This window comes from Microcoleus sp. CAWBG27 (assembly GCF_020883145.1).
GTDB lineage: Bacteria > Cyanobacteriota > Cyanobacteriia > Cyanobacteriales > Microcoleaceae > Microcoleus.
The window spans coordinates 1-44487 of the sequence record NZ_JAHREU010000062.1 but is presented as its reverse complement, the minus strand read 5'-3'; the positions used below and the strand labels follow the sequence as shown (position 1 = coordinate 44487).

Here is a 44487-nt window from a genome sequence, read left to right as displayed (position 1 = left end):
ACCGAATTTCTCAACTTGGAGTTATTCCCTCTCTGTCCACTATTATTCGCTCCAAATCTGCTCTTTATCCCTTGGGATTGTCTTGGCAGCCAGATTAACTGCTACCCCTACTTATTGAGCCGATACGACTTTTTGATGGATTAGAATTTAGTGCGGAACAACTATTTCTCATGGCAAAAATACCACCAAAGACGGCGGTTGAAACCGCGTCTACACAAACCAATTCCGCCTCCGCGGAATCAAGAAAGGACGGCGGTTGAAACCGCGTCTACACAAACGAATTCCGCCTCCGCGGAATCAAGAAAGGACGGCGGTTGAAACCGCGTCTACACAAACGAATTCCGCCTCCGCGGAATCAAGAAAGGACGGCGGTTGAAACCGCGTCTACACAAACGAATTCCGCGGAGGCGGAATCAAGAAAGGACGGCGGTTGAAACCGCGTCTACACAAACCAATTCCGCCTCCGCGGAATCAAGAAAGGACGGCGGTTGAAACCGCGTCTACACAAACCAATTCCGCCTCCGCGGAATCAAGAAAGGACGGCGGTTGAAACCGCGTCTACACAAACGAATTCCGCGGAGGCGGAATCAAGAAAGTAACGCATTTTTACTAGGTACTCTTCAACCCGCGGAGGCGGGTTTTGTCTGTGTAGCCGCGGTTTCAACCGCCGGGTAATATCACAAATATTATTTTTTGTCAAGCTCTGCATTTATATTTCAGCAAAATGCTTTTGCAATAAATCGTGAATAAATCGATAACGTCGATCGCCCGTTTTTTGCAGCAACAGTCGATCGCCCGCAGCATCCAGAAAACGCTGGTAATCCCACGGAATATGACCGCTAGACCACAATACGAGGCGCAAGATCAAACTATCAATCGCCGGAATTGGTGGCAACAAAGCACTAATTACCGCAGCCGCAGCACCCGCCATCAACCCCAAAACCGATCCGGAGACTAGGGTGGCGATTACTCCCAAAATTACCCAAATCAGCCCGCCCAACAGTTTAACTCCAAACTGATACTTGCGCTGTTCTTCGGCTGTTTGCAGCCAACTAGACGAGATGCGATCGAGGTAAAATTCTTGAATTCCTTGCTGTTCCATTTTTCTCGCCAACCATCCCAGCCAGCGGCGAATTTGTTCTGGCCGCAGTTCCTTTCCTCTGGGATACTGCTTGACTTCCCCAGTCATTTGGTGGCGGATGTAAGCAGTTAACAGATATTTGCGCTGTTCTTCTGTGGAAGTAATCCGCTTCCAAGATTCGATTAAAATATCATCATAAGCCAAAGCCATCATGCTCAATAATAAGGGAGATTTTGCTAATTTTAACAACTCCGGCTCCTTCTCTATGCTGTACCAAAGTTCGCGGCTTCTGGCTTCTAGGAGATAATTTTGAATTTGAGTTTCGGTCAGAGGTTTCAGCAAAACTGCTGCTTGCAGTTTAAATCTAGTCGGGCAGTTTTTGTAAGCTTCAAAACTGCTGCACGCTACTAAATGTTTGGGTTGAAATTCGCTTTCAAGAAACTGATTGATTGCTTGAATGCAGCTATCTTGGCGGTGAATTTCTAGTTCGTCCAAACCGTCGAAAAGAGGTAGCAATTTTTGTTCGGCCAGCCATTTTTTGCCGTCAGTGGTTGAGATGCCGTATTTGTAATGAAGCTGAACAATTAACCAATCTGCGATCGCCCCAGATTCTGCTTTCCACGATCTCAGTTCAAACAGCACCGGTATTGGTAAATTAGGATCTTGTTCGGCGCGCGAAACTAACACCAGAGCCAATTCTAGCAGCGTCGTGGTTTTGCCGGAACCCGTCGCTCCCAAAATGACTAATTTGCCGCTGGTGCGATCGAACACTTGAGAAATGCTAGCTTTGGCTGGAAGCCGAAAACTTGGACGATTTCCCGCTTTCACTTCCACATCCCAACAGCGACTGACACCGACAGGCTGCGAGTCTTGGCTGAGGTTAGCCAGCACAGCATTATGCAAGGATTGCGATCGGCCCGCTTCGGCTTCCTGCTTCACCTCCGAAAGCAGTCGATCGCGAGGTGGTTGTAATTGGAAAGGAATAAATGTTGACATGAGAACTAATAAACGGCACCTCGCGCTGGATGCTTACGTTGCTAGATTTGAGCACAACTGGCTCAGAGCAACAGTAGCATCACCACAGGTGTCAAGTATAGACGGACTAAAATTATTGTGACAATCATCAATGTTAAATTTTAGGCACTCATCCGGAAAGACGAGCCCAAATTAAGTATTTTCACTATAAATCAAATCGCTGTCGGCCCAATTTTTCCAGCAAAATCTTGACAAATTCGCCTAATTACGTATTTTCTCTATAACTTGACTGGCGATCGCGTCAATTCCGCAACAAAAAATATCAGTATAAATACAGAGGGGGTTTTTATGCCATTTACTTCTACTCAAATCATCACAGTCACCTTAGCAGGGCTAGCCACAGCCGTGGGAGTAGCTGCTGCAACCATACAGTCAGGTAGGATTCAACAATCCAATGCACCCCTTGCAGAATCCCCAGCAGCAGTCAGCAACGATATTTCACTTTTTCCGGCGAACAACCCCGAGTCTGAACCAGCAGAACCTCTGGAAGTAGAAACCCAGCCTGGGGAAGCCTCGAAATCTCAACCTCAACCAGCCAAAAGTGGCGCATTTCAACTACCGCTAATCGCTGGAGTCTCGCAGCAAAAAGGTGCGCCAGTAGTTGTCACACCGCCCAATTCCGGCTGTAAAATCAGTATGGCTGTAGTTAGCGATCCAAATCCACCGCTGAATGTGCGATCGCACCCGCAAGTAAACGACAGCAAAATAGTAGGAAAACTGAAAAATAATACCTTTGTTTCCATTGCAGAAGAACAAAATGGTTGGCTGCGAATTACCGAACCGCCCGGTTGGATTGCCAAAAATCGCACGGAAAGCAGTTGTTCTAATGTCAACCAGCAGATTAATTTTTTGTTTGGGGGAGATGAGGCAATTGTTAAAGGTCGAATCATTGGCGGTGGAACTCACTCTTACAAGATTCGGGCTGCTAAAAATCAAACAATGACGGTTAAGAATCGGAAAGATGTTTTCCCGCAAATTATCACTCCTAGCGGCAAACTTTTAGCAGAAGATCCGAATACAGGAGGTAATAAAACTGAGTGGACGGGCAAAATTCCTGTTACTGGAAATTACACATTTGAACTAAACTCAAATTTCCGTGGCTATGAATACGAATTTTATGTGCGAGTCCGTTGACATACTCAGGTTCGTAGTAAGGACTTCAGTCCTTCCTCAGGTTCGTAGTAAGGACTTCAGTCCTTCCTCAGGTTCGTAGTAAGGACTTCAGTCCTTCCTCAGGTTCGTAGTAAGGACTTCAGTCCTTCTTCAGGTTCGTAGTAAGGACTGAAGTCCTGATTTAACAATTTTTGCGGACTAAAGTCCTCACTACGAACGGGGTTTTTTGCGGACTAAAGTCCTCACTACGAACGGGGTTTTTTGAGGACTAAAATCCTCACTACGAACCTGTTTTTTGCGGACTAAAGTCCTCACTACGAACGGGGTTTTTTGAGGACTAAAGTCCTCACTACGAACCTGTTTGCGCTTAGCTAATTAAGGAATTTCAGTAAGCGATATATCTAAAATCGCAAATTTCTGCCAATCTTCCGAATCAAAGTGCCACCATTCTGTGGTGATGCCGATAAATCCCTGTTTTTTCATCGCATCTTCAAGCGTTTGACGATTTTTCCGAGATTGGGCGCTGCCACCGTTGTAATCTCTGTGAGCTTTTTTGGTAAAATCGTCATAGGGCGTTGGCATCTCTAATTCTTTGCCAGTGCGATCGACCAAAGTCAAATCCACAGCCGCCCCGCGATTGTGCCGCGAACCCCTAGCAGGATTAGCAACATAGTTCGGATCCGGCAAAACTTCCCACATTTGCTTCGTCACAGAAAAAGGCCTGTAGCAATCGTAAACTTTCAAACCCAAGCCGATTTTTTCTAAATCAGTTTGAACTTTCCCCAATTTTTCAGCAACAGAACTTCTCAAAGCGCATTTTGCTACTGTATAAAGCTTTCGTTTCAAGAAATTGTTAGTAGTGGCGTAGCGGATATCGAGGCGAATGTTGCGATTAACGGTACGGATGTCAACCAGCCGCGCCCAACTGGGAAGTTGACTCATGAAAACGCTTTCAGGTGCTACTGAGGTTGGTTCTGGTTGGGTAATTTGCACTTGTGGCGACTCCGTTGCGCGGACAAATATGGGATGGTGCAGACCGATCGCACATAGCAACACTAACATAAATGCGATCGGGTATTTTCCAAAACGATTAAATTTCATAGCTGTTCTGATGGCAAGTCTTAAAGAGTAGATTGAGGTCGTTCTTCTGTGCTATCATCAATAGTATGTAGTAACCGTGACAACAAGGGGAGCTATGAAAACTGCAATTTCACTTCCAGATTTAGTTTTTGAAGAAGCCGAGGCTTTGGCTAATCAGTTAGGGTTATCACGCAGCGAGCTTTATACAAAAGCATTGCAGGCGTATCTGAGGCGACACAACCGCGATCTAATTTTAAGCAAACTAAATCAAGTCTATTCTAAAGAATCTTCTGAACTAGATCCAGTTTTGGCAAAGATGCAATTTATCTCCTTACCCCATGAGGATTGGTAATGTATCGCGGAGAAATTTGGTGGGCAAATTTACCCGATCCAGTTGCTTCTGAACCTGGATATCGTCGTCCAGTGTTAATAGTTCAGGATGATACTTTTACTCAAAGTCGTATTAGCACTGTAATCGTCGTCATCATTACTTCTAATATGCGGTTAGCAGAAGCACCAGGTAATGTCTTGTTACCGAGTAAAGCCACAGGTTTACCCAAGGATTCTGTGGCTAATATTTCTCAGCTTTTTACTGTGGACAAAACGTTTTTAATTGAGTGCATTGGCACAATACCACAGGATTTACAGGAAGAAATAGATGAAGGATTACGATCGATATTGTATCTTTAGTTGGAATTTAAAAATATTTTTAAATTCCCAAGCGCTGATAGATTAAATCTAAATGCCTTAATTGGTACTGCGGATCGAAACAATCATCAATTTCTTTGGTTGTCATGCGAGCAGTAACGCTGACATCTTTGGAAATTAAATCGTAGAAATTGCCACCCGTTTTATTCCAAGCTTGGTGAGCGCAAGATTGCACAATTTTATAAGCATCTTCGCGACTCGTGCCTTTTTCTACTAAGGCTAACATCACCCGCTGGCTGAAGATAACTCCGCCGTAGAGATTCATGTTGCGTTTCATGTTTTCGGGATAGACTAGCAGGTGTTTTACTAAGTCTGTGGTTTCGACTAACATGAAGTGGGTAACAGTGGAACTGTCGGGCAAAATCATCCGTTCTACGGAACTGTGAGAAATATCTCTTTCGTGCCAAAGCGCTACATTTTCTAAGGCTGCGACGGCGTTGGCGCGAACAATTCTTGCCATTCCTGTCAGTCTTTCCGATCGAATTGGGTTGCGTTTGTGGGGCATGGCGGATGAGCCTTTTTGCCCTTTGGAGAAGAATTCTTCGACTTCGAGAACGTCGGTGCGTTGGAGGTTGCGGATTTCTACGGCGAAACGCTCGATCGATGCGGCTAACAGTGCTAAGGTTTGGACGTATTCGGCGTGTCGATCGCGCGAAATGACTTGAGTCGATGCACAATCGGGTTCGAGTCCGAGGTTCTGACAGGCGATCGCCTCGATGCGCGGATCGATATTAGCATAGGTTCCGACTGCGCCGGAGATTTTGCCAACTGCGATCGACGATCGCAAATTCACCAATCTTTCTCGGCTGCGAAACACTTCAGCCAGCCATCCTGCCAGTTTAAAGCCAAAGGTGATGGGTTCGGCGTGTATTCCGTGCGATCGGCCAACCATCACAGTATTGCGGTGTTGTTGGGCCTGATAGCGAATAGCTTGGCTCAAATCTTCGACACGTTCTAACAAGATATTGACGCTGGCGACTAATTGTAGCGCCAAAGCAGTATCGAGCACATCGGAACTGGTTAAGCCGAGGTGAATGTAGCGGCCAGCATCACCTACATATTCGTTGACATTTGTCAAGAAAGCGATCATGTCATGGCGGACTTCGGCTTCAATTTCGAGGACTCGTTTGGGGTCAAAATTAGCCTTAGCTTTAATTTCTTCCACTGCGGCGGCTGGGATGTAGCCGAGTTCGGCTTGAGCTTCGCAGACAGCGATTTCTACTTGTAGCCAGCTTTTGAGTTTGGCGGTTTCAGTCCAGATGTTGCCCATTTCGGGCAGAGTGTAGCGGTCAATCACGGTTGGGAATTGGGGAATGCGATCCCACCATTGTACATCTGTGTGGGGATGCAAGAGCGATCGGACTTTGGAGCCTAGAAACCGGGTTTTTTACGATAATACTTTGTCGTAGTCCGCAGATTCGGTAAAAACCCGGTTTCTGAGTCTGCGTGCTTAAATTGCTTGATATAATAGTAATATTTTAATTTATGCCAAATGAAACAAACAAACTTGCTGCAATTAAAGGAACAGATTTTGTTAGAGGAAACAGAACCTATAGCAATAGAGTATAACGGACGATTAGTCGGGTATTTTTACCCAGTTAGTGCAATGCCAAGTGCGATGGAAGAAATCGATCGCATTTTTACAAATTTAGTACAACAATGGCGCAATGAAACTATAGGTATTTCCTCCACTACAGATTTAGTTATGCACCCAGCTTACCAACAAATTATTAAGATGGGTCCAGTAGTAATTCCTCTGTTATTAAGGGAAGTGGCAAGAAAGTCGGGGCGTTGGTTTCATGCTCTGTGTGAAATTAGTGGAGAAGATCCAGTACCTTTGGAAAAACGGGGTAAAACTAAAGAGATGACTCAGATTTGGCTGGAGTGGGGAGGAGCAAAAGGTTACAAATGGTAGGAAATAATGCTTGGACGCAAAATATTAAAGAATGGATTGAACAAAATCATCCTAATTTAGTGATAACGGGATATAAAATTACCAGCCCCGACACAACTGATTATAACTGTATAGGTTGGGCTGCTGGAAGTACGGAAGAATGGTGGTGGCCAGATGCCAAAGGTCAAGACTACTGGCCACCGAATATACTGCGAGAGGAATCTCTGACTGCTTTTATTATGGCTTATCAAACTTTAGGGTATGAAGTCGGCGATAACGCTTCGCTGGAAGCTGCTTTTGAAAAGATAGCGATTTATGTTTTAGATGAAAAACCTCAACACGCAGCGAGACAACTTCCTAATGGGAAGTGGACTAGCAAATTAGGTCAGTACGAGGATATAGAACATAATACTTTAGAGGGTTTAGAAGGTAGTATATACGGTTACGTTGCTTGTGTGATGAAAAGGCGTTGGCCTGAGCAGAAGTAATAAAAACCGAGGCCCAGAAACCGGGTTTTTTACGAAAATACTTTGTCGTAGTCCGCAGATTTGGTAAAAACCCGGTTTCTTTGATTGTAGTGCATAGGTTGTGGAAATCTTACTTCTTAAATAAACTAGGTAGTTTGCGCGATCGGCTACAATATCTTAAACCTCGTTAACTGGCATCACTCATGCCTAAAAAAGTTAGAGAATTGAAAAGTCTATTACTAAAAGCAGGCTTTACTTACAGACAGGGAAAAGGCAGTCACACTGTATCGGAACACCCTTTATTACCTGAAAAAATTACACTGTCAGGTAATGATGGCGATGATGCACCCAATTATCACGAAAAAAGAGTAATTTCTGATTTACAGAAGCTGAAGGAGATAGAAGAATGAATAGCCATTACAGTATCATCATCCAGTGGTCAGAAGAAGATCAACTTTTTGTTGTCAGCTTGCCTGAGTTTACCGATGTCATGCAGCCATGTACTCACGGACACACTTACGAAGAAGCGGCCAAACACGGACAAGAATTGTTAGAAACATTGATTGAACTCTATCAAGAAGATGGCAAACCTCTACCAGAACCTCAGACTTTGGGAAAACGATTGCAGATTGCGTAAAGTTATTAATACAACGCATCAGGAAGTGGCTCGTTAAAATCCTCACTCATCCAGCCCATCCCTTGATGCAGACCCAAAACTCGTTGTTGCCCAGGAGGAGGTTCAGCTTCAACTGAAGTGTTTTCGGGGCTCGATCGCATCTGTCGTTCCAGCAAAAACTCTGCAAAAGTTAACAGAAGCTGCTGATTTTCCGGGAGTAACTGCTGTAACTTGCCTAGCAAATCTTCCAAAAGTTCGATCGTTTGAGAAGTCATCTTGTTCCCCTCAATGTTGGCGATAATCTCATTTTATCGGAACGTAATACTGTTTCATTTTAACTGAGCGATCGTCCTAATTGTACATCTGTGAGGCATCCGTCTTCAGTCGGAAGGGGGAATTTCGGGCGAAGAAGGGCGTCAAGTTTCCGACTCCCCAACCACCGGACAAGACTGCCTTGACTCTGCATTCTAAATTGGAATATTTGTCAAGCTCGACCTTGTACAAAATTTGCTATAATAAAAGGGTAAAGTTTAAAAATCTATTAAGGTAATTCGTTATGAGTAATTATAACCATCGATACTATCGAAACACTGAGCTTGTTCTTGAAAAAATTAGGTTAGAGGTATACTGCGTAAGGGTTTCCTATACACCCCGAATAATAGCAGGCTTCGTAAAGCCTGATGGAAATTATCCTACAGTTGTAACTAACTCTCAGAAATACAACACTCCAGACTACTCAACAGCAAAGGAAGCTATTGCTCATGCAAAGGGATGGGTGGATTGTATGGAGCATTATTACTCTTGTAACCAGACTGATCCAGACGGAAATGAAGATTCCTACAAAAATGCTTATGAAGAAAATTTATTACGGCATCAGGAGAATCCTGATGAGGAAGATGCTTTTTCAATTGCTTCTGAGGAGGCAGTGGAGCTAGCCTATCAAACAGGCTGGGAAAAGAAGTTATCGGAATTAAAAATATTGATGGAGATGTAGGCGATTAAGCCGGAAGGGAATGTATAGATACCAAATGGTATCTATACATTTGTAGTATATATTGACACAATGCTGAGTTATAATTAGTGTTAGCGATCGATCGCACTGAGCTTTTATTGAGGTTAACTATGAACGTCGATAGTCAATATTCTGAACAACTAAACAAGAAACATTTTGATTTTTTGCATTGTGTTTATAAAGCTCCTGATCTAAATAATATATCTTCGATAAATATTTCTCTTGCTTATATTGCTAAGTCTATAAATTTACCGGAAAGTGAAATTCTCAGTATTTCCGAATACTTATCCATGCAGCATTTCATAAAAATAGATAATTCATGTCCTCCATGGAGAGATGAGATTGATCGTGATGTTTCGATTACATCTAAAGGAATAGCTGAAGTAGAAAAGCAGGTCACTCAAAATCTGAGGGATAGCACTGAGCGTTTATTGAGGTCAGCTCCAAATTTAGAAAATGTCGATATAGCAGTTGAAAAACAAAAAATCAAGCGTTATCAAGTCCTATCTTGTATTTATAAAGCTACCGAAGACGATCCAGATAAATATATTCGTCTTGGTTATATTACTAAGGATATAGGTTTATCTGAAAATCAAGTTATCAGTATTACAAACTACTTAATATATCACGGTTTTCTATGTAATATATTTGATTTGGATTCTATTAATTATGCTGTTTATATTACATTTAAAGGAATAGCTGAAGTGGAGGAAATGGCGAGTAGAAATAAACCAAAAAATCAGGTCGATCAAGCTTTAAATGTGCCACTAAATCCCCCTTTTATTGATGAAACCAGACTACAGGAACTTAAAGACATTTCATCAAAAAAATCAAAATTTGATTTGTCAAAACTTATAAGATTATGTGAGGAACTAAATAGTAGCTATTCTAATGAAAATTATTATGCGACTGCCATGCTTACTCGTGCAATTATGGATCATGTACCTCCTATATTTGATAAAGGTGTCAATGACCCCTGTAAATATTTCAAGGAAGTAGCAAATAATTATTCTGGAAAAAGCATATCTTTCGGAGAACTTATGAAGAACCTAGATAACTTCCAAAAAAACATAAGTCATGGTATTCTGCATGAGCAAATTAGAGGCAGGGAATCTCTCCCCAACGCAACACAAGTCAACTGCTCACAAGCTCTAGATAGGCTGCTGGGAGAAATAGTACAAATACTTAGTAAGAAGTAGTATCTAATTTAAAACAGCTATACCTGCTGAATCTGTTCGGGAGGTTTAACCGTAACTAAGCTAGGCTTGTTCAAAGCTATATCAGTCAAGTATGGAATAAGTGCAAAACCGATACACTCTGCTAAACGAGGTGGCACAGCATTTCCGATTTGCCACATTGCCTTTTTCATAGAACCTTCAAAAATAAATGAATCCGGGAAAGTTTGCAATCTAGCCATTTCACGAGCAGAAATAACACGATTAAGATGAGGATGAATATGAGTGCCACCATGATTTTCTTTGACAGTCATACTCGGTTTTCCCGGATACTGTCGCTTAAAAGCATCGGCATAGCTTTCATACAAGGAACCACCTGGTGGAACTTTCGCAAGTCTTTCCATGTACTCAGCAGAATGACGAGTCCATTCGTGGTTAATTTCTGGGATGGGAGTATACTCTGGTAGATCGTAAATTGCTGATTCGATTGCTTTGTATTGTTCTGGCAACAATTGCGACTTGGGATAGGGATTTTGCATCCCAAATCTATTTGCAATAAAAATAGCTCGCGGGCGGATTTGTGGGACTCCATAGGTTGCTGATTCCAGAACAGCAACGGACATATGCGGATAGCCAATTTCCTGAAAAGCTTCGCAAATTGCTTGTTTAACAGCTCCTTTTTGCATAGTCAATATTCCTGGTACGTTTTCCATGACAACATACCAAGGACGTATTTCAGAGACTACGCGGACAAACTCTCTAAATAGGCGATTTCGAGGGTCGTTCGGGTCGCGTTTTCCTGCCACTGAGAAGCCTTGACACGGCGGCCCACCTACAACAACATGAACTTCTAGCGCACCGATTTCAGCGAGCAATTTTTGGGGATTTAAGTTTTTGATATCGTCGCACAAGTGATGACAATCAGGAAAGTTTTTTGTATGAGTTGCCGAGGCGATGGGATTAATTTCAACACTTGCTACTGGTCGAAAACCTGCTTGCAATAAACCTTGGGTCATGCCGCCTGCACCGCAGAACAGATCGACAAATGTATAGTCGGATTGTGGCAGTAACTGAGATTCAATATCAATGAATATCTTGTAGGGGTCGCATTCATTTGCTTCTAGTTCGCGTTGGATGCGTTCGTAACGCCCTAATTTTGCTTTTTTCTGCTTTTTGGCAGGAGTTAATTCTGACTCGTTTGAGAACAAAGACAGTTGTATTGTTTCCATTTTAGATTTGTTTACTGCATTCTATAATTGGCCAAGGCTCTTATCATAGCTTGTCAAGACGGAAATGATGCTAAACTATATTTACATAAGTTAGGCAGCGAAACAATTGAGGTGCGTAGGCAAATCGAAGCAGAGGAGACAGAACCATGAAATATACAATCGTTATCCAATGGTCAGAAGGCGATCGATGTTTTGTCGTATTTTTGCCAGAATTTGAGGATGTAATGCAGCCGGTAACTCACGGAGATTCTTATGAAGAAGCTATTTATAATGCGCGAGAGGTACTAGAGTTACTAATCGAGAGTTGCCAAGCTGAAGGTAAACCATTACCAGCAACAATGATTTATCAAGAACAGCGCGACAGAAAGTGCCGTAAACTATTAGATAAGCTAATCGAGATGACTGAGGAAGCTGGTTTATACGAGGAATAGGATTAATTAACTTTTTAATATGGCTAAAACTGCTGTTTTATTTAATCATTGTCTTCTGTTTTCCATGTATTTGCTCGATATTCTGCACAATCGCGAACTGACGACGCAGCAAGCTGCCGATATCCTGAATGTATCGCGACCATTTCTCGTCAAGTTGCTAGATGAAGGAGCAATTCCTTATCTCAAAGTAGGTTCCGATCGGCGGATTCAATTTAAGGATTTAATCATTTATCGAGAACAGCGAAAAGTGATGCGTCGCCAAGGACTTAAGGAATTAACTCAATTTCTTCAAGAGGAAGGATTTTACGAAGCAGGAATACACGATATAGCTCAAAATTAAGGATGATGAACCATGAAAGACTATCGCATCAATATTTTTTACAGCAACGAAGATGAAGGCTACATTGCCGATATTCCAGATTTAAAATACTGTTCCGCTTTTGGCGAAACCCCAGAATTAGCTTTGCAAAAAGTACAGATTGCTAAAACAGCATGGCTGGAAGCTGCAAAAGCTGCGGGAAAACCCATTCCCGAACCAAAATATCGACCGGCAATATATCAACTTACGACTTGAAAACATCGCACAAATCTCCCTTACTGCATCCGATCGCCCATCCGGTACTGCACTGCTTCTCCCAGATAATTCGCGATCGCACTTTCATACTCTGACAAAGCTGTAATTGTTCTAGTAAGCTTCAAATTTTGCTATGAGCCTGATGCGGACTAAAGTCCTCACTACGAACCTGATGCGGACTAAAGTCCTCACTACGAACCTTGGGATTTTAAATCATAATTGAGGACATCAATTCATCGGTCATTTCAAAATTAGCCGTCACACTTTGCACGTCGTCCAAATCTTCCAAGGCGTCCATTAACTTCAGGAACGATCGAGCTTTTTCAGGAGTGTCTATTTCCACTGTATTGCTCGGAATCCAGCGAGTCTCTGACTGTAAAACTGCAAAACCTGTTTGTTTCAAAACATCAGCCAGTTTTTCTAAATTAGGCACACTTGTAAAAACCTCTGCACCTTCAGTATCCTCATCAATTGATATCAAATCGTAGGATTCGGCTTCGGCTTCTAGGGAAGCTTCAAACAATTTTTCCTCATCAATGGGGCCGCGTACTGTACAAACTCCTTTGTGATCGAACATCCAGCCCACACAACCAGTTTCGCCCAAGTTGCCGCCATTTTTACTAAAAGCTTCTCGCAAGTCAGCCGCCGTGCGGTTGCGGTTGTCTGTCAGCGCTTCAATCAGAATCGCTACGCCGCCAACGCCGTAACCTTCGTAGCGAATGGCTTCTAATTCGGAACTACCCCCGGCTAAACCGGCACCTTTGGCGATCGCCCTTTCTATGTTTTCATTAGGAATATCCGCCGCCTTCGCTTTTTCAATAGCAGTCCGCAGTTGAAAATTGCCAGCGGGATCGGGAACTCCACTGCGGGCGGCGACAATAATTTCGCGAGATATTCTGGCAAAAACCTTGCCTTTAACGGCATCAACTCTAGCTTTTTGGCGTTTAATATTCGCCCATTTACTGTGTCCTGCCATATCGATTAGGGATTTTTGATTTGAAATGTGCGATCGACATTCAATGATAGCACTCGGATTTTCACAAACCAAATAAACGTAGGGTGTGCACATAGCACCCAATCCGTACAAATAGCATAAAATGCGATTTTTTGCACGAATCTCAACTTTAATTAAAGCGGACAACGGTTTCAGTGTCCGTGAGGTGGGAAGTATCGCCATTAAGTGCGATCGACCATTCGCCCCCATCCCGCACCACTTTCACCAAACAGCACAAAGAAGCATTAATTTCGGTTTCTGCACCGCCCGCTAGCCCGATCGCACTTCCCAAAACCGACGCACGGTGACCTACTAATAACATATCCTCAGGAAACTGTGCGGCGAGGCGTTTAGCAGTTTCCCCCGCCCTTTTGAGACAAGCTTCCCCAGTTTCGGGATACTTAGGAATACCACCTTTGTAGGAAGCATCAATCCTGGGAAAACGCCTGCACAAATCTTCGACAGATTCAGTTTCCGGCATTTCGGTCATCCATTCAACATTCAGCCACTCGCACAGTCCCCACTCTAGTTTAATTGACAAATCGAGAGCTTCGGCAACGTGATTTGCTGTTTGGACAGTTCGCAGAAAAGGGGAAGCGAAAATGTGAGAAATTCCTTCACCTTTGAGGCGATTGGCGAGTTGTTTGGCTTGAATGTGACCGTCTTCGGAAAGGTGGGGGTCATAGCGGTGTTCTGCGGTGAGAAACCAGTCGGGGTTTACGAAGTCGATGCGGTTTCCGTGGCGTGCGATCCAGACTGTTTGTGACATTAGTTTGTTTGAGTGTGGCTTCTAGATGTAATCTTATATCAAAGATGCTGAAGTTTATGAATAAGAATAAAATAGGGATGAAAGATGAACTGCGATCGGAATATGATTTGAGGAAGTTTCGTGTAAGAAAGGTCGGATATAGACGAAAGAGTTTTGGCGGTGTAAATATTCGTTTAGAACAGGATATTGCAGAGATGTTTCCCGATTCTGAAGCAGTGAATGAAGCTCTGCGGTTTTTGATTAGAATTACTAAAGAAAACGTGGTATCTAAAAAATAACCTTAAAGTCTTTCTCGCCACTTTTCCAAGGATAAATCAACTAGGAAATCCAAAGCATGAGATTCATTTTTTTGCTTACCGATCTCATTTACATAGTGTTTTAAATTCCAAGTTTGAGCTTGTCCACCAGAAGCAGAATAACGAGAACCCACAGGCCAGTGGCGAAGATAGGAATACTCATCTATTTTGCTCAGAGATAAAGCATCATTGAGCTTTTGGTTATAAATCGCTATTCTCCCAACCCTTTTACAGTTATCCGTCCAAGGGGAAAGAGGTAGCCATAACATGAGTGATGGTCTAATATAGTATTTCTCAGCTCTTCTATCTACACAAATCTGAGCGCATAGTTTACTTTTACCTTTACCATAACTAATGCTTTTAGAGCAAATTATTTCTTGCATACGGGTGTCAAATCTGAGAATTTTTTCCCGAATTCTCCAGATTACCTGCTGTTCGTCATCAATAAACTTCTTGAGTATATTCCGAAACTCTCTGGGTGGATTCGGTATATTATCAGTGCTTTCTGTTTGCTGATATGTAATTTGTACTTGTGCAATATGTTCGGCATCTACATCTTTCAGTTGTAAATTTAATTTATCCTCGGAAAAAACAATCGCAAATTGCAAAAACTGAAAAAATAGCCCGTGATACTTCCTGTCTATAAAATTATCCCTGTGAAATTTTGGTGCAATTGCTATTAAGTGAACGGGTTGAGCGTAATCCACGCAATCGGCAAAAGGTTTGTGTTCCAACAAAGCATCGTAATAACGGGTTAACTGCTGAACGACATATCTATCTTCGCCGTTTTTCAACTCCAGCACAACTAAGCCTTTATTCTCATCCACCGCTATAATATCGCATCTTTGTTCGTTGATAGTGAATTGTCGCTTGATGACTGTCAAGCCTAGCAAACTCTCCAAATGAGCTTCGACAAAATCCTCTAAAGCATCTTCGCTGACAAATTCCCACCCTGTCCCTGTTTTCCTTAAGGCTGCGCTGCTGAGCATTTTGACCTGGGTATATAAATATAGTAGCTATTGTCTTTGAGTCCGCGGAGGCGGACATGGTTTGTATAGCCGCGAATTCCATTCGCCCGGTAATTGGCTACATTCGCCCCCTAACTCGCAGCATCTTATTTCCACCTTTTTGAAACTCATAAGGAGCCTCTTGAATTTCCACACGAAAATTTCGGTTTTTCAATTCGGCAATCACCGGATTTAAATGCTCGGATTCCTCCCCGCTAAAACTCTGCAACAGCGGAAACACCCGCACTTCTTTAGCAACCCGACACATTTCCATAATTGCTTCTAGATGAAATTCTTCCGAAAGCAGGTGAGAATAAGCAAATAAGAAATGGCTGCACAAAGCTAAGTCAAATTGATTGTTATCGAAGGGCAAAACAGGCAGCTCAGCAGTCAGGTAGCGGCCTTGCTCCAAGCCAGAGGGAAAATCTGCTAAAAATTCCTGCATTGCTTTCATCCGCACTTCGCCTAGCTGGTACGGCGATTCAAAATTGTTCCAGAGGTAGCCGTCTACATTGGCTTTAACACCGTCAATTACAGTTTGATATGTTTCTTGGATGCGATCGCCAATTTGCACCGCCGTAAACTGATATACTGGATCGCAAGAAATCACCTTGTTACCTTGGCAAGTCATTTCGGCATTGAAACTCGCCGGCCCGCCCGCACAATCAAGAATTGCTAGCTTGAGGTCACCTGATGTCAGGCTAAACATTCCTATGTATTCATCCAAGCAGCGTCCCCAAGGAATTACCTTCTCCAATTTTAGTGACACTTGTCTTTATCCCGCAGATACAATTATTAATATTTTACATCAAATAAGTATCGTTTTTTCTAGATCTTTTATTTCGGGGGGTTGATTTGCATCCCGACTTATGTATAAATAATTTTGAGAACAGTTGGCTCGCTTTACACTTTCTTTATAAATAAGGTACTCGATTGCCGCACAAATTTTATGATTCCACCTCTGGATTTTCCAGGGCAACGAGGCTACACTGGACAGAACGGAAAATCAACTAAAATTAACTAGCTAAATTGCGATCGTTCATTGGCAGACTGCAACCAGGAAACAACTATGAAACATAACGTTCAAACCGCTACAAGTCTGAGTTTGTCAGCACTCCTGGTGCTAAGCGGTTCGCTGCCCAGTATAGCTCAATTGCCTGCCGTCAGAACTCCTGCACGCGCTCCGAGCCCAAACAGGCCGAGAGTACCGCCACCACCGCCTCCGGGTTCGAGTTTCCCGCGGATCGGCAATTCGGGTTCGCTGACACAAGAAGCGGCTTATACTTTAGGCCCGGGCGATCGCATTGCTTTAGATATCTTCGGCGTCCCTGAATTCAGCAAAGAATATCAAGTCTTAGTTGACGGAACCCTCAATCTACCTATCATTCGCAGTGTCTCAATTCAAGGGTTGACGCTGCAACAAGCCGCTACCGTCATTACCAAGCGATACGAACCCTTCATCAATGTTCCCGTTGTCACCGTGACTCTGATGGTTACTCGCCCCCTAAATATAGGTGTTGCCGGTGAAGTTACTCGCCCCGGTTCCTACAAAATTAATGCCAGCAGAGAAGGAACCGGAGGAGGCGTAAAATTTCCAACTTTGATGGAAATGCTGCAAGTTGCTAAAGGGGTGACATCCGCAGGAGATATGCGAAATGTCCAAATTCGCCGTCCACGCAGAGGCGGAGCAGAGCAACTTATTACTGTTAATTTGCAGGATTTTTTAGATACGGGAAATTTGAGCCAAGATGTCACGATCCGAGATGGAGATACAATTTTTGTACCGACAGCAAGTGCTCTCAATACCCAAGAAGTCCGTCAAAGAGCCAGTGCTAGTTTTTCCGCTGATATTACTAAACCAATTGGCGTGGTAATTGTTGGAGAAGTCAACAGGCCGGGGCCTTATACTGTATCTGCTTCGGATTTGCGATCGACTAACCAACAAACAGATCTGAGTTTTGTCTCTATTGAACAACAACAAGGAGGAGGAGCCGTTGTCGGACTACCAACAATCACTAGAGCGCTCAAAATTGCTGGCGGTATCACCACAGAAGCAGACATTCGCCGCGTCCAAATCCGCCGCCGTGTCAGAGGTGGCACTGAACAAACTATCACGGTAAATCTGTGGGATTTGCTGCAAAAAGGTGACGCAACTCAAGATGTTTTACTGCAAGAAGGAGATAGCGTCATTATTCCGACGGCATCTACTGTAGACTTAGCTGAAGTTGCCCAACTCGGAAGTACAAGTTTCTCTCCAAATGCGATCAGCATCAATATTGTAGGGGAAGTGATCAGGCCCGGAGCTTTACAGGTTAAACCTAGTACATCCCTCCACCAAGCTTTGCTGACTGCGGGTAGTTTCAATCAATTGCGGGCTAAAAAAGATAAGGTGGAACTGCTGCGTTTGAACCCCAACGGTACTGTTACTCGCCGCACTATTAATGTCGATTTTGCTCAAGGGCTGAATCCTGACAATAACCCAACTCTCCGAAACAACGATGTGATTCTCGTAGCGCGATCGGGCTATACTAGGGTAGCAGACAATATTGCCACTTTCTTGCAGCCGATAACAGGAGTTGCAGGTGGAATCAACACTGTTAGCGGAATTTTTACTGGGTTTCAAACAACTATCAACGCTTTTCAGAACTTATTTTTGGGAGGAGATTTCGATCGGCGAAATCAACTCAGACAGCTTCGGGAACAACGTGAAGACAGACAACAGCAACGTGCAGACAGAGAGCTAGACAGACAGAGACAAGCTGAAGACAGAAGGCTGCAAGCTGAAGACAGAGCGCGCCAAGCTGAAGACAGACGCTTGCAACTCGAAGACAGACAGCGACAGATAGATCTTCAAAATCGGCAACTTCAACTTCAACAGCAGCAAAATCAGCAGCTACAGCAACTACAACCACAGCAAATTATGCCAACAACTACTCCTTGATCTTTAGCGCTAGGGTGCGTCAGTTTAGTAATTGTCGATCGTGACAAAAATCTAATTCTGACACACAATTGATTCCGTGGTGCCTCACTTGTGATATCAATTCCGGTTGCACCGGAATAATGTTGACTGTTGACTGTTGACTGTTGACTGTTGACTGTTGACTGTTTAAATAATACCGATGCAACCGGAAACGATATGAGATTGTGAGGAAAGTACCAAAAATATTATTTTTATGACGCACCCTACTTCACTGAAATGACATAAATCAAGTCCGCATAAGCGGACTTGAAATTAATAGTTTAGGAGGCTCTTATGTCAGAGAAAGTGTGAGTTGTCAAGTTTCATTCAAAATATTTAGCAAAACTTTTCTGTATATATCTAAACCTTTGGCATTGAGGTGAACGCCGTCTATTGTTAAATCTCCATTTAGAGCTTTTTCCTTAAATAAGGCTTGTATGCCACTAGATTCCACAGGAATATTTTCGTCGGTGGCGACTTGATTGATGAGAACATTAATTTCGTCAACTCTGGCAATTGTTCCGGCAAATTTAGGATTGTAGCTGGCGGCAAGAGTTGAGTAAAAAGCAGGAATCAGAATAATCTGCTTGGTGCCGATCGATCGCATAATTGCGATCGCCTGTTTCAAATTGCTGACGAATGCCTCATCCCTGATGCCGTACATAGCATCATTTGTGCCGATCGCCAAAATCGATTTTTTGCAAGTAAACCCCTGGGGGACTACAAGTTTAAGCTGTTCTAGCAGCGAAACAGAACTCATTGAGCCGATCGCAAAATTAAAGTTTTTTTCTCCCAAAGAATCGCCCAATGCCGAAGAAATAGAATCGCCCCACACGCAACCTTGATATTGCCCGTCTTTAATTTGCTGCACCTGATTGTACACCAAAACTTGCCACCACAGGGCAGAACTCACTGTATCTCCCGAAGGTGGATTAGCAAACACCCGAAACGGGATGTAAGCGAACAACAACAAAGTCAAGAAGACAGAGATAAATCTAAATTTCACTTTCATAAAACTTGCTGCTACTTTTGCTGCTATTTGAGTTTATGCTATTCCTTTAACCACAACTCAGTATTAGACTTCTTGCAAAAGTCGGGAATAGGGAACAGGGAACGGGGAACAGCGAACAAGAATTAATGCAAACAAAACCGCAACAATATTTTTGCAATCTTGTCTAATTATGTAAAAATTCAGTGAGATTGCGATGCGTCGGTTGCAGTCAATATTTCTAGCCGCAGGTTTCATTCAAAAGAATATGTAAACCACATCCCGAATATTTATCAACTAGCCCCACCTCTCAATTAACTTGTAGCCCCCAACAATTCAGGTTGCAAAACCTGATTTAATTTGCCGCTGCGAAATCCCTCCAAATCCAAAGTCGCATACACAAAACCAAAGTCTTGAAATACCGCTACTAATGCAGGCAAATCCGCATTTAATACAAACTCTTGAATCTCCTGGGCCGGCAATTCAATTCGTGCCGTATCTCCATCCGATCGCACGCGCAGATTTTTCAGTCCCAACTGCCGCAAATACCGTTCAGCGCGCCCCACTCTTTGCAACTTGGCAACGGTGATTTCTTCACCGTAGGGAAAGCGCGAACTCAAACAAGGCTGTGCCGGTTTGTCCCACCAAGGCAAACCCAATTCTCTTGCTAACTGCCGCACTTCAAATTTAGTCATGCCGACTTCTGCTAAAGGCGATCGCGCGCCCCGTTCCTTTGCAGCCTGAATCCCCGGGCGGTAATCCTTTAAATCATCACCATTCACCCCATCCACCACATAAGGATAACCCTTGGCAAGTGCTAGCGGTTTCAAAGTATCGTGCAGTTCGCTTTTGCAGAAATAGCAGCGATTAACCGGGTTAGAAGTGTAATTAGGATTTGCCATTTCCTGAGTTTCGACTTCCTGGTGGGCGATGCCAATTTCTGCGGCTTGAATCCGGGCATCTTCCAAATCTTCTGTCAGTAGAGACGGAGAAACAGCCGTTACAGCCAAAGCGCGATCGCCCAACACGTCAAAAGCAATTTTTGCCACCAAAGTGCTGTCAATGCCGCCAGAGTAGGCAATCAGCGCTCGTTCCATCAGCGCGAAAATGTCTTTTAATTCTTCGAGTTTTTTCACTAACATGATTTCAACTTTTATTACAAATAGATAAGTTAGAACAATGGTTCGGACACTTTTTTTAGTGCTGGATGACGTATCCTCTAGGGTTTCGGGTTGCCAGCGATAATTAAATCAATGTCACGTCTGAGCCTCAGTTGCATTTTATTCGTAATTTCTACGATCTATACGCTGTAAAGCTTGTGGTTTCGTTCTAAAAACTGTCCGGAGTATTGTTAGAAAGCAGACTAAATAAAGGAAGATGAAGAAAGTACATCTCGCTCGGCTTTCCTTCTTCCTTCTTCCTTCTTCCTTCTTCCTTCTAATCTTATTCTGGATCGATACCGAGGGCTGCCAATCGCGCCAAAAGTTCTTGATTGCGCTGTCTTTCCTGTTCCAGCAGCGTTTGGGCGGACTCTTTATCTTGCTGTTCGCGATTTGCCCGCTGGCTTTCGGCTTCTGCCCGCTGGCTTTCAGCTTCTGCCCGCTGGCTTTCAGCTTCTGCCCGCTGACTTTCAGCTTCTGCCCGCTGGCTTTCAGCTTCTGCCCGCTGGCTTTCGGCTTCTGCCCGCTGGCTTTCGGCTTCGGCCCGCTGACTTTCGGCTTCGGCCCGCTGACGTTCTACTTCCGCCCGTTCTTCCGGCCACAAAAGCAACTCTCCGTCTGCATTCCACCAGCGCAGCCAATTTCCTGTTCTACCTTCCCGAGTTCCCACCCAAACTCCCAAAAATAGATTTAATCCGGGTATCAAATAACGCCCATTTTCATCAGGATCTTGATTGTTGTAGCGATCGGATTCCAGCGCATAAACTTCTAGTCTGCCCGTATGCGGCCGAAAAATGACATAGCGAGGAACTTTGATTACTTGTTCGTAAAAGAACCACTTGCCGATTTCTTCTGTGTGTTCGACAGAGTATTCATCGCCGTAAGTAGCTGAGAGAAATTCCATCACTACAAAAGGCACTGTTCCTTCGGTATGAGGCGTGTAACTGCGGCGGGGATAGCTGTGAGGCCAAGGTTGTACCGGTTGGACGTACATCCAGTCTGGGGCTTTGCAAATAGTGCGATCGTCCACAGCAGCACATAAAGCAAAATTAGAAACTATCAATGCGTCTTGCGTGAGTTCAGGGGAATCAATTACAGACTGGCGCAAACCGTTAGATATTAAAGGATGTTCTATATTTTCCACGGGGTCATCTGGTAGAATAAAATCATCGGGTAGCAGGGGCCAGGTAATTTTTAGTTGCGATATCGGTTTGTGAGTTACAGCAGTCATAAGTCACCTCATTTTACCAATAAAAGTTTTAGTTTTAGTCGAGATTGGCGATCGACAACCTTGTCTTTATCTTAGCGCGCTAATTAGATAATAAAATTGGTTCGTAGTGAGGACTTTAGTCCGCAAAATCCGAAGACTAAAGTTCTCACTACGAACTATTTAAAATTCCCGGCGGGAAAATATGGCGATCGCAATTGACAGCAGCAGCACCACATACAGCAAACCATAACCAGCATCCGTAATCAAACCCGCCAAGTAAGGTACTTGTCCGTAAACAGCATCATTTCTCAAATTGAATCTGGCTAAATCCGGCAAAACAAGATAAAGTCCCATCATCAATTGTTCAATGCCAGGATTTTTAGTTAACTTGCCAAAAGCCACTAAATCCCGCGTCGAGTGTCCCATCAAATAAACGCTAAATGTCAGTAAAGTTGCCAGCAGCGAACTGCTAAAAACCCCAAATAAAATCCCGACACCAGCCATGAGGCACAGCTCAAACCATACGAACAGCGAAGCGATTAAAATGCTGCCCAAAGGGTAAGGAATGCGACTCAAACTCAGAATAACCAGATAGATAGCAGTCATTGCTGCTACAAGAACGAATAGTACCGCCGACATCCCTAAGTGCTTGCCGACAATTAACTCAGCCCGACTTATCGGTTTGGCAACTAACAGGTAAACAGTCCGCTTTTCAATTTCTTTGTTGACCAGTCCGGTAGCCACAAATACTGTGACAATTATACCGAGGATGCTCATCGCAGCCAAGCCGATATCTAAGATAATTTTCTTTTCGGTTGTCGCTGCCAATTCCGGTATCAAGCGCACCGAGGCTCCCATCAACAGAGCAAAAATAATAATTAAGTAAAGGATGCGATCGCGAATTACTTCCCAATATACATTAGTCGCGACTGTCAAGATTCTTCTCAAATTCATCTAGTTATTAACCCGCAGTCAACTTTAGCCATATTTTTAGTTTAACGAAGAGGGAAGAGGGAAGAGGGAAGAGGGAAGAGGGAAGAGGGAAGAAGGAAGAGAGAAGAAGGAAGAAGGAAGATTTTTCTGGCTCTCCGGCTCTCGGAAGCATCTTGGCGGAGAATAAAAAGCGTTTTTTAGAAGTGCGATCGTCCCCGCTTACCGAATATACAATAGCGATCGTCCCCGCTCGCACTCCCATTTAAAAACTCTCCCCATCTCCCCATCTCCCCATCTCCCCATTTCCCCATCTCCCCATCTCCCCATCTCCGACTCTCCTAACCGCCAGAGACAAGCTCAAACTTGACTGTCTCCCGAAGATCCATCTTTTTTCAATCCCGGTTTAGAAGGTTTGGTAGAGTCACAGGTTACAGTTGCCTTATTGCCTATATCGACCACCTCGCAAGATTTGGTCAACGAATATATTTCGGGTCTAAACACCAGCCCCAGCCAAGTTGCCTGCATCTGTAACTGATAGCGGGACTCTCCTTGAACGATCGAAGTTTTGACCTCCCAGCTAGCATCTTCTGGGACTAACCGAATTGTTTTTAACGCTTGATTCTTCAGAAAAAATCGCTCGTTGTCAATATCTATTAACATTTGCTCTACCTGCGCCCAGGGTTTTGTGCGAGCTTCATTTTGCAGGTATCGATCCATTGCATTCAGGATGACCACTCCTCGGGAGCGATTAATAGTTGGCGGTTGAAATGTCACCACATAATCGCTTTTCCTCAAATCCTGCGATAAAACGCTCGGATATTGTTCTATCCAACCTTGAATTAAAAAATGAAATCCAAACCAACAGGAAATCAACAGGTGAATCAGGGTAATCATCAAAAACTGAGGCCGCACTAACGCTCTGAGACCTTGCCGTTTTGACTCATTATTCCAAATCTCTATTACACCCAAAATTATTACTGCTATAATTGGGCCGGATATCCATGCTATTTCCTTCCTATCTGACGGCAATCGGATCAGCAACCACAAGCCAATTAAGATGCTGGTCACCCACGGACTCAGACTTACTTTTTTAATCGTAAAAGGTTGCTGGCTGGTCAGCAAACCCATTGACAGTGTAAAAAATAACCAGCTCATATCAAACATCAGAGTTCTTGTCGGCCAGTCTGTGATTGCCGCCACCGTCAGCAAAGCTAAAAATATGCTGAGCAGTAAAGGCGTCTTCCAGTGGACAACTTTAGGCGGAATTATCGCCTTTTGAAATTTTTTATTGGTTTCCCAAAGGTTGTTCGTCAGCTTCGTGAGTTGCTGAGTCACATCCAAAAATTGCTTCATCATAGATTTCAATTGACGCTTTGCAAAAACAATACGGTTAAAATAACGAAATTGCTAACAGTGTGGGCGATTAAAACTGCCCCAAACTGGGTAGTTACTCGAAAAGTTTTTTTGGGAGGACGGCGGCTGAGAGTTGGCGGCCCCAAAAACTGAGGTTTGGAAGCTTTTTTGTTACCAGAAACCATGTTCTCTATGAATTCTAGTCCCTGCCATTTGGCGAGAAAAGTGATTGCCAATACCGAGAGGGCAATCGCAGTTATTGCAGAGTAAGTATTCTGACCTCCGCCTAATAAAATATAACCGATAAGTTCTTCTCGCCATTCTTTGGAAATAACGCTTTCAATGCCGAAGAAAACTAACCAACCCACGCAAGTGCAAGCGAGATTCAGGATAGCTGTATATTCAACGCTGGTTTTGGGGCCGAGTTTCAGTAGTTTTTGCAGAAACCACGATTCGATCGCGATCGCCAAAAACATCATTAAAATTTGCACCAAAACAGTCCGAAATGGGAAAACACTCGCAATCATAAGCATTCAGGTATATCAGCCCGTGTTAGATTTTAATTGTACATCAGAAGCGGAATAATCTAGAACGCAGGTTTTAGCCCCTAATCCTCTTCGATCGCCCTTCTGAACATCAGGTGGTTGAGGTTGTATCCTATAACGCTTCGCGTGAGAACCCCCGTCTTTCCCGCAGGGTATGAAACGCAGCAGCCGTTTGAAGGCTACCAATAAGATATAATTAATCTGTGGGAAGTAGGCGTATCAACTACGTGTAGAACCAATCCTAGAACGGTGAGATACCAGGCAGTAAGACACCCTCAGCATTTATGCCTGAGAAAGACTATGGCACAGCCAAGCAATGCAGGATGGGGAGCGTACCGAACTGGCGAAAGTGTTGAAAAGTGCGAAACCACGATCGACTCGAAGGTAGACCCAATGGCAGCACTGCAAAGTAGCTGTTCTGAGGTGAGTAGGGGCGCTTTGACTCGTCCCCAGAAACAGAGACACTGGTCAGCTAACCGGAAAATATTGAAGCGTGTGAAGTGTGCCTTCAGCCCACGTAGCAGTATCCGTTTAGAATCCCCTCGCCTTTAGGCAGGGGAAAAGTCAAAATCTTTTGAGATCGGCCAACAGAAGGGAAATATTAAACATTCAATGGGCGCGATCGAATACCCACCCCGAGACAGACTAAAATAAGTGCGGATTATGGTAAGGAATGGCATTGGTATTCGGACAGCCTCATCCCGCTCAGAACGCATCGCGGGTCAGATTCACGTCTACGACGGTGCTGGTAAAGGCAAGTCTCAGGCAGCTTTGGGAGTAGTGTTGCGCTCGATCGGGCTGGGTATTAATTCTGACTCGCCCACGCGAGTGTTATTGCTGCGATTTTTGAAAGGGCCCGGCCGCTCCTACGACGAAGACGGGGCAATAGAAGCCCTGCAACGGGCATTTCCGCACTTGATCGATCAAGTGCGTACCGGCAGAGCCGAATATTTTGGGGCCGAAGCAATCACCCGCTTCGATCGCACAGAAGCCCAGCGAGGCTGGGACATCGCCAAAGGAGCGATCGCCAGCGAGCTTTATTCTGTAGTAGTTCTAGATGAACTAAACCCCGTATTGGACTTGGGTTTACTGCCAGTGGACGAAGTAGTCCAAACCCTCAAAAACAAACCAGAATATTTAGAAGTAATCGCCACTGGCCGAGCGGCCCCCGAAGCTTTGCTGGATATTGCCGACTTGCACTCAGAAATGAAGCCCCACTATCACCCCGCAGCGGCCGAACACAATATTTCTGGTATCGAAATATACACAGGAGCCGGAAAAGGAAAGTCTACGAGCGCATTGGGGAAAGCTTTGCAGGCAATAGGTAGGGGTATCAGCCAAGACCAATCTCACAGGGTGTTAATTGTACAATGGCTCAAAGGTGGCACGGGTTATACTGAAGATGCAGCGATCGCAGCATTGCGGCAAAGTTACCCGCAGTTAGTAGACCACCAGCGGTGTGGCCGAGATGCTATAGTTTGGCGGGGGCAACAGCAGGAATTAGACTGCATCGAGGCAGAACGCGGCTGGGAAATCGCCAAAACGGCGATCGCCAGCGGCTGGTATAAAACGATCATTCTCGACGAACTCAATCCCACAGTAGACTTAGAACTGCTACCGGTAGAGCCGATCGTCGAAGCCCTGCTGCGAAAGCCCCGCGATACAGAAATAATTATCACCGGGCGCTGCCACAAACCCCATGGTTACTTTGACTTGGCAAGCGTACACTCGGAGGTATACTGTCACAAACACTACGGCGATCGGGGCGTAGAACTAAAGCGGGGTGTAGACTTTTAGCTATCTCGCGGGAAGCCCCGCGCTCTATCTGAAAGATGAGCGTCGGGATGAGAGCAGGGCTGTTGACGACGCTCCCTGAACGAATTGGGCGTTGCCCAACAGACTCGCAGGAGATGGAGGAAACAGTCAGTTAACCTCCTGGATTGTCGAAAACCTTGAAATGCCCTCAGAGAATTGTTTTCACGCTATATTGTCAATGGTCGTTGACCCGCCCGACTGCTCGAACAGACAGGCTACAGTAGCGGTCAAACGCTTGCCACAGCAAGACCAGAGTTCGGGGAAGGAATACGCCTAGCTGGTTGGCAATTGCCGTAAATCCATGGTGTGTTGTGCGAGTAGAACTTAAACTCCTTGGGACGCAGGGAGTCTGCCCGGTCACTATCACGGGATAGTGAAAGAGTCAGTAGCAATGTGTAGATTGATTCAAGCATTGACTAAAACCTCTGGACGCGGTGTAAGACCAACACTATCTTCGGATAGTAGAGGCAACGGCGGATGAAACGGGAAGCCCGCACTGTATGCATAGCATCAGTGTCGGGTACGTCACACCCCACAGCGGTGCGGAGTTCAATCCGAGCCAGAATTATTTAAAGACGGCCCTGCCTGGAAAACCGGAAATTGCCACAAAGCTTTGTAACCAAGTAACCAATCTCTCGCTTTTCTTTGTCAGGCGATCGCCCGATCGACCCTTGTTAATCTTTAATTTCCTTCCCCGGAGGCGATCCCCGAGCGCCAATCCAGAATGGAACATTAAGAATGTGAGCCGCGTCTTCTTGAGCGTGAGCACATGAGACATTGCACAAGGATTATTAAAGGGTGAAGACATTGAAAATAAAAGCTTACAAGCAAAAAGTCCGCGAGGGAGAAAGTCTAGACAGGGTTAACACCAGTAGGCTAGACTTGCGGCTGGCAAACAGGTTAAACTACAGCGGCATCCAAACATTCGGTGTTCTAGGCAGTGTCTGTAGTCGCACAAGCGATGACCAACAAGTAGAGGAGTGAAGCTGTATGACAACGTTAACTGACAATTCCGATCAAACTAATTTAAACACTCCGGGACTGGGCCCGGATACAATCTTTGCCGGAGCGGGGGGGGATTTAATTACAACTTCTACCCTCGGCGGCAGCTTAATATTTGGCGAACGCGATAACGATACTCTAATTTCCGTCGGCCCCAACGATAGCCTATACGGTGGCCCTGACGAAGATTCATTAGTAGGCCAGCGCGAGCGGGTTTTCATGTCGGGCGATGCAGGCAGTGACACCGTAATTGCTCAAAGCCGCAATTCGACGCTGTTGGGCGGTGCGGGAGATGACTTGCTCCAAGGCACTGTCGATGGCAACCTGATGTTTGGTAATCAGGGTGCAGATACGATGCTAGGAGGCGCCCTCGGAAGAGACACCCTCTACGGTGGCAAGGACAATGACTCCCTCGGCTTCTTCATCGCAGGCGGCGGCAACAACCTCGGTCTTCGCATCGGCGGCAGTGCCGGTGGCAATCAAGGCAGCAACTTCCTGCGCGGAGACTTGGGCGACGACTTTGTTGTAGGTATCAATCAGAAAGATACTCTGATCGGCGGTAAAGGCAACGACACAATATACGGTGTGGCCAGCAACAGCTATCTTTCCGGCGACCTAGACAACGACACCTTAGTCATTCTAAACAGTACCCAGTCGAGTCCGTTTTCTTCGAGCGTCATCACGATCGGCATTGAGAAAACCACTTTGCTCGGCGGTGAGGGCAACGATTCTCTCCTAGGCGGTATCGGAGACTTTGGCACCGGCAAAAACTTGTTGGACGGCGGTGCTGGTAACGACACGATCACGGTTTTTGCTACTCAAGACACGGCGCTGGGAGGCGCTGGTGACGACTTCATCAAGTCGTCTACGGTGTCTGCACTTTCGAGCGTAGGCGCGTCGAGTTCATTTCCAGGCTTTGCGGGTCGGAACTTGCTCAATGGCGAAGATGGTAACGACACGATCGTTGCAGCTTTTGCCAGTGATAGCATGATCGGTGGCGGTGGCAATGACAGCTTGAGCGGCATCTTCAATCAAGCCTTCGGTGGAGATGGCAACGATACGATCGATGCCACCACTTTTGCGATCGGTACTACTACTGCGCTGATTACTCTTGACGGCGGCCTGGGTGACGATCTGTTACTTGGCAACACCAGCACTAACCTTACTACCACCGGCACCGTCACAAACTTCATGAACGGTGGTGAAGGAAGTGACACGATCGTGTTTGGTAGCAGACGCGATAGATTGGTTGGCTCTTTTGCTGGTAACGACTTTATCTCCTACGCCAGCACTGTCAACTTTACCGGTGCCACATCGACAAACCTTATTACCGATACCTTAGGTTCCAACTTCATCATTGGCGGCAACGGTACTGATGTCATCACTACCGGTGCTGGCGACGACATACTGTTCGGCGGCCCCGGCAGTCTTCCTACTGGATCGACATCTGACGGGGACGACACCTTGAATGCCGGCGGCGGAAACGACACGCTGTTGGGCGGCTTTGGGAACGACTATTTGCTCGGAGGAGACGGCAACGACTCTCTCGGTGGCGGGCCCGGTGCAGACACGCTGATTGGCGGCGCCGGCAATGACAGCTTCTACTACAACAACTTCGGCGAGGGCGTCACGATCAACGCCAACGGTAGCCTGGGTACCAGCCCAGACCAAATCGGCGATTTTGAAGTCGGCCGTGACAAGTTGATATTGAACTTCGAGTCCTTCCAATTGCCACCATTTGACAATACTCTGCCCAATCGTCCTTCTTCCAGAGCCTTCTTACAGGTAGAAACCGGAACTTACAACAACGATCTGACTCCTGCTGGAGCTAATCCTGGACAACCAGTCCTCGTTTACGAAGGTTCCACAGGTCGCTTGCTGTACGACAGAGACGGTGCTGGCGGCCAAGCACCAATTCAACTGGCACTGCTGAACGGCAAACCAGGCTTGACTGCGACTGATATTACCCTGATTTAATGTAGGTGGCAGCGGGTGAGAGTCGGTTTGGAAAAAGCCGATCGCCCGCGCCAACTCTAAAAACTAATTGTGCTATGTTTCCAGCTAGGGATATGAATCCCTAGCTTTTTTATGGCATGGGGCATGGGGCATGGGGCATTGGGAATTGGGCATGGGGCATGGGGAATTGGGCGGAGCGTAGCGGAGGGATTGGGCATTGGCCAAACAGGGCATTGGGCATTGGGCTTTTATAACATTGGCATTGAAAGGAAGGGCAGATTCAGCGATCGATTTTGCCACCCGCCAATCATTCCTTGAACTAAGAGGGCCCAAGCCCAACAACGTACCTCATATGAGAGCTCGATCCGCTATATTTTGTTTGCCAGTAAGTTAGGCATTACCCTAAAAAATGCTGAAATGCTCAAACAGGCTTTAAAAGAATCTGCTATCAACGAAGATGTTGCTATTCAAAAAAACAATGAATACGGAACACATTACAACATGAAATTCTGGCTAAAAACCGCAGTAGGTGAATCTCTGATTCTAGCAGCTTGGATCGTCCGCTCAGGTGAAACTTTCCCCAGATTGACAAGTTGTTATCCCGTCAAAAAGTGAGGTAAAAACAATGAAAACAATTAAAGACCTAGATATTGTTGCTTTAACTGAAGATTTAGAAGCAACCCATTTTGAAACAAAACAAATCATTAAATTATATAAAGGACAAGTGGGAACAGTCGTAATGGAATTTGATGGCAGTGCTTTTGAGGTAGAATTTTCTCATCAAGATGGCACAACTTATGCAATGGAAACAATTCCCGCCACAAAATTAATGCTTTTACACTATGAGTTAGTAGAATCTGTAGGGGCAGTTAGCCGATAATTTTTGCCACCAATAATTTTTCTAATCTACAAAAAGTATCTCTAAAAAAAATCCCGCAAACGATATGTTGTTTGCGGAATTTAGTAGGCAGGAAACTTGTAGGAGGAAATACTTTATGCTCGATCTACAATCTCTTTGGCTTTATCTTTGAGGTCTTCTTTCATGTGAATTGCTGAGGCTTCGTCCTGCTTGGCTTGACCTTCTAATTTATCTTTTTGATCGCCAGTTACTTCGCTAACAGCTTCTTGGATTTTGCCTTCAATATTCTTAGCCGTTGCTTCGACTCTGTTTTCAATGGTCATAATTTTTTCTCCTAACCTTACAACTACTACTGTATAAATTAAAAGCTGAGTCTTAATCTATCTTGAGAAAGATTTAGATATCTATCTAAAGATTGGTTAAATCGGTACTTCGACAAGTTTATTGCGAGAGGAAAGACCGGATTTAATTGCGATCGCCGATTTGGACACTTTAAACTTTTTCGCCAACAGCACGATCAACTCTTGATTGGCTTTTCCATCGACTGGCGGCGATTTGAGATGTATTGTCAGGCTGCCGTCTGGTTTCTCTTCGATGCTTTGCTGTTTGGAATTTGGTTTAACTTTGACTGCAAACATTTTCATGTGACTAATAACTCAATAACCAATAACCAATAACCAATAACCAATAACTAATGACTATCTGAATGTTCGATCTTTGTCCCTAAAACTTTCAGAAATTCAGCCAGCCAGTTGGGATGTGCAGGCCATGCGGGGGCTGTGACTAAGTTGCCATCAACTACTGCTTCGGTAACGGGAACTTCGGTATATTTGCCACCAGCCCGGAGTATGTCGGGGCTGCAAGCTGGGTATGCGGTGCAGCGTTTGCCTTCGAGTACGCCGGCGGCGGTGAGGACTTGCAATCCGTGACAAATAGATGCGATCGGCTTTTTGCTGTTGGCAAAGTAGCGGGTAATTTGCAGCACTTGTTCGTTGAGGCGGATGTATTCTGGCGATCGTCCTCCAGGGATAATCAAAGCGTCGTAGTCTGCGGCGTTAATTTCGTCAAAAGTTGCGTTTAAAGTAAAGTTGTGACCGGGTTTTTCGCTGTAGGTTTGATCGCCTTCAAAGTCATGAATTGCGGTGCGAATTGTTTGGCCTGCGGCTTTGTCGGGGCAGACTGCATGGACGGTGTGACCTACCATTTGCAATGCTTGGAATGGAACCATTACTTCGTAGTCTTCTACAAAGTCGCCGACTAGCATTAAGATTTTTTTTGCAGCCATGTTTGTAACTCCTGTTATTTTGATTTGCTTAAATAGGAATAGGCTTTAGATAAGGCTGATCCCCCCTTAGCTTGCCCCCTACTCCCCCTTAAAAAGGGGGGAACAAGAAGGTGCTGCGAAGTCCCCCTTTTTAAGGGGGATTTAGGGGGATCTCCGAGGAATAAACAGTTTTAACCCAAGCGTATTTGCTTAAATAGGATTAAAAAAAATGCAGGGCAGTTAAAAAGCCTGCCCCGCCAGCTATTCTGGAATTTAGAAACCGTTGCGGCCCCAAATTACCATTGAAATTGAGAAGGAGAACAAAACTAGCACCGAAACCCAACCGAGTGACAAAATATCCATAGCTATTTATTGAACAAACTGTACAAAGTGACTCCAAAGCTTATGATAAGTCAATTTGAGCCATTTTTGAAATGAGGGCGCTGTGAAGGACTCGTCAAATTTTAGTCCCGCTGAGCGGGTAGAATCTTTGAAAGCAGGAAGTGTTGCTGCTTTGTCTTGTTTGCTGGCTTTTGGGTCGATCGCCCTTGTTAACACCTTAATCTTAGCGCAGAGGTGGGATGCTCTGGCGGGTTTGCAGGTCAGGGAAATTGACCTAAATTTTGGCTTGAGAGGATTGATGGCAGTTGTGGGCGGTTTTTTGTTTGGCGTGACTTACCGCTACGCTATCCGCCGCGATACTAACCCGCAGCTTAAATCTGGTGTGGTGTTGGCTTTTGGGTTGGTGCGGGCTTTTGGACAGTTGGATGCTGGATTGTCTTTTGAGGCGGGCAAGATGCCGGGTTTGCAGGAGTTATTGCCGTTTGCGGTTGGTGGGGTGGAAAGTGTGGTATTGTTTGCGATCGCGGGTTTGGTGTTGGATTGGGCGATCGGGCGATCGTTGATTAAACCTTTCGATTCTTAACTTAGATCAGACGGCGGTTGAAACCGCGGCTACACTAACAATGTCCGCCTCCGCGGACAAAGAGAACATAACGTGTTTTAACAGTCAATTCTTTAACCCACGGAGGCGCGTGAGTGTCTGTATAGACGCGGTTTCAACCGCCCGGTATTATTCCAAGCCTAATACCTCATATTCGAGAGTGCCGTAAACCATTTGTTTGTCAACTGCCGACAAAACTTTATTGTTAGCAGCATCCGAAACCAAACACTGACAAACTAACTGCGCTACATCCGCCCGGTGAATTGTTCCGGCAATTCGACAATCTTCTGTTAACACACCATTGCCCGTTGCAGGTTCCGATTTCAGTCCGCCCGGACGAATTACAGTATAAATCATCCCGCTTGCGATTAAATGATTTTCGGCTTTTTCCTTTTCAAGCAATACTGGGCGCAATGTTTCTAAAGCTTGCGGTGGTAAAGCCGCAGCAGTGTTGCCGCTACCGATGGATGAAACTAAAATAAATTTTTGTACTCCCGATTTGACAGCAGCATCAATCAAGTTTTTGTTGCCCAAATAATCGGCTCTTTCACCATCTTTTGGCAAGCCGCCAATGGTGCTGATTGCGGCATGGATTGGTGCGCCTCCAGCCATCGCAGCTTCCACAGCCGCTGTATCCAAAGCATCGCCTGTCATGACTTTGATGCCCATTGCTTCTAATTCGGTGCGGTGGTTGGGCGATCGCAAAAGTGCAGTTACTTGCATCTCTTGTGCTACCAGACATTTGGCGATTTCTAAGCCAACGCCTCGACTAGCACCTGCTAAAAAGATGTGGAATTTATCTGTCATATTAATTTTGTTTTAATTTGGGCAGGAGTTGGTTTTTTGACTGTGGAATAGTATACAACAATCCTCTATAATTTTTTGAATTGTTTTTTTTACCGCAGAGGGCGCAGAGGGCGCAGAGGAAGAGAGGGGAAAGATTCGCAATTTCTAATTTACGTTAGATTTTTTTGCCCACTATTACTACCCAAGATTGAGCTTCGCGCGGCAAACCGGGCGGGCGGTAGTAGTGATTGACAATGGCAAATCCCGCTTGTTCCAAACAGGGCGCTAAAGTTTCGTATTCCCATCCCGCAGTATAGCGTTTTCCGGTCGGCCGCTCGTCGTAGCCTTCCCAATTTCCCCGGCACATTGACATGACAATTGCACCGCTAACAACTAAGGTTTTGTGCAAATCTTGCAGCACTTTCACCATTTTATCGCTGGGAACATGAATCAGGGAAGCATTGGCGAAAATACCGTCAAACTCAGCCTTTGGTAAGTCGAGATTCAGAAAAGATTGCTGCAAAACTTCGCAGCCGGATAACTTCTTTGCTATTTGTACAAAAGCTGGAGTTGCATCTAACCCTACAACGGTGTGTCCTTGGCTCTTGAACGCTACTAAATCTCGTCCGGGCCCGCATCCTATGTCGAGTATTTTACCGGGGTTGCGGGGCATGGCAGCGGTGAGTGCATCGCGATTTTGGGATACGTCGTGATGCCATGTTCCTTCTCGGAAAGATTCGGCTGTTGTCTGGTATTCTGCGATCGTAATTTCTTCGCGTTTGTCCATAATTCCCCCTCTTATATGATTTGAGATTGGTTAATTCAGAAGACCGGGCGAATAGAATTCGCGTCTACACAGACAAAACCCGCCTCCGCGGGTTGAAGAATTGGCGGTAAAAATTAGGCGATCTTCTTTAGTCCGCGGAGGCGGACATCGTTTGTGTAGACGCGGTTTCAACCGCCGTCTTATCTTTTGAATCAACTTCTAAGATAGAACCTTCCGGGGATTCGATCGCAAATCCTGCATCTCGAATCATATCCCAATCTTGATTGGCGCTTTGTCCGGGAGTTGTGAGATAATCGCCCACAAAGATCGAATTAGCAGCGTAAAGTCCCAGAGGTTGCATCGATCGCAAATGCACCTCCCGTCCCCCAGCAATCCGAATTTCTTGGCTGGGAAGCAAAAATCGGAACAAGCAGAGAATCCGCAAACACTGGCGCGGATTTAAGCGATTAACGTCTGCAAAGGGCGTTCCGGGGATTGGAATAAAAAAGTTGACCGGTACGCTCGTAACGCCCAAATTCCGCAGCGACAGCGCCAAATCGATCGCATCATCATCCGATTCGCCCATCCCCAAAATTCCGCCGGAACAAGTTGTGATTCCGGCTGCTTTGACGTTTTCGACTGTTTCCACGCGATCGCCAAAAGTGTGAGTTGTGCAGATGTCGGTGTGGTACGATTCGGAAGTATTCAGATTGTGATTTACGCGATCGACTCCAGCTTTAGCCAAACGGTGAGTTTGCTCCTCGGTCAACAACCCCAAACAAGCACAAATTTTCAGGTTGTGATTTGCCTTGACGGTTTCTACAGCATCCAAAACGCGATCGAAAGTAGATGCACTGGGTTGGCGGCCAGAAATCACAAAACAAAACGTACCAGCCTTTAAATCTGCGGCGCGTTGGGCCGCATCCAGAATTTTTTCCTTAGCTAAAAGCGGATACTTTTCTATTTCTGCACTAGAAATTTTCGACTGAGAACAGTAATGGCAATCCTCAGGACAAAGGCCGCTTTGAGCGTTTAACAAATAGTGCAACCTGACGCGGTTTCCCCAGTAGTGGCGGCGCACCCGATAAGCTGCGTTTAGTTGTTCCAGCAAAACCTCATCCGGCGCGCGCAATACAGCCAAAGATTGCTCGCGAGAGAGACATTTCCCCGCCAGCGAGTCATCAGCCAAATCGTTCCAATTGGGTAAATTCATTACTAAAATAAAAGAGTTTACAGAGTATCCAAAACCTGACGAATCACGCGATAAATCGATTCTAGTTCATCAGGAGAAATGCAATAGGGAGGCATCAAGTAAAGCGTATTTCCCAAGGGGCGGAGCAAAAACCCCGCTTCCAGAAATCTGGCTTTCAATAAAGGGGCGATGTCATTAAAATAACCGGAAACGCTTTCCGTTTTCACATCCATTGCTGCGATAGTGCCGCAAGTCCGAATCCGTTCGAGTTTAGGATGATCTATCAGCCATTGATTCAGGTATTTTTGGTGCAGTTTTTCCATTCCTTGATAGGCATTTGGGTTTTGCTCCAAAAGCTCCAGAGATGCTACACTCACCGCACAAGCTAAGGGATTTCCGGTATAAGAATGACCGTGATAAAAAGCTTTGTCCGATTCATCTCGCCAAAAAGCTTGATAAATATGCTCCGATGCCATTGTGACAGCAATTGGCAAACAGCCGCCAGACAATCCCTTAGACAAACACAGGATATCCGGTACAGTTGCAGATTTAAGCGAGGCAAACAGTTCGCCCGTGCGCCCAAAACCCGTCATCACCTCATCGTAAATCAACAATACATTAAACTGGCGGGCCATTTGTGCGATCGCCCGCAAAAACTCAGGGCGGCACATTCGCATACCCGCAGAACCTTGCACCAAAGGTTCAATAAAAATTCCCGCATACCCCTTCCCATGCTTCAACAAAGACTCAAGTTTCTCCAAACACCGCGCCTCCTTGCTTTCCACCTCCTCATCACCATCAAAAGTCGCAGGAAAAGGCACAACATCCCCAGCAAACATTAAAGGCGCAAAAGGTTCCCACCACAGCGAACTTCTACCCGCAGACATCGCGCCCACAGTATCGCCGTGATAACCTCCCTCAAAACCAATAAAGCTAGTGCGGTTAGTTTCTCCGAGATTTAGCCAATATTGAAACGCCATTTTCAGAGCAACTTCAACAGCAGTCGAACCATTATCAGAAAAGAAAATCCGCGTCAAAGAATCAGGCGTATGAGTTATCAACTTGTCAGCAAGTTTCTGTGCAGGTTCGTGAGTAAATCCCGCAAAGATTACGTGTTCTAACTTTTTGGCTTGTTCGTAAAGAGCCTCAGCCAGAACAGGATGGCTGTGCCCGTGAATCGTCACCCACCAACTAGAAATACAGTCAAGAATTTGCCGCCCATCTTCTAATTCCAGCACCGATCCTTTCCCGCTAATTACCTTCAGCGGCGCCGGAGCAGTTTTCATTTGCGTGAAGGGCTGCCAAATTGGTGAAGTTGAAGAATTATGTTCCTGCTTCGCAGTCATTTTTACCCCTGCCACTAATATCAACCTGCATTTTAAAGCAATTGTAACTCAATTGTGAACCCTTTTTCTTCTCTTCTTTCTTCTTCTCTTTTCTTCCTTTCTTCGTGTCCTTTGCGCCTTCGCGGTTCGTTAAAAAAAATCTAGTTTAGTGTTGGGGGGCGGCGGCGCTGAAACGTCTACCGCCAGATCCGGTATTCCCGGGCGATAGTTGAATTTGTCAGTTAAATTTTTTCTGCCAATCAGCAAATAAGTCGTCATTGCTCCTTTTCCTTTAACATTGATTTTACCGCGTTTTTCCAACACATACTTATCGCGCAGCAATTCATAAGTTGAGCCGCTAACCTGAATTTTACCAGGGAGTCCCTGGGATTCCATGCGGCTTGCTGTATTTACAGCATCTCCCCACAAGTCGTAAATAAACTTTTTAGTACCGATGACACCGGCTACCACAGGCCCGCTATTAATTCCAATGCGGATACTGAGAGGTATATCGGATTCGTCGCGAAATTTCATAATTTCTTGCTGCATTTCCATCGCCATTTCGGCAATACATTCTGCATGATTTGTAGATGGAAGTGGCAAACCGCCTGCTACCATATAATTGTCGCCGATTGTCTTAATCTTTTCCAAGCCATATTTCTCGCTTAAGCAATCGAAAGCTGAAAATATTTTGTTCAGCAGTTCGACTAATTCTGCTGGAGACGTGCGGGAGGATATTTCGGTAAAGCCCACAATGTCCGCAAACAGCACCGTCACCTCAGCAAATCCATCTGCGATATTTATCTGACCTTGTTTTAGGCGATCGGCAATCATTTCGGGTAAAATATTTAGCAGTAAACGTTCCGACTTTTCTTGTTCGGCGCGCAATATTTCCTCAGCTTTTTTCCGCTGTGCGATTTCCTTGTAAACTCGTTGAAACATTTGATTGAAGGCCACCATAACTTCTCCCAACTCGTCATCGCGCTTGACAGAGAGAGAGTAGAAATCAGGTTTTTCTCGATCTTTGCTCAAAGCTACTCCCGCAGCGATCAAATCATCGCGCAATCTCAAGATTGGTGCAATTACTGTCACCCCTAAAAATAGCATAGTTACAGAAGTGACAAAGGCTGATATAATGATGACTAGAATAGCAATTCGCCCTATAAATGCGTATAGTTCTGGTTGAACAGTAGAAGCATCATGCCGAACAATTAACGTATAATCTCCTCCCAAATGTCGCTCTGTCCAAGCAATATCATAGCGCTTGCTATCGAAAGTTTTCTGGCGAATTATACGAGCAAGTTTTAGTTCATCCAAATCAATTTTGGGTGCTTCACCAAGTTGATATATTAGCTGGTCGTCAAATTGGTAAATAGATAGTCCTAATACTACTTGAGAATCCTTAGTAATATTTTTGACTTCTTCTTCAAAGACAGTACGATCGTAAATATCTTGTTTTAGCAAAACCTCTAGAGCCTCAACAGTCGCGTGAGATACCTGTTCCAGTTGATTTAAAAGTTCATTTTCGCGCCGAAAATAAGAGGGAACTAAAATAATTCCCTCTATCACAAGAATACTAGCAAACACCCACAAAGCTATTTGTCTAGACAAGCGAGATTTGAAAAACTCCAAGAATGATAAAATGTGCACTGACATAAAATTTAGTCTTCTGCAAAGGGCTAATTTAGGACATAGGAAAAGAAACTGGGTTTCTTGTAATAAATTTTGGGTTTTTCAACCAAGATAGGACGGCGGTTGAAACCGCGCCTACACAAACGAAGTCCGCCTCCGCGGACTGAAGAAAGAAGATAGCGTAATTTTAACCGCCCGCTCTTCAACCTGCGGAGGCGGGTTTTTTTGTGTAGAAGCGGTTTCAACCGCCCGGTCTTCCGATCCCAAGCGTATTGGCTAGCTCCTTAATAATATAATAAACAAATTAAACCGAAACTACACTAACTAATCGGGATACAAGCAAATAAGTATTCATATCACCCTTGCCTTTGACCTGGATAATTCCTCTGTCTTCAAACAGATACTTATTTTGCAAGATATCGTAAGTTGATTTTGTGACTTGAATCGCGCCTGCAATTCCGTGGGATTCCATGCGGGCTGCTGTATTGACGGCATCGCCCCAGAGGTCGTAAATGAATTTTTTGGTGCCAATAACTCCCGCAATTGCAGGCCCGGTATTGATGCCGATCCGAATGTTAATTCCTGAATGATGTTTGACATTAAATTTGGCTAATTCCTCCTGCATATCTAAGGCCATTTCGGCAATGCTTTCGGCGTGGTTGGTGCTGGGATTTGGCAAACCTCCCACTACCATGTAAGCATCTCCTATTGTTTTGATTTTTTCCAAGCCGTACTTTTCTGTCAAATTATCGAAGGCTGAAAAAATCTCGTTGAGAAAAACAAGCAATTCTTCGGGAGATATTTGGGCTGAAAGCACGGTAAAGCCGACTATATCCGCAAACAAAATAGTCACTTCGGCGAAGCCGTCAGCAATACTATTTTGACCGTCTTTTAACCTAGCAGCAATGGATTCGGGTAAAATATTGAGCAGCAGGCGATCGCTTTTTTCTTGTTCTTTCAACAATTCTACATTAGTTTCTTGCAATTGTGCCGTGCGTTCCCTGACGCGCTGTTCTAATTGTTTAGCATTTTGGCGCAACCTGCTGAGAGCTAAAGTTAATCCTGCGATGCCTAAAATTGAAAGTCCTGCTAACAGTAAAAACAGGTCTTTCAGTCCGGTTCTAGTTGTTTGAGTGATAGTTTCTAGAGGTTGAGTAATTTCTAATATCCCGCGCACATCTCCCACTTTCCAGTCTTTTTTAGGACTATCGCGGTTAGTGTTGTGACAGTTAACGCAACTAGGAAGGAGACGATCTGCCTGGGCATATCGAAATGCGGGCTTACCGCGAAAATCCTCAGTGCGGAAAAATTGTCCGGTTGGATTTTGCGTCAAATAGGTAATAGCTTGACGTTCAAAATCGTCTCGGACTCCGCCTTCTTCTCTCCGCCAGGGAAACGGGTAGTCGCTGTATAGACGAACTGATAATTCGGGATTTTTGTTGGTGATATGCTTGCCGAGTTCTATTAAGAATGTGGCAGGTACGGGCACTGTTACTTTTGTTGTTGTTGGGTTGTAGTCGTGGGTAAAGTTAATTGCTTTCTTCGTGTTGAGAGGACTGATAACATCAGAACTGTAAAGGGTGCGGGCTTCTTTAATAGCTTGGGCGTAAAGTGTAGCATTTTGGAGGGCTTGGGCTTGTATTAGGGTAGAGGAAAGACGAGACATATTTGCCATCGCTACTCCTACACCTACACAAAATAAAATTGTCATCAGAAGCAGAATTCGCTTGTAAATTAATTGGTTGATGGCAGCCAGACTGCGATAAATCAATTTGTCCATGCTATCCTCAAGTGTGAGGTTCGATATTGATTTTATTTTATGCACTACTAACATAACACTGCTTTTTCAGAGTGTTTTGCTGTAAAGCAAGACTCGATAGTGCAAGGGATGGTTAATTCTTGTTTGCCGCGAGTGTTTCCCTTGTCCGTAACAGTACGCATAACTTTATATATTTTTTAATCTAAATGAAATAAAATATCGGTAAGCACACGGCGCCGTGCGGTTTCCCTACTTCATGCACTTTTTGCTCTATTTCGGTTAGGATAGCGATTGTAGTCTCTAATTGGCGATCGTGAATTCTGACTCTACTGTCTCACCTGCACGCAACGAAATTTTTCCGGGAGAAGTTTTTGTCAACACTGCGGATTTTGATACGGGCATTCGGCGACTTTTACCTAAATATGACGAAATGCTGGATGTATTAGTTGGCTGCATTGCTAGCAACAACCACCGCATTTTAGAACTCGGCTGCGGTACGGGGGAACTGAGTTTAAAAGTTCTCGAACGTTACCCATCTGCGGAAATAATTGCTGTCGATTATTCGCCGCGAATGCTTGATTTTGCCCGCGCTAAGATAGAGTCGGCAGGATACGCAGCCCGGTGGACTGGCATAGAATTGGATTTTGGAGAATGGGCGAACAATCCAAATGTTTTAGGTTTGGGGGATAAGTTTAATGCTGCTATTTCATCTCTGGCAATTCACCATCTTGAGGACGAAATGAAGCTGAAATTGTTTCAACGGATTCGCGAAAGTTTAAATGCTGGTGGCTGTTTTTGGAATGCCGATCCTGTTTTGGCAGAATCAGCAGCAATCAAAGATATTTATCAAGCGGCGCGAGAAGATTGGGCGCTAAGTCAGGGGGAAACTTTAGCCACAATTCGTGCTGGTGTGGGGACGAGTGTGTCTTACGGCTATTCTAATCCCGATCGCCTAGCGACAGTTGCGGCACAGTTGGAAATGCTGGCAAATGCTGGATTTGAGACTGTGGCAGTTCCTTGGAAATACTACGGTATGGCGGTGTTTGGGGGGTTTGTTAACTGAAAAAAGCAGTCTTGGATGCAATTGTCACGATTCAATGGACTTGTAGGGTGCGTCAGATTGAGGATGTGTGCGAAATAATTAGGGCTTGCCTCTGACGCACCCTACTGACTTAGCTGATTCCTAAATCCTCACATTTTTATTTTGGAAGATGGAGGAATGAAGAGTATTAATTTGGAACAGTTGCAGTTTAAAGAGTTGGTCGATCCTTACGGTTTGCTGAATCCTGGTAAAATGCGGGCGTGGTTGGAACGGGATTAAGATAAGACTCGGCGGTTGAAACCGCGACTACACAAACGAAGTCCACCTTCGCGGACTAAGATAAGAAAGCAATTTAAGGGACGGGGGTGGTAATTTCTGTAGGTGCGATCGCCCCCGGTGCTGGTGCTGCTTGTTTTTCCAGCATTTGGCGCTGTTTGTTGCGAAATTCGGCGGCGGCGTCGTTCAAATTTTGGCGCTGTTCAGTATTGAATTCTTCGATGCTGCGGCCACCTCCGAGTCTGGATCTGTGAATTAAATCAAATATTCCGCCTCCGGTGCTGCGGCCGGAAAAAGGGTCGGTGTTGTCTTTAGTTTGAAAGTCTTGGAGGGGTTGGGGGGAAGTAGTTAAACTGCTGGCTTGAGCGAAGGTTGCTTGAGGTGACAAAAGAGCACAGGTGGCGATCGCACTTGCAGCAATCCGCACCATCAATTTGCCCGATTTAGAAGTTTTGCTGTTCATGATTTATTGGTTCTACTTTCAAAAAAACAATTGTATCTCAACAATATTCTGACTGACAGCTAATAAACGAAGACGGCGGTTGAAAGCGCGTCTACATAGACAAAACCCGCCTCCGCGGGTTGAAGAAGATTAGTTGAAATTACGTTATTTTTTTCAGTCCGCGGAGGCGTCCTGGGGTTTTTGTAGACGCGGTTTCAACCGCCGTGCTTGGTTTTTGTAGACGCGGTTTCAACCGCCGTGGGATCTAAGCAAACCGACGGCGCAGCAGCGGTTGAATGCTGAGGAGCGCCACCAAATCAAACGCCAGCAGCACTAATAGCGCTCCTCCAAAGGTGACAGTACCCCAAGGAGCTTGCATGACGACGCTAGCTAGCGACCAATCGCTGTGGAGGTACAAATAGCGGATGGGTTCGATCGCGTAACTGAGAGGATTGAGAGTCACCACAACTTGCAGCCACTCTGGCATAAATGACAGCGGCGCGAGGGCTGTGCTGGCAAATAACAGCGGCAAGTTGGTAACAAAAATTACTGCGATTAATTCTACGTGACCGGGAAGAGCGAAGGCTAAACCGAGACTCAAACCGGTGACTCCCAAAACTAGCAGCAAGACAATCAGGGCGATCGCGCCCAGTCCAGCAATTCCTGGGAATCCCGAACCCAAAAAGGCTCCCGCCGTAACGATTGTGCCTGTTTGGATAAAGCTGAGGGTGACGATGAAAATAGCCGAAGCGAGGACTATGGAAAATCTCGAAGCCAGGGGTGCGACTAAGAGGCGGTTGAGAAATCCGAATTCGCGATCGAACATAATCGGCAAACCGGCATTCAGCGCTCCCGCGAAGGCAGTAAAAACGATTACACCAGCGCCGAGAAATTGTCCGTAATTCTGGCTTTCGCCGAACAAGCCGGCTGGTGCATTTTTAAACAGCGCGCCGAACAAAACCAACCACATCAGCGGCTGAATAATGCCTGCAACTAGCGTCGAGGGGCGGCGCTGCAATTGAATAAACAGGCGCTTGGTTAAGGCGAGTGTTTCTTGAATAAAGTCGCCCAGCAGGGAACTCGAAGTGTCAGCGGATGGCGTGGCGAGTGGTCGCTGCTGGTTGAGGTTGTTGGGGGATGTAACAGTACCGCTCATAATTGCTTGTTGATTAAATCTCACTATCTTTAGGGTAGCAAGTCTGGGGGTATTGGTGGTGTGGGGCGGGCGATCGCACTTACAACTGTTGGGGGTCAATGCCTTTTTCTCGCAGCAATTCTATTAAAGCTTGATAGCGCTGCTGTTCTTGTTGTCGCAGAGTGCGTTCTTCTTCTAGCTGTTGTTGAGCGAGTTGTTTTTCTTGTTGAGCAAGTTCTTTTTCTTGCTGTTCGCGATCGGCCCGTTGGCTTTCCTGTTCTCGAAGTCGATCTAATTCTACGGAAGTGAGGAATTTGCGATCGTCTGGGCGGTAAATTTCGAGAGTTTCTGGTGTGAGTTGAAACCGTATCCCCAAGCGGGGGCTAACCCAACCGTTGATTTCTGGGATTTCTTCTAGGCGATCGCGTACTCGTTGAGAGCCTGTAAATTCTAAGGTGTCTGGGTCATAGATATAATATTCTTCAACTCCGTAGTTCTGATAAAATAATAGTTTTCTGGTCATTTCCGTGTGGGTATTTCCAGGAGATAATATTTCAAACACTACTTGAGGAGGAATATTATCTTCTTCCCATTGTTTGTAAGAACCCCTGTCTCCTTTTGGTCTGCCAAAGACTGCTAATATATCAGGTGCTTTGCAAATTTTGTTATCACCTTCGACGGGATACCATCGTAAGTCGCCGGCGATAAATACGTCAGCGCAAGTCGCGAATAAGATTTCTAGGTTTTCCTTGATTGTGACAATCCAGCGGAATTGTTTGGTGTTGTCTGCCATTGGTTGACCGTCGCTGTCGGGATAGATAATTTGTGGTGTTGTTTGTGGGATGAGTTGTTGTACCATGCCGTTCACCTTTTGGCTGCAATAGTTTTAATTATATCATGTAGAGGGGAGTGAATGGCGATCGCAACTGAAAAACGGTGCTGGATATGTTACATTGAATAGGAAGAATTTGGTAAAAAAATGTCTTGTACTTTCACGGCAATTGTTTATTGGGAAGAGGATGTTTATGTAGCCGATTGTCCTGAAGTGGGAACGGCTAGCCAACGAGAAACGATCGAAGAGGCGATCGGCAATCTCAAAGAAGCAACGGAACTTTATTTAGAAGAATTCCCTCTGCCTAAAACTTCCCCCCGTTTGCTAACTACATTTGAGGTATTGAGTGCCTAAACTACCACTCCTTCTGTAGTACAGAAGCCATCCGGGTTTTGGAACGCTTAGGCTTTATTCAAGTACGGCATCGAGGGATGTCATGCTATTTTGAAGAAACAACTACCGATCGATGATGAGTCGAATCCTCAAGGCGCGATCGAGGTTTGCTGCGTAGTACCAGTGCAGCGCAAAACTTTAGCAGTTGGAACCCTCAACAGTATTCTAAATCAGGCTGGGATTTCTGTTGAAAATTTTTTGAGGAATCTTTAGATATATTGAAAGAGTGATTCCCTGCGGGATAGTTCGGCTAAACAAGGGAGGATAAAGCTATGTCATCAAGTGCGTTAGCGAAGCCCTCGAAGAGGATCGCAACGTATCGGCTCAATAAGTAGGGGTAGCAGTTAATCTGGCTGCCAAGACAATCCCAAGGGATAAAGAGCAGATTTGGAGCGAATAATAGTGGACAGAGAGGGAATAACTCCAAGTTGAGAAATTC

General features: G+C 45.0%; 51 protein-coding genes. 23 read left to right on the top strand and 28 right to left on the bottom strand.

All coding sequences use genetic code 11. The annotated features are described in order from the left end of the window. Positions 1 to 709: 709 nt before the first annotated feature. Positions 710 to 2077, bottom strand: a complete 1368-nt coding sequence (locus tag QZ938_RS26160) for an NACHT domain-containing NTPase (protein ID WP_293354338.1) — start codon at positions 2075 to 2077, stop codon at positions 710 to 712. Between the two features lie 327 nt (positions 2078 to 2404). On the opposite strand from QZ938_RS26160, the gene QZ938_RS26155 reads away from it, so the two are divergent. Then, positions 2405 to 3250: an SH3 domain-containing protein gene (locus QZ938_RS26155; protein WP_293147174.1), complete on the top strand. Its 846-nt coding sequence runs from the start codon at positions 2405 to 2407 to the stop codon at positions 3248 to 3250. 354 nt (positions 3251 to 3604) lie between these two features. On the opposite strand, the gene QZ938_RS26150 is transcribed toward QZ938_RS26155, so the two are convergent. Continuing rightward, on the bottom strand, positions 3605 to 4330 hold the full coding sequence (locus QZ938_RS26150; RefSeq protein ID WP_293354336.1) for a M15 family metallopeptidase: 726 nt from the start codon (positions 4328 to 4330) through the stop codon (positions 3605 to 3607). A gap of 94 nt (positions 4331 to 4424) precedes the next feature. Here QZ938_RS26150 and QZ938_RS26145 point away from each other — a divergent pair, with 94 nt between their 5' ends. Both QZ938_RS26145 and QZ938_RS26140 read left to right on the top strand, forming a co-directional pair. Beyond that, the gene (locus QZ938_RS26145; RefSeq protein ID WP_293354334.1) at positions 4425 to 4661 is read left to right on the top strand and encodes a hypothetical protein; all 237 of its coding nucleotides are present in this window, start codon (positions 4425 to 4427) and stop codon (positions 4659 to 4661) included. Further along, on the top strand, positions 4661 to 4999 hold the full coding sequence (locus QZ938_RS26140) for a type II toxin-antitoxin system PemK/MazF family toxin (protein WP_293354332.1): 339 nt from the start codon (positions 4661 to 4663) through the stop codon (positions 4997 to 4999). Before QZ938_RS26145 ends, QZ938_RS26140 begins: the two co-directional genes overlap by 1 nt. 19 nt (positions 5000 to 5018) lie before the next feature. Here the strand turns inward: QZ938_RS26140 and purB are convergent, their stop codons facing one another. Further along, positions 5019 to 6314 (bottom strand): adenylosuccinate lyase, encoded by a 1296-nt coding sequence (gene purB / locus QZ938_RS26135; RefSeq protein ID WP_293147184.1) that lies wholly within the window; start codon positions 6312 to 6314, stop codon positions 5019 to 5021. 195 nt (positions 6315 to 6509) lie between these two features. On the opposite strand from purB, the gene QZ938_RS26130 reads away from it, so the two are divergent. From QZ938_RS26130 to QZ938_RS26115, 4 genes are all read left to right on the top strand, one after another. Continuing rightward, positions 6510 to 6932, top strand: coding sequence for a hypothetical protein (locus tag QZ938_RS26130; RefSeq protein WP_293354330.1), 423 nt, complete (start codon positions 6510 to 6512; stop codon positions 6930 to 6932). After that, complete coding sequence (locus QZ938_RS26125; protein WP_293354328.1) at positions 6926 to 7399, top strand: hypothetical protein; 474 nt, start codon at positions 6926 to 6928, stop codon at positions 7397 to 7399. Before QZ938_RS26130 ends, QZ938_RS26125 begins: the two co-directional genes overlap by 7 nt. Before the next feature lie 203 nt (positions 7400 to 7602). Continuing rightward, complete coding sequence (locus QZ938_RS26120) at positions 7603 to 7788, top strand: type II toxin-antitoxin system HicA family toxin (RefSeq protein WP_367181863.1); 186 nt, start codon at positions 7603 to 7605, stop codon at positions 7786 to 7788. Further along, a complete protein-coding gene (locus tag QZ938_RS26115; protein ID WP_293354324.1) occupies positions 7785 to 8015 on the top strand; it encodes a type II toxin-antitoxin system HicB family antitoxin in 231 nt (76 codons plus the stop codon). Before QZ938_RS26120 ends, QZ938_RS26115 begins: the two co-directional genes overlap by 4 nt. 5 nt (positions 8016 to 8020) lie before the next feature. Here the strand turns inward: QZ938_RS26115 and QZ938_RS26110 are convergent, their stop codons facing one another. Beyond that, on the bottom strand, positions 8021 to 8269 hold the full coding sequence (locus tag QZ938_RS26110; protein WP_293354321.1) for a DUF2281 domain-containing protein: 249 nt from the start codon (positions 8267 to 8269) through the stop codon (positions 8021 to 8023). A gap of 281 nt (positions 8270 to 8550) precedes the next feature. On the opposite strand from QZ938_RS26110, the gene QZ938_RS26105 reads away from it, so the two are divergent. Together QZ938_RS26105 and QZ938_RS26100 are read left to right on the top strand one after the other, a co-directional pair. Beyond that, positions 8551 to 8988: a hypothetical protein gene (locus tag QZ938_RS26105; protein WP_293354319.1), complete on the top strand. Its 438-nt coding sequence runs from the start codon at positions 8551 to 8553 to the stop codon at positions 8986 to 8988. Between the two features lie 128 nt (positions 8989 to 9116). Then, positions 9117 to 10205: a hypothetical protein gene (locus QZ938_RS26100; RefSeq protein WP_293354317.1), complete on the top strand. Its 1089-nt coding sequence runs from the start codon at positions 9117 to 9119 to the stop codon at positions 10203 to 10205. A 17-nt stretch (positions 10206 to 10222) separates the two neighbouring features. Here the strand turns inward: QZ938_RS26100 and QZ938_RS26095 are convergent, their stop codons facing one another. Then, positions 10223 to 11410, bottom strand: a complete 1188-nt coding sequence (locus QZ938_RS26095) for a DNA cytosine methyltransferase (RefSeq protein WP_293354315.1) — start codon at positions 11408 to 11410, stop codon at positions 10223 to 10225. Between the two features lie 146 nt (positions 11411 to 11556). Here QZ938_RS26095 and QZ938_RS26090 point away from each other — a divergent pair, with 146 nt between their 5' ends. The 3 genes from QZ938_RS26090 to QZ938_RS26080 are packed head-to-tail and all read left to right on the top strand — an operon-like array spanning position 11557 to position 12415. Then, positions 11557 to 11841, top strand: coding sequence for a type II toxin-antitoxin system HicB family antitoxin (locus QZ938_RS26090; protein WP_293147198.1), 285 nt, complete (start codon positions 11557 to 11559; stop codon positions 11839 to 11841). A 19-nt stretch (positions 11842 to 11860) separates the two neighbouring features. Further along, entirely contained in the window at positions 11861 to 12181 is a 321-nt protein-coding gene (locus QZ938_RS26085) for a helix-turn-helix domain-containing protein (RefSeq protein WP_293354313.1), read from the top strand. Positions 12182 to 12193: 12 nt separating this feature from the next. Beyond that, on the top strand, positions 12194 to 12415 hold the full coding sequence (locus QZ938_RS26080; protein ID WP_293354311.1) for a type II toxin-antitoxin system HicB family antitoxin: 222 nt from the start codon (positions 12194 to 12196) through the stop codon (positions 12413 to 12415). Positions 12416 to 12623: 208 nt separating this feature from the next. Here the strand turns inward: QZ938_RS26080 and QZ938_RS26075 are convergent, their stop codons facing one another. Both QZ938_RS26075 and QZ938_RS26070 read right to left on the bottom strand, forming a co-directional pair. After that, complete coding sequence (locus QZ938_RS26075; protein ID WP_293147368.1) at positions 12624 to 13391, bottom strand: YebC/PmpR family DNA-binding transcriptional regulator; 768 nt, start codon at positions 13389 to 13391, stop codon at positions 12624 to 12626. Between the two features lie 148 nt (positions 13392 to 13539). After that, complete coding sequence (locus QZ938_RS26070) at positions 13540 to 14178, bottom strand: histidine phosphatase family protein (RefSeq protein ID WP_293354309.1); 639 nt, start codon at positions 14176 to 14178, stop codon at positions 13540 to 13542. Positions 14179 to 14234: 56 nt separating this feature from the next. On the opposite strand from QZ938_RS26070, the gene QZ938_RS26065 reads away from it, so the two are divergent. Beyond that, positions 14235 to 14456, top strand: coding sequence for a hypothetical protein (locus QZ938_RS26065; RefSeq protein ID WP_293354307.1), 222 nt, complete (start codon positions 14235 to 14237; stop codon positions 14454 to 14456). 2 nt (positions 14457 to 14458) lie between these two features. Here QZ938_RS26065 and QZ938_RS26060 read toward each other — a convergent pair whose 3' ends face one another. Together QZ938_RS26060 and QZ938_RS26055 are read right to left on the bottom strand one after the other, a co-directional pair. After that, a complete protein-coding gene (locus QZ938_RS26060) occupies positions 14459 to 15463 on the bottom strand; it encodes an endonuclease NucS domain-containing protein (RefSeq protein WP_293354305.1) in 1005 nt (334 codons plus the stop codon). Between the two features lie 97 nt (positions 15464 to 15560). Beyond that, the gene (locus QZ938_RS26055) at positions 15561 to 16250 is read right to left on the bottom strand and encodes a class I SAM-dependent methyltransferase (RefSeq protein ID WP_293354303.1); all 690 of its coding nucleotides are present in this window, start codon (positions 16248 to 16250) and stop codon (positions 15561 to 15563) included. Positions 16251 to 16550: 300 nt separating this feature from the next. Between QZ938_RS26055 and QZ938_RS26050 the strand changes: the two genes are divergently transcribed. Further along, the gene (locus QZ938_RS26050) at positions 16551 to 18422 is read left to right on the top strand and encodes a polysaccharide biosynthesis/export family protein (RefSeq protein WP_293354301.1); all 1872 of its coding nucleotides are present in this window, start codon (positions 16551 to 16553) and stop codon (positions 18420 to 18422) included. A 334-nt stretch (positions 18423 to 18756) separates the two neighbouring features. Here QZ938_RS26050 and QZ938_RS26045 read toward each other — a convergent pair whose 3' ends face one another. The 6 genes from QZ938_RS26045 to fraC all read right to left on the bottom strand — a co-directional run bounded on the left by QZ938_RS26045 (position 18757) and on the right by fraC (position 24611). After that, positions 18757 to 19452, bottom strand: a complete 696-nt coding sequence (locus QZ938_RS26045) for an SGNH/GDSL hydrolase family protein (RefSeq protein WP_293147217.1) — start codon at positions 19450 to 19452, stop codon at positions 18757 to 18759. 290 nt (positions 19453 to 19742) lie between these two features. Next, positions 19743 to 20570 carry an ATP-dependent sacrificial sulfur transferase LarE gene (gene larE, locus QZ938_RS26040; RefSeq protein ID WP_293147219.1) on the bottom strand — a complete coding sequence of 276 codons (828 nt, stop codon included), beginning with the start codon at positions 20568 to 20570 and terminating at the stop codon, positions 19743 to 19745. Between the two features lie 301 nt (positions 20571 to 20871). Beyond that, entirely contained in the window at positions 20872 to 21819 is a 948-nt protein-coding gene (locus QZ938_RS26035) for a Uma2 family endonuclease (RefSeq protein WP_363318895.1), read from the bottom strand. A 159-nt stretch (positions 21820 to 21978) separates the two neighbouring features. After that, positions 21979 to 22752, bottom strand: coding sequence for an ABC transporter permease (locus QZ938_RS26030; RefSeq protein WP_293147221.1), 774 nt, complete (start codon positions 22750 to 22752; stop codon positions 21979 to 21981). Between the two features lie 336 nt (positions 22753 to 23088). Next, the gene (locus QZ938_RS26025) at positions 23089 to 24087 is read right to left on the bottom strand and encodes a DUF5357 family protein (protein ID WP_293147223.1); all 999 of its coding nucleotides are present in this window, start codon (positions 24085 to 24087) and stop codon (positions 23089 to 23091) included. A gap of 5 nt (positions 24088 to 24092) precedes the next feature. Beyond that, positions 24093 to 24611, bottom strand: coding sequence for a filament integrity protein FraC (gene fraC / locus QZ938_RS26020; RefSeq protein WP_293147226.1), 519 nt, complete (start codon positions 24609 to 24611; stop codon positions 24093 to 24095). 318 nt (positions 24612 to 24929) lie between these two features. Between fraC and QZ938_RS26015 the strand changes: the two genes are divergently transcribed. From QZ938_RS26015 to QZ938_RS25995, 5 genes are all read left to right on the top strand, one after another. Next, the gene (locus QZ938_RS26015; RefSeq protein ID WP_293147228.1) at positions 24930 to 25181 is read left to right on the top strand and encodes a hypothetical protein; all 252 of its coding nucleotides are present in this window, start codon (positions 24930 to 24932) and stop codon (positions 25179 to 25181) included. Positions 25182 to 25292: 111 nt separating this feature from the next. Next, positions 25293 to 26426: a cob(I)yrinic acid a,c-diamide adenosyltransferase gene (locus QZ938_RS26010; RefSeq protein WP_293147230.1), complete on the top strand. Its 1134-nt coding sequence runs from the start codon at positions 25293 to 25295 to the stop codon at positions 26424 to 26426. Positions 26427 to 27434: 1008 nt separating this feature from the next. Continuing rightward, complete coding sequence (locus QZ938_RS26005) at positions 27435 to 29423, top strand: calcium-binding protein (protein WP_293354299.1); 1989 nt, start codon at positions 27435 to 27437, stop codon at positions 29421 to 29423. Between the two features lie 354 nt (positions 29424 to 29777). After that, positions 29778 to 30017, top strand: coding sequence for a DUF6883 domain-containing protein (locus tag QZ938_RS26000; RefSeq protein WP_293354297.1), 240 nt, complete (start codon positions 29778 to 29780; stop codon positions 30015 to 30017). Positions 30018 to 30027: 10 nt separating this feature from the next. Then, positions 30028 to 30282: a DUF4926 domain-containing protein gene (locus QZ938_RS25995; protein ID WP_293332220.1), complete on the top strand. Its 255-nt coding sequence runs from the start codon at positions 30028 to 30030 to the stop codon at positions 30280 to 30282. A 113-nt stretch (positions 30283 to 30395) separates the two neighbouring features. Here the strand turns inward: QZ938_RS25995 and QZ938_RS25990 are convergent, their stop codons facing one another. The 4 genes from QZ938_RS25990 to petN all read right to left on the bottom strand — a co-directional run bounded on the left by QZ938_RS25990 (position 30396) and on the right by petN (position 31888). Continuing rightward, a complete protein-coding gene (locus tag QZ938_RS25990; protein WP_293332217.1) occupies positions 30396 to 30584 on the bottom strand; it encodes a CsbD family protein in 189 nt (62 codons plus the stop codon). A gap of 96 nt (positions 30585 to 30680) precedes the next feature. Then, positions 30681 to 30905, bottom strand: a complete 225-nt coding sequence (locus QZ938_RS25985; RefSeq protein ID WP_293354295.1) for a DUF167 domain-containing protein — start codon at positions 30903 to 30905, stop codon at positions 30681 to 30683. 47 nt (positions 30906 to 30952) lie between these two features. Then, positions 30953 to 31546, bottom strand: coding sequence for a DJ-1/PfpI family protein (locus QZ938_RS25980; RefSeq protein WP_293147241.1), 594 nt, complete (start codon positions 31544 to 31546; stop codon positions 30953 to 30955). A 252-nt stretch (positions 31547 to 31798) separates the two neighbouring features. Continuing rightward, complete coding sequence (gene petN, locus QZ938_RS25975; RefSeq protein ID WP_071883976.1) at positions 31799 to 31888, bottom strand: cytochrome b6-f complex subunit PetN; 90 nt, start codon at positions 31886 to 31888, stop codon at positions 31799 to 31801. Between the two features lie 82 nt (positions 31889 to 31970). Here petN and QZ938_RS25970 point away from each other — a divergent pair, with 82 nt between their 5' ends. Continuing rightward, positions 31971 to 32450 carry a hypothetical protein gene (locus QZ938_RS25970; RefSeq protein ID WP_293354293.1) on the top strand — a complete coding sequence of 160 codons (480 nt, stop codon included), beginning with the start codon at positions 31971 to 31973 and terminating at the stop codon, positions 32448 to 32450. Between the two features lie 147 nt (positions 32451 to 32597). Here QZ938_RS25970 and QZ938_RS25965 read toward each other — a convergent pair whose 3' ends face one another. The 6 genes from QZ938_RS25965 to QZ938_RS25940 form a co-directional block, all read right to left on the bottom strand. Further along, complete coding sequence (locus QZ938_RS25965) at positions 32598 to 33275, bottom strand: SDR family oxidoreductase (RefSeq protein WP_293354291.1); 678 nt, start codon at positions 33273 to 33275, stop codon at positions 32598 to 32600. 154 nt (positions 33276 to 33429) lie between these two features. Then, positions 33430 to 34041, bottom strand: coding sequence for a bifunctional 2-polyprenyl-6-hydroxyphenol methylase/3-demethylubiquinol 3-O-methyltransferase UbiG (locus QZ938_RS25960; RefSeq protein ID WP_293147255.1), 612 nt, complete (start codon positions 34039 to 34041; stop codon positions 33430 to 33432). Positions 34042 to 34168: 127 nt separating this feature from the next. Next, a complete protein-coding gene (gene bioB, locus QZ938_RS25955) occupies positions 34169 to 35233 on the bottom strand; it encodes a biotin synthase BioB (RefSeq protein ID WP_293147257.1) in 1065 nt (354 codons plus the stop codon). 17 nt (positions 35234 to 35250) lie between these two features. Then, positions 35251 to 36558, bottom strand: a complete 1308-nt coding sequence (gene bioA / locus QZ938_RS25950; protein WP_293354289.1) for an adenosylmethionine--8-amino-7-oxononanoate transaminase — start codon at positions 36556 to 36558, stop codon at positions 35251 to 35253. A 129-nt stretch (positions 36559 to 36687) separates the two neighbouring features. Beyond that, entirely contained in the window at positions 36688 to 38193 is a 1506-nt protein-coding gene (locus QZ938_RS25945) for an adenylate/guanylate cyclase domain-containing protein (protein ID WP_293354287.1), read from the bottom strand. A gap of 280 nt (positions 38194 to 38473) precedes the next feature. After that, positions 38474 to 39949 (bottom strand): adenylate/guanylate cyclase domain-containing protein, encoded by a 1476-nt coding sequence (locus QZ938_RS25940; RefSeq protein WP_293354285.1) that lies wholly within the window; start codon positions 39947 to 39949, stop codon positions 38474 to 38476. A 292-nt stretch (positions 39950 to 40241) separates the two neighbouring features. On the opposite strand from QZ938_RS25940, the gene QZ938_RS25935 reads away from it, so the two are divergent. Beyond that, positions 40242 to 40991 carry a trans-aconitate 2-methyltransferase gene (locus QZ938_RS25935; RefSeq protein ID WP_293354283.1) on the top strand — a complete coding sequence of 250 codons (750 nt, stop codon included), beginning with the start codon at positions 40242 to 40244 and terminating at the stop codon, positions 40989 to 40991. A gap of 331 nt (positions 40992 to 41322) precedes the next feature. Here QZ938_RS25935 and QZ938_RS25930 read toward each other — a convergent pair whose 3' ends face one another. The 3 genes from QZ938_RS25930 to QZ938_RS25920 form a co-directional block, all read right to left on the bottom strand. After that, positions 41323 to 41709 (bottom strand): hypothetical protein, encoded by a 387-nt coding sequence (locus QZ938_RS25930; protein ID WP_293354281.1) that lies wholly within the window; start codon positions 41707 to 41709, stop codon positions 41323 to 41325. Positions 41710 to 41953: 244 nt separating this feature from the next. Continuing rightward, positions 41954 to 42844: an ABC transporter permease gene (locus QZ938_RS25925; RefSeq protein ID WP_293147370.1), complete on the bottom strand. Its 891-nt coding sequence runs from the start codon at positions 42842 to 42844 to the stop codon at positions 41954 to 41956. A 79-nt stretch (positions 42845 to 42923) separates the two neighbouring features. Further along, the gene (locus QZ938_RS25920) at positions 42924 to 43682 is read right to left on the bottom strand and encodes a Uma2 family endonuclease (protein WP_293354279.1); all 759 of its coding nucleotides are present in this window, start codon (positions 43680 to 43682) and stop codon (positions 42924 to 42926) included. A 120-nt stretch (positions 43683 to 43802) separates the two neighbouring features. Between QZ938_RS25920 and QZ938_RS25915 the strand changes: the two genes are divergently transcribed. Both QZ938_RS25915 and QZ938_RS25910 read left to right on the top strand, forming a co-directional pair. After that, a complete protein-coding gene (locus QZ938_RS25915; RefSeq protein ID WP_293354277.1) occupies positions 43803 to 44009 on the top strand; it encodes a type II toxin-antitoxin system HicB family antitoxin in 207 nt (68 codons plus the stop codon). Positions 44010 to 44099: 90 nt separating this feature from the next. Next, entirely contained in the window at positions 44100 to 44261 is a 162-nt protein-coding gene (locus QZ938_RS25910; protein WP_293354275.1) for a type II toxin-antitoxin system HicA family toxin, read from the top strand. Positions 44262 to 44487: the final 226 nt, after the last annotated feature.

Excerpts from the sequence above, each read along its gene's own strand:
- QZ938_RS26160 (WP_293354338.1), bottom strand. The coding sequence starts at position 2,077 with ATGTCAACATTTATTCCTTTCCAATTACAACCACCTCGCGATCGACTG.
- QZ938_RS26155 (WP_293147174.1), top strand. The coding sequence starts at position 2,405 with ATGCCATTTACTTCTACTCAAATCATCACAGTCACCTTAGCAGGGCTA.
- QZ938_RS26150 (WP_293354336.1), bottom strand. The coding sequence starts at position 4,330 with ATGAAATTTAATCGTTTTGGAAAATACCCGATCGCATTTATGTTAGTG.
- QZ938_RS26145 (WP_293354334.1), top strand. The coding sequence starts at position 4,425 with ATGAAAACTGCAATTTCACTTCCAGATTTAGTTTTTGAAGAAGCCGAG.
- QZ938_RS26140 (WP_293354332.1), top strand. The coding sequence starts at position 4,661 with ATGTATCGCGGAGAAATTTGGTGGGCAAATTTACCCGATCCAGTTGCT.
- QZ938_RS26130 (WP_293354330.1), top strand. The coding sequence starts at position 6,510 with ATGAAACAAACAAACTTGCTGCAATTAAAGGAACAGATTTTGTTAGAG.
- QZ938_RS26125 (WP_293354328.1), top strand. The coding sequence starts at position 6,926 with ATGGTAGGAAATAATGCTTGGACGCAAAATATTAAAGAATGGATTGAA.
- QZ938_RS26115 (WP_293354324.1), top strand. The coding sequence starts at position 7,785 with ATGAATAGCCATTACAGTATCATCATCCAGTGGTCAGAAGAAGATCAA.
- QZ938_RS26110 (WP_293354321.1), bottom strand. The coding sequence starts at position 8,269 with ATGACTTCTCAAACGATCGAACTTTTGGAAGATTTGCTAGGCAAGTTA.
- QZ938_RS26105 (WP_293354319.1), top strand. The coding sequence starts at position 8,551 with ATGAGTAATTATAACCATCGATACTATCGAAACACTGAGCTTGTTCTT.
- QZ938_RS26100 (WP_293354317.1), top strand. The coding sequence starts at position 9,117 with ATGAACGTCGATAGTCAATATTCTGAACAACTAAACAAGAAACATTTT.
- QZ938_RS26095 (WP_293354315.1), bottom strand. The coding sequence starts at position 11,410 with ATGGAAACAATACAACTGTCTTTGTTCTCAAACGAGTCAGAATTAACT.
- QZ938_RS26090 (WP_293147198.1), top strand. The coding sequence starts at position 11,557 with ATGAAATATACAATCGTTATCCAATGGTCAGAAGGCGATCGATGTTTT.
- QZ938_RS26085 (WP_293354313.1), top strand. The coding sequence starts at position 11,861 with ATGGCTAAAACTGCTGTTTTATTTAATCATTGTCTTCTGTTTTCCATG.
- QZ938_RS26080 (WP_293354311.1), top strand. The coding sequence starts at position 12,194 with ATGAAAGACTATCGCATCAATATTTTTTACAGCAACGAAGATGAAGGC.
- QZ938_RS26075 (WP_293147368.1), bottom strand. The coding sequence starts at position 13,391 with ATGGCAGGACACAGTAAATGGGCGAATATTAAACGCCAAAAAGCTAGA.
- QZ938_RS26070 (WP_293354309.1), bottom strand. The coding sequence starts at position 14,178 with ATGTCACAAACAGTCTGGATCGCACGCCACGGAAACCGCATCGACTTC.
- QZ938_RS26065 (WP_293354307.1), top strand. The coding sequence starts at position 14,235 with ATGAATAAGAATAAAATAGGGATGAAAGATGAACTGCGATCGGAATAT.
- QZ938_RS26060 (WP_293354305.1), bottom strand. The coding sequence starts at position 15,463 with ATGCTCAGCAGCGCAGCCTTAAGGAAAACAGGGACAGGGTGGGAATTT.
- QZ938_RS26050 (WP_293354301.1), top strand. The coding sequence starts at position 16,551 with ATGAAACATAACGTTCAAACCGCTACAAGTCTGAGTTTGTCAGCACTC.
- QZ938_RS26045 (WP_293147217.1), bottom strand. The coding sequence starts at position 19,452 with ATGAAAGTGAAATTTAGATTTATCTCTGTCTTCTTGACTTTGTTGTTG.
- larE (WP_293147219.1), bottom strand. The coding sequence starts at position 20,570 with ATGTTAGTGAAAAAACTCGAAGAATTAAAAGACATTTTCGCGCTGATG.
- QZ938_RS26035 (WP_363318895.1), bottom strand. The coding sequence starts at position 21,819 with ATGACTGCTGTAACTCACAAACCGATATCGCAACTAAAAATTACCTGG.
- QZ938_RS26030 (WP_293147221.1), bottom strand. The coding sequence starts at position 22,752 with ATGAATTTGAGAAGAATCTTGACAGTCGCGACTAATGTATATTGGGAA.
- QZ938_RS26025 (WP_293147223.1), bottom strand. The coding sequence starts at position 24,087 with ATGATGAAGCAATTTTTGGATGTGACTCAGCAACTCACGAAGCTGACG.
- fraC (WP_293147226.1), bottom strand. The coding sequence starts at position 24,611 with ATGATTGCGAGTGTTTTCCCATTTCGGACTGTTTTGGTGCAAATTTTA.
- QZ938_RS26015 (WP_293147228.1), top strand. The coding sequence starts at position 24,930 with ATGGCACAGCCAAGCAATGCAGGATGGGGAGCGTACCGAACTGGCGAA.
- QZ938_RS26010 (WP_293147230.1), top strand. The coding sequence starts at position 25,293 with ATGGTAAGGAATGGCATTGGTATTCGGACAGCCTCATCCCGCTCAGAA.
- QZ938_RS26005 (WP_293354299.1), top strand. The coding sequence starts at position 27,435 with ATGACAACGTTAACTGACAATTCCGATCAAACTAATTTAAACACTCCG.
- QZ938_RS25995 (WP_293332220.1), top strand. The coding sequence starts at position 30,028 with ATGAAAACAATTAAAGACCTAGATATTGTTGCTTTAACTGAAGATTTA.
- QZ938_RS25990 (WP_293332217.1), bottom strand. The coding sequence starts at position 30,584 with ATGACCATTGAAAACAGAGTCGAAGCAACGGCTAAGAATATTGAAGGC.
- QZ938_RS25985 (WP_293354295.1), bottom strand. The coding sequence starts at position 30,905 with ATGAAAATGTTTGCAGTCAAAGTTAAACCAAATTCCAAACAGCAAAGC.
- QZ938_RS25980 (WP_293147241.1), bottom strand. The coding sequence starts at position 31,546 with ATGGCTGCAAAAAAAATCTTAATGCTAGTCGGCGACTTTGTAGAAGAC.
- petN (WP_071883976.1), bottom strand. The coding sequence starts at position 31,888 with ATGGATATTTTGTCACTCGGTTGGGTTTCGGTGCTAGTTTTGTTCTCC.
- QZ938_RS25965 (WP_293354291.1), bottom strand. The coding sequence starts at position 33,275 with ATGACAGATAAATTCCACATCTTTTTAGCAGGTGCTAGTCGAGGCGTT.
- QZ938_RS25960 (WP_293147255.1), bottom strand. The coding sequence starts at position 34,041 with ATGGACAAACGCGAAGAAATTACGATCGCAGAATACCAGACAACAGCC.
- bioB (WP_293147257.1), bottom strand. The coding sequence starts at position 35,233 with ATGAATTTACCCAATTGGAACGATTTGGCTGATGACTCGCTGGCGGGG.
- bioA (WP_293354289.1), bottom strand. The coding sequence starts at position 36,558 with ATGACTGCGAAGCAGGAACATAATTCTTCAACTTCACCAATTTGGCAG.
- QZ938_RS25945 (WP_293354287.1), bottom strand. The coding sequence starts at position 38,193 with ATGTCAGTGCACATTTTATCATTCTTGGAGTTTTTCAAATCTCGCTTG.
- QZ938_RS25940 (WP_293354285.1), bottom strand. The coding sequence starts at position 39,949 with ATGGACAAATTGATTTATCGCAGTCTGGCTGCCATCAACCAATTAATT.
- QZ938_RS25930 (WP_293354281.1), bottom strand. The coding sequence starts at position 41,709 with ATGAACAGCAAAACTTCTAAATCGGGCAAATTGATGGTGCGGATTGCT.
- QZ938_RS25925 (WP_293147370.1), bottom strand. The coding sequence starts at position 42,844 with ATGAGCGGTACTGTTACATCCCCCAACAACCTCAACCAGCAGCGACCA.
- QZ938_RS25920 (WP_293354279.1), bottom strand. The coding sequence starts at position 43,682 with ATGGTACAACAACTCATCCCACAAACAACACCACAAATTATCTATCCC.
- QZ938_RS25915 (WP_293354277.1), top strand. The coding sequence starts at position 43,803 with ATGTCTTGTACTTTCACGGCAATTGTTTATTGGGAAGAGGATGTTTAT.